Genomic DNA, 57671 nt, shown 5'->3' with positions numbered 1-57671 from the left:
TTGGCGACACAGCAGCTTCTCAGCAATGGGCGGAAAAAGGTTGCCGCCTTTGTTTACGGTAATGCTTTTGTAAGCACCTGGAAGGAGAGGGTGGACGGTTATCGATCCGTTATGCAGGCCAACGGTTACGGACCGGAGGACTGGCGGATTCTTGAGCTGGATCAACGCGGCGACGTTCAAGTGGAAATCTCCCGTTACTTAAGATGTCATCCGGAGACCGACGCGATTTTTTCAACCAATAATATGTTGACGCTGGAGGCGATTGAGGTGGTAAAAGAGCTTGGACTACGTATGCCCGAGGATATCGCGATCGTCAGCTATGATGAGATGATTTGGGCGAAGCATCTCGATCCGCCGCTAACTACGATCATGCAGCCGGGATATAAGATGGGTTATCTCGCAGCGCAAATGTTAATTAAAACGATTAAAGCCAAACGCAAGCCTCGAGTGGAGACGGTTGTGCTGGAGCCTGAACTCATCGTCAGGAAATCCTGCGGCGTTAAGTGAGCAATCGGATTTCCCCTTATTCTAATAAGGAGGTGAGTCTATCTGCTGTTCGTGACATACTAGCCTAGCTCGTATTATGAAAGCGTTTCAAAAAAAGTAAAAGGAGCGAATGATAATGTCAGCAGACGATAGGAAAGAGCTATTGGAGCTTTATAAGGATTTCCGGGTTACGGACGTCCGGGACGGAATGGACTGGATGGGAATGCATCATTACGGCACCGTCAGCAAGGACATTAAACCGCTGTGGCGGACCAAAATTGTCGGCATTGCACGGACCGCACGTTATTTACCTTTTGAAGGACCGGTTCCGAAGCTTACGCCGGAGGAATACACCGAGTGGTCCAGATGGTATTACAAGGAAGTCTGTTACGATCCATGGCATGCGGACATCGTGGACGGGGACATCATGGTGATGGATGTCAGCGGCTGCGACGTAGGCATCATGGGATCCAATAATACATTGACAGCCCTGCTTAACGGCTGCAGGGGATACATCACCAATGGCGGAGGCATCCGGGACACGGATGAAGTGGTTATGCAGAACATCCCGGTTTGGTCGAAATTCGTCTCACAAGGCATGGACCAAGGGCGCATCCGCTTTGATACGAAGGATATACCGGTTGCGATCGGCGGTGTTGCCGTCTATCCGGGCGACGTAATCGTTGCTGACGGCGACGGGGTAATCGTTGTCCCGAGAAAAATGGCGTATGACGTCGCCAAATATGCGAATCAGGAAATGAAAGGCGATAAAGTCGGCCGGAGAAAGCTTTATGAAAAGCTGGGATGGGCACCAGACGAAACGGTGCAGGTTTAAGCGGCAAGACGTCTGCAATTATTAATAGGAAAAGGAAGGGAGCTAATTCACGGGCAGAACGATTAGCTCCCTCATCTTCTCCGAAAGGAGATAAAGAGGATGAGTGACCGAACAATCGGTTTTTTGGGCTTGGGCGCCATGGGGCTACCGATGGCACGAAATCTCTTGGAAAAGGGGTTTGAGCTGCATATTGCAGCGCACCGCAACCGTGAGCCGGTAGAGGAATTGAAACAGGCCGGCGCCATTGAACACGAATCGCCTGCGGAGGTTGCGCAAAGCTGTGGAGTACTGATCAGTATTCTTCCCGCCGACAAAGAAATGGCGGAGGTCCTGCTGGATGAAAAGGTTTTGGACGGTCTAGGCCGTGAAAGCGTCCTGATTGAAATGACTTCCGGCTCCCCGGATATGATGAAAAGAATTGCGTCGGCTTACGAAGAACGGGGTATCCGTGTACTGGACGCGCCGGTCAGCGGAGGTACCGCAGGTGCTGAGAAAGGAACGCTCACCGTAATGGCTGGCGGTCAAGAGAAGGTGCTTGATACGGTTCGTCCGGTATTGGAAAGCATGGCGAAGAATATTTTCCTTGTCGGACCCGTCGGCTCAGGCAAAGCGATCAAAGCGATCAATCAAATGCTGGCGGCCATTCATATGGCTGCAGCGGGGGAAGCTCTGGCATTGGCGCGCAAGCTTGAAGTGCCCGTGGAAATACTGAAGGAAGTAATCGGAAAAAGCTCCGGCGCTTCATGGATGCTTATGAACAAGCTGGACGGTCTCGTTAAAGGAAATTTTACGCCTGGGTTCAAGCATCATTTGATGACAAAGGACGTGCAAATTGCGGTGGATGAGTCAGCGGAGCTTGAGCTCCCTTTGGCTGGACTCGCTTTAAAGCTCTACAGGGACACGGAATCGGAAGCCGGAGAACTAGATTTTTCCGCGGTAGCTGCAAAATTACTCACTTGAAGGGGGAAGTCCGGATGGGTTCTAATCTCGGTTTTCGTATCCTGCCCCTCGAACGCAGAGCGGAACAATCGCTGGTCGATAGGTTTGCCCGGATAGCATCGCCTTTGATAAGCGATAACATGAACCGTTTGCAGGGGTCCGCAGCAGGTTTGGTCCCGATTCATCGAAGCGGAAAGCTTACAGGTACTGCATTCACCGTCAAAACGCGCGCGGGCGATAATTTAATGGTTCATAAAGCGATTGATATTGCAGCACCCGGCGATGTCATTGTGGTCGATGCCGGTGGCGACACGACCCAGGCGATACTGGGTGAGATCATGCTCCGACTGGCCCGTAAAAAAGGAATCGCGGGGTATGTCGTAGACGGGGCGATCCGGGATTCACAGGCGTTTCGGGAAACAGATTATCCCTGCTTTGCAAGGGGCATCACGCATAGAGGGCCTTATAAGGATGGTCCCGGTGAGATTGGCGTGGCCGTCAATGTCGGCGGAATGATCGTACACCCAGGCGATATTATAGTGGGCGATGAAGACGGATTGGTCGCTATTCCACTTGACCATGCGAATGAAGTGATTGCTTTGGCCGAGGAGCAGCAGAGACGGGAGAAGGGCATCATGGATTCCATTGATGACGGCACCGTGGACAGAAGCTGGATTAACGCAGCACTACGGCAAAAAGGGTGTGTTCTACCATGAACGGGGCCTATCATTACAATAAACTGGAAAATTTCTGCGGCAGCTTGTTTACAAAAGCCGGCGTTCCTGAGCAAGAGGCGAAATTGGTGGCGGAATCGTTAGTGCAGGCTGATCTGCGTGGAGTGGATTCGCACGGCGTCATTCGTATGGACGTGTACCTAAAGCGGTTGGAGGCGGGCATGGTCACCGTCGGTGGCGGGATGAATGCTGTTTCTGACGGACCGGTGACTTTACTGGACGGCGCCAATCATTTCGGAGCGGTAATCGGAAGCCGTGCGCTTGAGATCGTCATGGAAGGAACGAAGCGGAACGGCGTATCCGTCGTTGGCGTCAAGGGCTCCAATCATTTCGGTACATGCTCCTACTATCTCTTGAAGGCAGTGCGTGAGGATATGATCCTGATCGTGCTTTCCAATGCTTCTCAGACCATGCCGCCTACCGGAGGCGTCAGGCCTTTTATCGGCACAAATCCCTTCTCCGTCGGGGTTCCGGCGGGGAAATATGAGCCGTTTATCCTGGATATGGCGACAAGCGTGGTCGCAAGGGGCAAAATAATCGCCGCAGCGCAGCGCGGTGAGACCATTCCCATCGGTTGGGCAATCGATAAGCATGGACATGCGACGACAGACGCTGATGCGGCCCTTGAAGGATCGGTTCTGCCGGTAGGAGGTGCCAAAGGATACGGTATTTCTTTATTTGTTGATATTATGAGCGGCGTCTTGACCGGTGCCGGCTTCGGGAAATATGTGAACAACATGTATGAGAATTGGGAGGAAGCGCAGAATGTCGGGCACTTCTTTATCGGGTTGGATATCGCAAGGTTCATGCCTGTCGATGCATTTAAGGAACGAATGGACAGATATTTTGACGAATTAAAGGCGGTGCCTAGGGCGCCGGGAGTGCTTGAAATTCTCATACCGGGCGAATTGGAGCACCGGTTGGCGCAGGAGCGCATGCTGCGGGGAATCGTTTTACCGGGCAAGGTGGAAGAAGAATTAACAAAATGGGCTCGGCGTTACGGTTTGGATTTATCGGAGGCGCTGATGAACCCGGCTTCAACAGCTTGAAGGGGGCTCTTGTATGCAAGTCAACCGTAGTTTCCGGTATGAACTGCCGACTACCATCGAATTCGGCAACGGTTCAATAAAGGATTTACCCGATCATGTGAAACGTTTGAATGGAACCAAGGTGCTGTTGGTCACGGACCCGGGACTGCAGAAGGCGGGCGTGGCGGATCGTTTGGCGGTTATTCTTCAAAACGGCGGCATTGCGTTCCATGTTTACAGCGATATACAACCCGAACCCGATATCGAGGGGGTCATGAGAGGGAGGGATGAGGCAACAAGCGAAGGCTGTGATTGTGTCGTAGGATTAGGGGGAGGAAGCGCGCTCGATACTGCAAAAGCTATCGGGTTAATGCTTGGCAACGAGGGTCATATCCGGGATTATGTGGGGATCGGAAAGGTGCCACATAAAGGGAGACCCGTCATTGCCGTACCCACTACGGCTGGTACGGGAAGTGAAATCACGGTTTGGTCGGTCCTCTCGGATAAGACGGCCAAAGTCAAGCTTAGTGTGGGAAGTCCATTTAATTTTCCCGATCTTGCAATTTGCGATCCGGAACTTACCCTCTCGCTCCCGCCGCATATTACCGCAGCAACTGGGATGGATGCGCTTACACACGCTCTGGAGTCCTATGTGAACAAAGCGACGCAGCCGATTTCCGAAGCGATGTCCATTCAATCAATGAGACTAATCATCCGCAGCTTACGGTTCGCCGTGGCGCAAGGCGACAATCTTGCAGCCCGGTACGATATGCTCCTGGCCAGTCTCATGGCGGCGATGGCATTCAATCCGACGCGGCTTGGTCTCTCCCATGCGCTGGCCATTCCGCTCGGGGCAAGATTTCATATCCCCCACGGTACGGTAAATGCGATTCTATTACCGGAAGTTATGGGGTATAACATACCCGGCAATGTTCCGAAGTTTGCGGAAATCGCCCAGCTTTTTGAGATGCCGATTGACGGGATGTCCCCTCGGGACGCGGCTGCACTGGCGGTGACCGCTGTGCGCCAGTTGAAGGAGGATGTAGGAATTCAACAGACATTATCGGACTTCGGTGTGAAGGAAGAACATCTCGACGCAGTGGCGGAGGAAGCAATGACGAGCGGAAACGTGCCGGTAAACCCGCGAAAGCCTACACTTGAGGATTTGAAGCAGCTTTGCCGTGACGCCATGTGACAAAGACGTTATGCAGTATAGAGGAGGCCCGCGCTTTGAAGACAAACGCGATGCGTAAGTGGATTGAGGTCAACGCCGGCAAGCGCTACGGCAATTTCATCGGGGGCGCTTGGCGGGATGCTTCGAATGGTCAATATTATGCCTTGTACGAATGCGCTTTACCGGACAACAAACTGGGCGAATTTCCGGATTCGGGTAAAGATGACACGGATGCCGCGGTACAGGCAGCGCATGAAGCGTTTAAGGGCTGGAGCCGAACGTCTGGCGCCGCCAGAGCTGAAATGCTTTTCAGGTTCGCGGATCTGCTGCTCGAAAACCGTGAACAGCTTGCTTATACGCTATCCGCAGAACAAGGCAAAGTGTTAAACGAATCGCTTGGAGAAGTGAAGCGGGCGGTCGACGAGGCGCGTTTTGCAGCCGGGGAAGCAGCAAGAATGAACGGCGAGACGTTACCCAGCGCGATGCCCGGGATTCGTTGCGAGACTCGCCGCTATCCGCTCGGCGTGATCGCTGCAATTGCACCGTGGAATTTTCCGGTGGTGACGCCGGTGCGGAAGATTGCGCCCGCGCTTGCTTACGGCTGTACCGTTGTGCTGAAGCCGGCATCGGCCACCCCCTGGTCTTCGGTTCGGATTATGGAGCTTCTGCAGCAAGCGGGGGTGCCAAACGGTGTGGTCAATCTGGTCATTGGCTCCGGCTCCGGCGTGGGCGACCCGCTGGTTGCTAATCCTTTAATATCGGGAATCAGCTTTACCGGATCGACTGGACTCGGCATCCGGATTAATGTCGCGGCTGCGGCTCGGCTGACCAGAACTCAACTGGAGCTTGGCGGCAAGAACGCGGCGTTAGTACTCGATTATGCCGATCTTGACAGCGCCGCATCGCAAATCGTAAGCGCAGCATTCACCTGTACCGGTCAACGATGCACCGCAATCAGCAGGGTAATCGTGCTGAAGGATCAAGCCAATGATTTAATTAGGCTCCTGATCGAGAAGATGCGCTCGATAAGGGTAGGTCCCGCTTGGGAGGAAGCCGCAAAGATGGGCCCGCTGATCAACAAAGGACAGTATGAAATAGTGAAATCATACATTGAAGCCGGCGTCAGGGAAGGAGCTGTGTTAGCTTTGGGCGGTGAGCGCATGCGGGCGGAAGAACCGGGTTATTATCTTGCGCCGACGCTGTTTACCGGAGTTACCCGAGAGATGCGTATTGCGAGGGAAGAGATCTTCGGTCCGGTGCTCACCGTTATGGAGGCAGGCAGCCCGGGGGAGGCTGCGGAGCTCGCGAACGCCACGGAGTATGGACTCGCCGCCTGCATATTTACGGACGGCTTACGTACGGCGGGCAGCATGACGGAAGCGCTTGATAGCGGTATGATCCACGTTAATCATGGCACTGCAAGCCAGCCGCATTTGCCTTTCGGAGGCGTCAAGAACTCCGGCTTCGGTCCGTTCTCTATCGGTCACAGCAATCAGGAATTTTTCACAGGGCTTAAAGTGGTTTATACGAAATCCGGAGGATGAGAGGAGGGATTACGGCATGAAAATCGCACTCGGAAGCGATCACTGCGGATATGAGATGAAGACAGGCTTAATGCCGGTGTTCGAGAAACTTGGATGTGAAGTTACCGATTATGGATGCGACTCGATCGAGCCGGTTGATTTTCCGGATATTGCAAGACGGGTATGCGATGCAGTCAGATCCGGGAAGCACGAGCGAGGAATCATGTTTTGCGGAACCGGTGTCGGTGCCGCAATTGCGGCCAACAAGATTCCGGGAATCCGGGCCGCCGTCTGTCACGATGTCTACTCCTCGCATCAAAGCGTCGAGCATGATGACGTCAATGTGATGTGCATCGGCGCCCAAATCGTAGGCCCTTGGCTGACCGAGGATTTGATCCGGGCTTTTCTCGTTTCGACATTCAGCACGGAGGAGCATTTTCGCAGACGGGTCGGCAAGCTGCTAGAGCTGGAGAAGCAATCTGCCCGTGAATTGATGGGAGGTTAAGCGCAAGACGAAATCCAAAAATAAGGGGTGCTTGGAAAGTGAAAAATATTCGCGGACTTTTGTTTGGGTTCATGGCTTTATTGATGATCATCACAACGGCCTGCAGTGGCAGCAACAATGCCCCTCCGGCAAATAACGCAAATGCTGCGGATACGTCCAATACGGTAAGCGAGCAACCTGCCAAAGAGGATGTTCCTGCACCGGCTGCAGAGGGGGATGCGGAAATTCGCTTTACATGGTGGGGAGATACTAAACGTCACGAAATCTATAACGCGATTGCAGATTTGTTCGAGAAGGAAAACCCGAATATCAAAATTGTCCGCGAATTCGGCAGTTGGAACGACTACTGGGACAAACTAGCTACGCAGACTGCGGGCGGAAATGCTCCAGACGTAGTGGGCATGCATGCAACCCAAGTCGCAAACTATGCACAGCGTGGAGCTCTGCTTGATTTGACGCAGTATGTCGAGTCCGGCGTCATCAATCTGGATGATTTCCCTGATGCGGTCAAAGAGGTCGGCAAGCTGAATGATCAAACCGTGATGGTCGCGCAAGGCGTAACAATGACGGGCATTTTTTACAACAAGGGTGTGCTTGAGAAGCTCGGTGTAGAACCGCCGGATTTCAATTGGACGTACGACGAATTCGCTGCGAAAGCCAAGGAAGTGAAGGATAAGTTTAACGCCAAGGATTCATGGGGCTCAAACGATCTGAGTTCGGATTTGACGAGCGTCATGGTATACGCAAGACAAAAGGGGAAAAACCTGTTCAATGACGATGGCTCCTTGGGCGTGACAAAAGAAGATATGGTCTGGTGGTTCTCGTTCTGGGATAAGCTTCGCAAGGACGGCATCACGCCGGATGCCGAAACACGCGCGCAATATGCCACCGTTCCGTTGGAACAAAGCTTGTTTGTTCTCGGTAAAGTGGGATTCACTGCCGTCCCCTACAACCAAATTCCTAATTATCAGAATTTTATTAAGGAAGGCGAGGTTCATGCGCTTCGAAGACCGACGGATCCGGAAGGTCAGAACGGCGAATTTATCGAAGGCGCTTACCTGAGTATTTCAAAATCCTCCAAGCATCCGGAAGCAGCGGCAAAATTCATTAATTTCTTCGTGAACAATGAAGAAGCGGTTAAAATCTTTAAAATCGAGCAAGGCGCACTTGGCTCCACGAAAGCCAATGAAATTGTGTTGCCCACATTGGACCCGGCGCAGCAGCGCGCGGTAACGGCGATACAGGATACCCTGGAGATTGCCGGCAAGCTTCCTCTGCCTCCTGCGGGTCAGGGTCAAGTCGCTCAAGCGTTGACTGACGTTGGAGAATCAATGGCTTTCGGTCAACTCACACCGGAACAAGCCGCTGAAGAGTTCGTTACGAACGCGGCAGCGATCTTGAACAAGAAATAAAAGTTAATTGCCTAGCAGGCAATTGTGAGGAAACCCTTGTGCGGTTTCCTCACAATTGCAAAAAGGAGTGAAGCTATGGACGCGCTGCGAGCGTTTGTGAGAAACAACTGGGTGGGCTACCTCTTTTTAAGTCCCTGGCTAATCGGTTTTATCTGCTTAAGCGCCTTTCCGATGGGCTTTTCCTTCTACTTGTCCTTCACCCAGTATGATATGATGAACGCGCCCAATTGGATCGGACTGAGTAATTATGCGGAAATGTTCACGGCAGACCGCAAGTTTATGGCCAGCATGAAGGTAACGGCTAACTATGTGTTGATCGGCGTGCCGCTGCAGCTTTCCTTCGCCCTGTTTATCGCCCTCATGTTAAAACGTGGTATTAGAGGATTGCAATTTTACCGGGCGATTTATTATGTGCCGTCATTATTTGGAGGAAGCGTCGCGATCGCATTACTCTGGCGTCAGCTGTTCGGGGGAGACGGACTGGTGAACAGCTTACTGCTCAAGGTAGGCATCGAGGGCATGAATTGGCTCGCGAATCCCGGAACCGCACTGTATACGCTGATCATCCTTGCCATATGGCAATTCGGAGCTTCGATGGTCATTTTCCTGGCCGGATTGAAACAAATTCCCAATGATCTATATGAGTCCTCCAAAATAGACGGTGCCGGCCGGTACAGGCAATTCTCGAGCATTACGCTCCCGTTGTTGACGCCGATCATCTTTTTCAATCTGGTTATGCAGGTGATTTCCGCCTTCCAGGCATTTACCTCCTCCTATATCGTCAGCGGTGGTTCAGGCGGTCCGCTTAATTCCACGTTGTTCTATACGCTGTATTTATATCAGCAGGGATTTACCAACTTTCTAATGGGTTACGCCTCCGCTATGGCTTGGGTGTTATTGTTAATTATTGCCTTCATCACAGCGTTAATTTTCCTTTCCTCGGGTAAATGGGTGTTCTATCAAGAATAGAGGTGATCACCGTGGTTATAAGAGGTCCTTCCAAATTGCTCTATCACATTCCGATCCTTGCCGGATGTTTGATTATGCTTTATCCATTAATCTGGATGTTTTTCAGCTCCTTCAAGGATAATACTGAAATCTTCACCAGTTCTTCGCTCTTTCCTTCCAAAATTACCTTTGATAATTATTTACAGGGTTGGAAGGGTGTATCCGGCGTCACGTTCGGGACTTTTTTTACGAATACCTTTTACGTGACTGGCATGTCGATTGTCGGTACACTGATTTCATGTTCAATGGCCGCATATGCGTTTTCGAGGTTGGACTTTGCTTTAAAAAAGGTGTTTTTTGCAATCATGCTGACAACTTTAATGTTACCTTTTCACGTTACGGTAATCCCGCAGTACATCATGTTCAACAAGCTGGGGTGGATTAATACGTATTTACCGCTCTATCTTCCCAAGTTCTTTGCGGTTGAAGGCTTCTTTATCTTTCTGATCGTACAGTTCATCCGTTCGCTGCCTCGTGAATTGGATCAAGCGGCTGCCATCGACGGCTGCGGACCGATCAGGATGTACTGGTATCTTATCCTTCCGCTCACGCTTCCCGCTTTGATAACGACGACCATTTTCACCTTTATCTGGACCTGGAACGATTTTTTCAGCCAGCTGCTGTATCTCAGCGACATCCGGCTCTTTACGGTGGCACTGGGGCTTCGCATGTTTACGGATTCAACGGGGGAAAGCTCTTGGGGCGCCCTGTTTGCGATGTCATTGCTTTCTTTGATTCCGGTATTTCTGATGTTTATCTTCTTCCAGCGTTATCTGATCGAAGGCATTGCGGCAGGCGGGGTAAAAGGATAGAAAAGGTGATGGCATTGAAAATAAGCGTACTCGACGGATATACATTAAATAGCGGCGATTTAAGCTGGTCGGCTCTTGAGGCATTAGGGGAATTAACAGTGTACGACCGTACCCCGAGAGAGCTTATAGAGGAACGTGCCTCAGCTTCGGAAATTGTACTGACCAATAAAACGCCTTTGGATGATGCAGCTTTGCGCAGACTGCCCAAACTACGCTATATCGGGGTCCTGGCCACAGGATTTGATGTGGTGGACGTAAAATCGGCTGCCGGGAGAGGCATCGTAGTTACGAACATTCCGGCGTACGGAACCGATTCGGTGGCCCAGTTTGTGTTTGCGCTTTTGATGGAGTTGTGTCATGCCGTGGGGCGGCATAATGACTCGGTTAAATGCGGGGCGTGGTCGGCGAATGAGGATTGGAGTTACCGCCTTACGCCGTTGGTGGAATTGTCCGGGAAGACCATGGGGATTGTGGGATTCGGACGAATCGGCATGCGGACGGCCGCCATTGCGCAAGCGTTCGGCATGGATGTGATAGCGAACGCAAGAAACATGACGGGTGAACCGAGTCTGCCGGGCGTGAGGTGGGCGGAGTTGAACGAGCTGCTGCAAAGCGCCGATGTGCTGAGCTTGCATTGTCCGGCAACGCCTGCCACGCTTGATTTCATCAACAGAGAGCGTCTTTCGCGGATGAAAACCTCCGCATTTCTGATCAACACTTCTAGAGGGAAATTGGTCAATGAGAGCGATTTGGCCGCGGCGCTGGACGCTGGTACCATTGCCGGAGCAGCGGTTGACGTTCTTTCAATCGAGCCGCCGGGCGCCGACCATCCTTTGCTTCAGGCGCGCAATTGCATCATTACACCTCATAACGCGTGGGGGACGAAGGAAGCACGCAGCAGACTGCTCGACACGGCTGTCGATAACGTACGAGCATTTCTGGAAGGGAAGTCGCAAAATATTGTGAAAGGTTAGGCGTAGGTTGAAAGGGACTGCCGATTGGCAGTCTTTTTTAATTGAGGCAAAGACAGTCTAGTTCCAATATGTGTTAAAATTAAGCGTGATTACCGTAACGAGGTGGAAGGCGAAATAAGAGGTTGGTGATGGCAGTGTTACTTCTGGATGGTGTATCAGGATTCTTTGGAGAAGGATCGCCAGAGGTCAATTCGTTGCATTTCAAAAAACTCTGTTACATGTTGGCAAACTATTCTAAAGGGAAGCTTTTGTCCTTTGAAGAACCACATGTATCACAAAATTTTTATAAAGCAGAGCTTGGTTTGGAGGACGGAAGCACTTTTATCTTGTTAAACTGTTCCTATCCCTTCGTAGCGTTTGCTTCAACAGTTCAATACTTCGATATTGAATATGTCGAAGACTCACTTTCTAGTGTTGTAGATGCTTTCAGCAATGGATTTAGGGTACTATCTGCTGATGCACTTAATCAACAATTAATACTCGATGAAAGAACTCATACCTTGCTAAATGAAAACAGCCTAAATAAAGAGGAATTAAACCAAATCTTTTATTGGAAGCCTAAAACAGTCGGAGATGTTATCTTTAATTTTTGGGACTAGGGGGAAATTAAAGCATTACGGGCAGGCTAATACAGTAATAATGGCAACCTTTGTACTTACTAATTCGTCTTTAACTGGTAAAGATAACGATAAGGTGAGTGGGTACAATTCAAAGAAGATGGTTCCTCATAGTGATAATAATTTTGGTGCTTGGAATGACGGGCTGTGGAAACGATGTTCTTAACGGAAAAGAGATCGTTAGCATTGAACTTGAATGTGCGGACTTATGCAAAACAATGAAGACACCACCATTTAGAGGGAATGCTTATATCTTTGACAATGTTGATGACCTACGGATATTCCAGCGAGCGATCAGTAAAGCGGTAAAAATGGAAGGTAAACTAGATTATGGTGTAATGTTCTTCATACACCTTGTGTACGAAGATGGAACCCAAAAGAAATTCGTGTTAAACGTTGCTGACGAAGATGGACGTACCGCCTTGCTCGTTGATACAGCCAATAGCGGGCAAGGCTACGAAATACCAAAAGATCAGACAACTGAGCTAAGAAAGATTATTTATAAAGACTAAATGAAGGCACGATTTTGTTCAACTCCTAACGGGCAGAGTACTTACGAAATGACCAGATATTAGATAATGCCATAAGGAGGTCCGCGATATGTATGTATGGATATCAGCCATAATATTCGTTGCTTTAATTGGAGTTGTCATTCTTTTTCAATTTGCACTAGCCGCAGGAGTGCCTTGGGGAAGTTATGCAATGGGCGGGAAATTTCCCGGCAAATTTCCACCAGCTATGCGTGTGGCTGCTTTATTTCAGGTCCTCATTCTGACCTTACTAGCGGCAATAGTGCTAATTAAAGCAGGATTCATATTTCCCAACTGGTATTCGTTTGCAAAACTGGCCATCTGGTTTGTTGTTCTTTTTTCGGGGATTTCAACTGTACTAAACTTAATCACACGGAGCAAATGGGAGAGAAGGATTTGGGCGCCTGTATGTTTGTTGATGCTTATTAGTAGCATAACTGTAGCTATCGGATAAGTGATGACACTCCTTTATCTAATAAGCTAGGGACGAGGACGCCATTAAACTGATTGGTGGCTTTATTCCGCTCCCTCGAAATGATTTGGTTTTCTCACTCAGACTTATGAATTCGCAGGATTTCACCTTTATCAACGGGTCCAAATGAGCTTACCATCGATAATCTATAAGTTAGATGCTGATTTAGGTAACAAGATTGATACAGTTCAAGTCTACTCGTCAGCGGCGGCCAATCGTTTGACGGAACGTGTCGGGTTCCGTATGATAAGAAGAAGGCGAGACATGTAAATCCCGTAGACATGCGGGATTTTTTTTGCAAAAAAATACAGGTGACAAAATGATATTCACTCGTTATAATAGTCAAATATCCATGTAAACAACTCGGTTTAGTTAGATAAAGATACATAATGGTTAAACGCTCTAGTATTCGGGTAATATATGAATTGGATATTTAGAGAGTTCGGTGGGGGGTTATCCAACTGATTGAGCTTAACAATGTCAGCAAATCATACCGTGTCGGGACCGCTTATGTCGAAGCGATACGGAACATCAACCTTACGGTTGATAGAGGAGAAATATTCGGTATCATCGGGCATTCAGGCGCCGGCAAGAGCACGCTGCTCCGTTGCGTTAATTTGCTTGAACGGCCTACCGACGGTACGGTTAAGGTAGGTGGCGTGGAGCTGACTGCATTATCCTCTGGCCAGCTGCAGGGACAGCGCCGGCGGATCGGGATGATTTTTCAGCACTTCAATCTGCTCTCCATGGCAACGGTGAAGGACAATGTCGCTTTTCCGCTTCGGCTGACCAAGCTGTCCAAAGACGAGATCAATAACCGCGTCAGCGAACTGCTCCAGCTAGTCGGCCTAACTGAGCATGCAAATAAATATCCGGCGCAGCTGTCGGGCGGACAGAAGCAGCGGGTCGGCATTGCCAGAGCGCTTGCCAACAATCCAGATGTCCTGCTCTGCGATGAAGCGACTTCGGCGCTAGATCCGCAGACGACGAATGCCATTCTGGCGCTGCTGCTGGACATTAACCGGAAGCTAGGGATCACGATTCTGCTCATTACCCATGAGATGCACGTCATCCGTTCCATCTGCGACCGGGTGGCGGTCATCGATCAGGGCGGAATCGTCGAGATGGGCAAGGTGCTGGATGTCTTCCTGAAGCCGCAGCATCGCGTGACCCAGGATTTCGTGGAGCAGGTCGCCGATTCCTTCGATGCCCGCGAGCTGATCGGTCAGCGCGAAGGAAGGCTGTACAGAGTCCATTATGTGGGCGACACGACCTACGAGCCCATTCTGTACAACGCAGTCAAGACAACGCGTGTGCAATTCGCCATTCTGCAGGGGACGGTTTCCCGCATGAAGCAAACGCCGTATGGCCAATTGATCGTTGAATTAATCGGTGACGGGCCGGAGATCGAGCGGGTCATTGGCGATCTGCGCAAGGAAGGCCTGGATGTGGAGGAATTGAGATGACCTTCGAAAATGTCCGTTGGAACGAAATTTGGGAAGCTACTAAGGATACGCTGGCAATGATGGCCTGGTCTCTGTTATTTACGGTCATTCTGGGTTTGATTCTGGGCGTCATCCTGTTTCTGACTTCACGCCGTCAGCTGCTTGAGCAGCCGGTTGTTTACATGATACTATCCTTTGTCGTGAATGTGCTGCGGTCTGTCCCGTTCGTCATTCTAATGATTACGATTATGCCGCTAACCAAAATCATCACGGGCACGACGCTTGGCGTGGAAGGATCGATTCCGCCGCTGGTCGTCGCCGCGACGCCGTTCTTCGCCCGGCTCGTCGAAACCTCCCTGCGCGAGGTGGACCGGGGCGTTATCGAAGCTGCCCAGGCGATGGGCGCGTCCAAATGGGACATTGTCAGACGAGTTCTCCTGCTGGAAGCGCGTCCCGGCCTATTGGCGGCCGTGACGATTACGGCAGTCACGCTCGTCTCCTATACGGCCATGTCCGGGGTCATCGGCGGCGGTGGACTCGGCGACCTGGCTCTCCGCTACGGTTATCAACGCTTCCAGACCGATGTCATGCTGGTGACGGTCGTGCTGCTTATCGTTTTGGTTCAACTCCTGCAATCGGCCGGCGATCTTCTTGTTCGCCGATACAGCCGGAAGTAAGGATGAAGGACATAGAGATTATATTACTTAATGGAGGGATTACATTGAAGAAAATAAGCTTGTTATTATTAACACTCATCCTGACGCTGGTCGTTTCAGCTTGCGGACAAGGCTCGGGGACGACCAATAATCCAAACAATTCGAACGCGGGCAGCGGCAATAACGCGCCGGCGAACGAAACGGCGGGCAACGGAGGACAGCAGGAAATCACGCTGAAGGTCGGCGCGACGCCGGTTCCCCACGCGGAAATTCTGAATTTCGTGAAGCCGATGCTGGCGGAACAGGGCATTACATTGGATGTTGTTGAATTCAACGATTACGTACAGCCGAACACGCAGCTTTACGAGAAGCAGCTGGACGCGAACTTCTTCCAGCACATTCCTTATATGGAGCAGTTCAATAAGGATAAGGGCTATGACCTGGTCAACGCAGCCGGCATCCACATCGAGCCTCTCGGAGCGTATTCCAAGAAAATCAATTCGATTGAGGAACTGAAGGAGGGCGCACGGGTCGCGATCCCGAATGATCCGTCCAATGGCGGACGCGCGCTCGCCCTGCTCGCAGCCAACAACCTGATCACACTGAAGGAAGGCGTTGGCGTCGAGGGCATTGTTGCGGACATTACGGAAAACCCGAAAAACCTGAAGATTACAGAAGTGGAGGCGGCGACGCTTCCGCGGGTACTGGATGAAGTGGACCTGGCTTTGATCAATACGAATTACGCGATTGAAGCCGGGCTTGTACCGACCGCAGACGCCCTGTTTATCGAAGGCAGCGACTCCCCTTATGTCAATATCTTGACCGCCCGTCCGGATAACGTGGATAGCGAAGGCATCCAAGCGCTTGCGAATGCGCTGCAGTCTCCGGAAGTCAAGCAGTTCATCGAAGACAACTATAAAGGCGCAATCGTTCCAGCTTTCTGATCAGCCGGCCGGAATCAAGCCTACCCAAGTGAAGCCGTTCGACGCATCTTGTCGGACGGCTTTTTTTTCATATTCCTATCTAGTCCTCTTCCGGCACAATCACTTGAATGTGACGTGGTATAATGCTGAGCTCGACGGGCAAAGGAGGACCTTCTTCGCCATCAACATTGGTGCCAACCGATTCTGTTGAGCTTACACTGACATTTTTGGCCGTAAAATAAATAACATCTTTATGATCCTGCAGATGTCCAGATAGTAACGATATCCCGACAGTAATGGTATTGATTACGCTGAGATCTTTTATAATAAAGCAGTGAATCAGACCATCGTCGACATCAGCATCAGGCGCGAGTTGTTGAAATCCGCCCACCGAGTTTGTTAATGCCGCCAGAAAGAGTGGAGATTCTCCTTCCCATACCTTATCATCATAGCGAATGATCAAGGGATGGGCAGACCTGCTTGTAAGTTCTTTAATGCCTTCTTTCAAATAGGCTAAAGCGCCAAGCTTGGATTTATCCTCTGATGTTACAGCAGATAGCGTTTCCGCTAATGAACCGACCGCAACAACGTTGGCGAACAGCTGGTTGTTCATTCGGCCGATATCAACTCTTTTTACTCTGGGAGAAGTTAGCGTCTGGATCGCCTTCTCGGGATCCAACGGAATTTGTAATGCCCGCGCAAAATCATTGACGGTCCCAAGAGGGACTATACCGAGTGTCGGACGGTGCGTCTGATCGATGAGTCCGTTGATTGTCTCATGAAGTGTGCCATCTCCGCCAATGGAAACAGCCAGGTCGTAACAATCCTTGCAAGCACTAATGCAAAAACGGGTTGCATCCAGTTCCTTTGCCGTCTCATTGACTGTAACTTCGTATCCCTTATTGCGCAGAATTGCTTCTATGTCTATGACATGCTTGACTGCTTCTTCTTTGCCGGAAGAAGGGTTGACGATAATCATGGCTTGCTTCATACACATATTCCTCTCTACATGGAATGATCAGGTCTGGAATCGCCGCGAGATGTCTCATCCGGCAATGGCTTGACCGTACTTACTATTACCCACAAAAATCGCTGACAGATAGAAAATAAGCTCATTTCTTAAAATTTTCCGTATTGTAAACAGGTAGTCAGAAGCTGCATGAAAGGTTGAAGGAATGGCAAATAACGAAGAGACTGATCTTCTTGTATATGAAAATATCCCAAAGTCCCGACGAGCTGCTCTCACGCTCCAAAAAAAGACTCCTTGGTAAAAGGTTAAGGGATACCGGCATCCGGCCAAAGAGCCGATCCCAAAACAAAAAACCAAGGAGAATTCTACTTGAATACTATGCAAAATAAAGCCAATAACTCAAACCACTTCCACAACTCATTGCCGGGGTAGGCATTACAAATTAGCACATAATCACCGGTATAAGATGCCTATTTCCGCTTACGGTAACACATTGCCAGCCGCGCGGTAGATCTCGTACCAGTCTTCGCGTGTCAGCTGAATGTCGGCCGCCCTGCAACAGTCCTTTAGACGCTCGATGTTCATGGTGCCCGTAACCGGCTGCATGCGGGCCGGATGGCGAAGGATCCAGGCCATTGCGATAGTCGTATTGCTAACGCCGTATTTAGCTGCTACCTCATCAATCTTAGCGTTTAACTCGGGGAACTTGTCGCTGCCGAGGAACACGCCCTCGAAGAAGCCGTACTGGAATGGAGACCAAGGCTGGATCGTAATGTCGTTCAGCCGGCAGAAGTCGAGAATGCTGCCGTCACGGTTCACGGCCGCCTCATTCTCCATGTTGACATTGAAGCCTTGGGTGATCATCGTGGCGTTCGTGATGCTGAGCTGAAGCTGATTCGCCACAATGGGCTGCTTGACGTATTTCTGCAGCAGCTGAATTTGCAACGGGTTCTGATTGGAGACGCCGAAATGGCGTACCTTGCCGGAGTTTTCCAGTTTATCGAACGCTTCCGCGACTTCCTCCGGTTCCACGAGCGTATCCGGACGATGCAGGAGCAGAATGTCCAGGTAGTCGGTTTTCAAACGCTTCAGAATACCGTCGACCGAAGACAGAATGTGCTCCTTGGAGAAGTCGAACATGCCATTGCGGATTCCGCATTTAGACTGCAGAATCATCTTCTCACGGATGTCGTCGTTCATATGTATGGCATCAGCGAAAATTTCCTCGCAAGCGCCGCTGCCATAGATATCGGCATGATCAAAGAAATTCGCGCCTTCCTCCAGCGAGGTCTGGACGAACCGCTCTGCTTCCGCCTTTTCCAGCGAGTTGATGCGCATGCAACCGACTGCTACAACCGGCACCTCCAAATTGCTGGTTCCAATCTTCAATGTTCTCATGTAAAATCAGGCCTCCTTGCTTGTGATGGTCATGCGTGGGACAGGGCTGACATCCCAATTGATTGAATCAAATAATCCGCTGAATTTCAAGGGGATAACCAGGGAAAACGAATGAAAACGCGACTAGACCCGGTGGGTGGGGCGGAGAGGAGCGTGGCCGCAGCCGCCCTGGCGGAACGAATTCATGTTTACAGGGTGCGTGACATGCCGTCGAGACGGGTCATACGGAGCGTGTAATGCTCCGTGTCCGCAATAGTACTAGATGCGGCAGCAAGCTTATCTGCATCGTCGTACGTCGATACGATACGCCCGTTGTACGCGTCAAGCGCACCCGAGGCCAGCTGCAGGGCCGATTCCGGCGCCCAGCTTGGCGGTACGTCGACATGTTCCTCGAATAGCTGCTCGATTTTGTCCAGGTATTTTTTTCCCGTCGGCGTTTCCCGCTGATATCGCGTCATATCGGTGTCGTTAAGGCCCGGATCAAGCGCAAAGGACCGAAGGCCGGTGCCTGCAAGCTCGGACGCAAGATTTTCCGTGAAGCGGGCGATGGCGGTCTTGGACGTACCGTAGGCGTTGCCATAATTGAACTCGCCGAGCGTGCCGCCGCCGACGAGGTTGATGATTCGGCCTTCGCCCCGCTTCAGCATATGCGGGATCGCCGCATGAACACAATTGAACGTACCCATCAGGTTGGTTGTCACGTCGCCGACCCAATCCGACGGTTCGACCTCCCAGGTCGGACCAATGGCGAAGAATACGCCGGCGTTGTTAATCCAGACGTCGATGCGTCCAAACTCCTCGACCACCCGAGCGGCGGTCCGCTTGGCGTCGTCAAGGTTTCTGACGTCGAGAGGAATCGCGATGCTCGATGGTGAGACGCCCTTAAGCTCCTGTTCCAACTCTCGGAGCTTACCTTCGTCGCGGCCGGTTCCGACCACCGTATAGCCCTCCCGGGCAAAAAGCAGTGCCATGTTTTTGCCAATACCCCGCGTTGCTCCGGTAATGACGGCAACCCGGCCGTTAAGTTCGTGCGGCATTGTTCAGTTCCCCTTTCCGAAAAATGGTATGCACTACTAGAATAACATAACGTGCAGCCGTAATCTGAGCAAGCGTTTACTGGAAATAGGTTGACAGAGCTGCCTGAGCGATTCCGGGAGCTTACAGAGACGCGTGATCCTATCAAGAAACTGAAATATGTAAATGCGGCACGGGATTCGTTATGGGAAACGTTCGGCAAAGGCAATAAACTAACAGGTTAGAAAAAAATCTTCAAAAACCAGGCACTTGAACAAATTTTGATCATATATAGGTGATATCCGTTCGAATTTGTTGAGGAGGATATCATGATGCTTAGGTTACCTATGGAACAATATTTCGGTCAGTTTGAACCGGTTTTTTTATTTTACGGGGCTATGCCTACAGGCGTTACTGTTTCGGAAACCGGGCGAATTTTCGTTTGTTTTCCGAAATGGGGAGACGACGTTAAATTTACGGTGGCTGAAATTGTCGGGGATACATTACAGCCTTATCCTAATCTTGAAACTAACTTGGTAAACCCATGGAATATCGCAATGTCTTTCATCAGTGTGCAAAGTGTCGTTGCTGATGGAAGGGGAACACTTTGGGTATTGGATACAGCAGCACCAAATTTTTCTGAACCTATAATAGGGGGAGCAAAATTAGTCGCTGTAGATTTAAAAACAAATACGATCAGCAAAGTATATACGTTTAGAGAAGATGTAGTGCTGCCAACAACTTACTTGAATGATGTCCGATTTGATTTTCGTGTCGGCAAAGCAGGCTATGCATATATCACGGATTCTTCTTCTAGTGGACCAGGAGCTATTATTGTCGTAGATTTAGAAAATGGAAATGCGTTTAGGCGGTTAAATGGAGCAAATTCAACCTCACCGGATCCCTATTTTTTACCGAAGGTAGAAGGTAGAATTTTGATGAATCGCAACAAGGACGGCTCAACTTCGCCCTTCAGGCTGGCCTCTGATGGTATAGCGATTTCCCCTGATGGAAAGACTTTGTTTTTTTGTCCACTAACCAGTCGTCAACTGTACTCGATCTCAACAGAAGCCCTAAGAGACAGAACGATACCGGATATGAATCTACGTTATTATGTGAAGTATTGGGGAGAAAAAGGCGCGTCTGATGGAATGATCACCGATGCACAAGGAAACGTTTATGCTGGAGATTATGAAAACAACAGTATCCGAAAGATATTGCCGAATGGCATAATGGAAACTATCGCACATGATCCGAGAATTTTATGGCCGGATACGTTTTCGATTGGTCCGGATCAATACTTATATGTCATTGTGAACCAATTACATCGGCAGGCGAGATTTCATTATGGAGTAGACCTGCGACAAAAACCTTATTGTTTGCTTCGTATGAAAATTGATGAATTACCTGCTCCTACATTCGAATAGAAAAACATTAATCATCTAATTTGTAGATCAGTGGTATTATTGCGATAGGCAGTTTATCAGAAGCGGGGAAGGGGAAGTTTGGGCTTTTAAAGAAAACAATCCCCTATCGTATACAGGCCTCGCATTCCTCGACAGCGTGAAGCTGCCATGCGAAGGATGCGGAGGCAGACGGTTCAAGGACATCAGGCTGGCAAGCGGCAGCAGCATAAGAAGGGCAGCATCTAGATGATGGACGAGCAGATGACCGGCCTGCATATGTCGTCAGATATCGGCCAACTGCCGGACATCATGAACCGCCCATAAATGCCGGCAATACACGTCACCGAGCATAACCTCGATGTGATCAGCCAAGCGGATTGGATCATCGATATGGGGCCGGACGGGGGCAGCAAGGGCGGCCAGGTGGTGTTCGAGGGCCTGCCTGCCATCCCAGGTGCCAAACAGACCATGGATCGTCTTGAGGAGCATCTGGCATAAAACCAGCGGCAATCCACAGTCCAGGAATGCCGCCGGTTTTAATTTAAGAACATACGTATACATAATGTTCAATAGTGGTGCTAGACTTAACATTCAACAGATCAGAAGTAGATCTAACGCAAAACAAAAGGTTGAATTTGAGGATCAGGAAAAGCGAGAAACGTTCGTGGTCAAGCATGAAAATACATTCGGAAGGTGAATGTTGTTCGTGTCTACTGTCAGGACGTGCTGCTGGATCGACTAAAGGCATAGAGGTGGGGCTGCGTGAAATATTTGACAAAAGATGGTACGATTTATGCTGCCAGCGGACAGGGCTTCATTTTGGCATGAGGGCGCATAAAGGAGCATATGTACGTGACGAAGCACTCTATTTGCGGCTCTATAGAAGAAAGGAAAGGGAATTTGTAAAAATGCAGCGCGAGGTTTACGATGTTGATCCTCGGTTTATGCTTGAACAGGACGGCGCGCATTATGTGCCTCTTGATAAATGGATATGTCATCCGAACAAATTTCCCATATACAGCAATTAATTGCGACTTATGATGTCCGGCCTCCTTTTGACGAGGTGAAGTGTAAGGAAGAGTTCAGCATCAATCACGGGCGTCGATGTAAGGAAGCGGCTCATCAACTGCCGGACGAGTTGTCTTCCCGCATTGCAGATATGCGGGTATTTTCACTAGGCTATTGTACAAAAGAAGTATTGCACGAGTTGAGACAACTGAGTATAGAAAATGAAAAGCTCATGATGCTGATCTTAGAAGAGTATAGGCAGGCTCAACAAGCGGAGAACATTCCAGAACATATTCGCAACCATTTCGGTTTTCACGATTGCAGAGTAATGGAACTGACTACCGGCAAGCAGATTATCATGCGAATGGACACAGAGGGCGGGTTCACTAATTTCAATAAGATCACATTTGATACAGTTGAAATTATCTGGCAAGATGAGCATATTGTGGGCAGTCACTGGATTTATGAAGAACTGTATTGTACGGATGAAGGCTATGAAGCCCATATCCTGTTTTCAGGTGCGGGAATGCCTGAACTTATTATTCGTTGCGCAGACATTATTATAGAACATGAATGAAGAAAACATGTATGAGCAGCTCAACAAAGGAATGAAATTGAGAGAATGGGTGACCGCTATAGATGTTCGATGCGCCCTCTTTTCCGGCTGGTATTTTGCAAGATACAATAAACCCTAGGATTACGTTTTAAGAACCCTGCGGATCGGCTGAGGCCAATCCTTGGTTCGTCGAAAGGAAGTGGATTGAGCGGCATCGGAGAGAATATACTGAAAACGGGAGAGAAATAATGACATTTTATATTGGTTCAATTGTTATTACTGTAATTATTGGATTACTTTTGAAATACAGCAGATTATCTCATCCCTTTTCACGGGCGGTATTAATGTTGATCATTCTTAACGTTGTAGTAAGCATCTGCTTATTGGAGAATGTATTCCAAAATCAAAATCCTGTTTTAAATGACGGAATTGGAATTAGAAATAGCTTAGCTTATTTAATCATTGGTGAAGATGGATGGACACATGAACTTTTTAAAGCAGCGTTTGATCAATCTATATTTATGACGTTAATTCTTTTAGGGGTATATTTAATTCTTCTAATAACCGAAGAGTGGCCAGGAAAGAAGAGAAATACTCGATGATTGGAGGCGAGATCCATGACATGAACAGATATTTAACGCATCTTGAAGGAAATGAAACTACATTCGCTCAATTCGGTGGGACGCCGTGTACACGGAAACGTTACCTGAAATCATTCCATATAGATAAACTCAATACATCTGAGGTGATAGTGTGCTAGATCCATTCACAAAAAAGAGAATAATAAAAATCATGGAAGATTACGTTGAAACGAGAATTCCGAAACACATAAGAGATAAGCTTAAATTGTCATACAGCATTAGAGGTAACAACGTGACATTAATAGAGGAGAGACCTGCTTTTAAAAGCGATCAGTGGGTTCAATTAAATATTGCCCAGTTCCGGTTAGACCAGAATAAGTGGAAAGTATATTGGCAAGATAGTAAGAATAAATGGCACTTTGTTGACGATATTGAGCCTGATGAAGATTTTGAAAAACAGTTATCGGTAGTAGACAAAGACGAAAGAGAAATGTTCTGGGGATAGGGACTAGAAAGAAGAACGTTGAAAGTGGTTCAAGAAAACAATGACTTCAGATAACACCGCGTTTGCGCTGCGGGACCTGACAAGGATGGAGTTATGGTTTTATGAACAATTCAAGAATCCAATTCAAGGTATTTGTAATTTTGATAATTTCCGGTTTTGTGAGTCTGATAGCTATTATTACATGTAGTTCTGGCTGTTCAGGTAACAACAACCACAAAGCGGAAATTATTTTTTATGGAGAAGGCGAAAATTGGATAGCTAAATATAAATCAGATTCATCTCAAGCAGTAAAGGAAAAGGTGACGTTACATTTTTTCTATAAAGGTAGCTTACCTGAATTAGCCACGTCAAAACAAATTGTATTTTCATACGGGACAACAAATGGAAGTATTACGGCGGATACATTAAATTTCGATAAAGTAGATAGAGCTTATTTTCAGGTTGAATTTGACCGCGATTTAATACAAGGTATTGTCGGAAACATCAATGAAAAAACTTTGGTTATTGTTAAATGGAATAATAAAAGCGAGTCATTAAATTTAACCCAAAATGAAAATTCTTTTTGGACATTAGTTACTTTATTGCAACTTCATTTTGACGAAAACAAAGTGGAGAGTCAAGACAAAAAAAATAAACCAGTATTGTATGGGTGGGGAATTGTAAGAGGACAAGAACATATATCGAAATAAAACCGCGCGTATCGCGGTTTTTTTGTTTTATCAATACAACTTCTTGTCTTTTCCAAAGACAAGAAGTTGTATTGTTTTCCGGAGAGGGACATGATCATGTTGTGTTTGCCACAAACAATAAACGATATAAATTGTCATCCCATTATTCAGTATACAGTATATCTTGATGTCCCGAAATTCGGCCTAATATATTGCAACCGGAAGGAAGCATTACATATTTGAGTGAGGTCGAACCTTTAAAGCCGCATTAATCGCGGCTTTTTTTTAATAGGATCACGTTCTTGACAAGAACGTGATCCCAATCCCAAGACTGGTAACTTGGAATAAGCGAAAGACAAAGTGGAACTATCATAATCCTGATTTGATGTGCTGGAACCCACAAGCTAAATAATGAAACGTCACAAGGGTGGAGGTGTGGTAAAATAAGGGTTAAGCTAACTGGCAGGATAGTTTGAAACACTCCGCCAATATCTCACTGATGAATTCATTATAATGAATTAGGAGAAACCTGATGAAAATACTTGTACTTGGGGGCAGCATTTTCTTTGGCAAAATGCTCGTTCAAAAGTTAATTACTAAAGGTATTCATGATGTTACAATAGCAACTGGCGGAAATAAATCGATTGAACGTGAAATAGCATCAAAAGCTAGACATCTGGTAATTGACAGAACAGAACCAGACCAAATGCATTAAGCATTTGGAACTGAAAGTTTTGATGTGATTTTTGATCAGATTTGTTTTAATCCCATAGATGCAAAAATGGCAGTTGATTTATTTTCAGGTCGTGTTAAACGCTACATCTTCATATCTTCTATGGCAGTATACGATGGTTCGTTAGAGGTTCTTACTGAGCAGAAATTTGATCCTTACCACTACCACATTGATTTATCGCAAGATCACTTTGATATAGCTCAATAACTATCGGGGGAGGACAAAAATGTCCTCCCCTTATTTGGATTAAAAAGGTATCATTGAACTAAAGCGCAGATGTTTTCAATGAAATATGCAGAGTATAATTGTTTCAAACATATACTTAAGGCTTATTGAGGAGGCTGGGTGCTTTGGGAATTAAAGCGGTGCTTTTTGATTTAGACGGTACGTTATTGGACCGTGATACCTCTCTTATGCTATTTGTTCGTGACCAGCACAACCGATATCCACAATTTCAAACTATTGAAAGGGATTTTTTTATGCAGCGTTTCATTCAACTTGATAATAATGGATATGTTTGGAAAGATAAAGTTTATCAGCAGCTCATAGCTGAGTTCTCTATTCAGGGAATAGAATGGAACGAACTTCTAAATGATTATTTGAGTGGTTTTCAAAGGCATTGTGTCGGCTTTCCCAATTTGCTGAATATGCTTACCCAGCTAAAAAACAACGGATTAAAGTTGGCACTCGTCTCTAACGGTTTTGGACAGTTCCAATATGATAATTTTAAAGCATTGGGTATTGCCCATTTATTCAATGAGGTTCTTATTTCGGAATGGGAGGGATTGCGAAAGCCTGACCCAGCCATTTTTATGAGAGTATTATCTAAACTCGGAGTCGAACCAAAGGAAGCTTTATTCGTAGGAGACCATCCTGAAAATGATATAAGAGCGAGTCAAGCAGTAGGTATGAAAGCCGCATTGAAACAAAACGATGCGGTTTCTTCTGGAGTTGACGCAGAAATAATTATTGATGATTTAGGGGAGTTAATCCAATACATACTGAACTAACGGAGACGTTAGTTGAACCAGCACAAGAACGCAGCACGGCGGCCTTTTCTCAGCTAACAGGCAGTAATGCTGAAATAAGGAAATTATTAGATAAATTTACCCTTTACTACAAAAATGATGACTGGAAGGAATGCTTATGAAAATACTTGTTCTCGGGGGTAGTAGTTTTTTTGGAAAAAAGTTAGTTCGAAAATTAATAAATCAACATGATACCGATGTGACGATTGCCACTAGGGGATTGACCAAGATCGATGAGGAGATCTCTTCTAAGACTAGGCAGTTAGTTATCGATAGAACTGACCTCAATTCGTTAGAAAGAACTTTGGGTAGTGATGATTTTGATGTTGTTTACGATCAAATTTGTTTTAACCCCGTGGAGGCCAAGATAGCAGTCGAGGTGTTTTCGGACCGTGTGAAACGTTTTGTATTAACATCCTCCATGGCAGTCTATGATGGAACTCCAGAACTTCTAAGAGAGACTGATTTTGATCCCATAGTATTTACCACAGATCTAACACTCGCTTCTTACAATTACAAAGAAGGAAAACGACAGGCTGAAGCTTACTTGTATCAGAATGCACCCTTTCAAGTAATATCTGTGCGTCCTCCAGCAGTTATCAGTAGTGATGATAAAAGATTTGCTTTTTATATAGCTAAAATACTAAAAGGAGAGCCCATTGGTACTTTAGGGTCTTCAACGATAAGCTTTATTTCTGCCAATGAAATTGCCGATTTCCTTCTTCACATTGGAACGAAAACAGACTACATAGGCCCAATCAATGCCAACAACTCGGGCTATTATAACACTGAGGAGTTAGCGCTGGAAATTGGAAGGGTGCTCAATATCTCACCGATATTCGATATTAAAGAGAAGTCCCCATATTGTGTTGAACAGACATTGAAAATCTCCAATGAGTTGGCCACCTCAACTGGCTTTACATTTAGATCAACGAAGGCAGTGATTCGCGAATTGGTGAATGAAGCGGTCAATGTAAAGTAAAGATTACGCTAACGAAGAACGATAGTGCAGTAACGGTTGCTGTGGCAACCGTTTTTGTTTTCTCAACTAACGGCAGGATAATGTTGGAAAACTGTCGAAAAAATAATGATCGAACTCATCACTAAGGGGGATTCAATTGTCATACAACGACAAATGCGTTTTTTGCAATCAAGAAATAGAGAAACGCCAAAAGCAAATCCTACGGAATAATCACTGCATATTCTTCCAAATGCCGCAAGAGGTTCTAATCGGTTCTGGAGTCATTGTCCCAATAAAGCATCGAGAAAATGTTTTTGAACTAACCGAAGAAGAATGGCTGAGTACATATTCATTGTTACAAGAAGTAAAGAGACATCTAGATGAGTTGCATTATCCTCAAGGTTACAATCTTGCGTGGAATACGAATAAGGCAGCAGGACAACATTTATTCCATTCACATTTGCATGTTATACCTCGTTTTGAAGATGAGCCTTTAACTGGCAAAGATCTGAGAAGTTTTATTGGATCGGAAGAAAACAAACGAAATGTATGAAGCTAACGGGACACCATAGTGAAATGACCAGGGAGTAGATCGCCGCGGCGCACTACTCCGTGGTCATCATTGAAGTCACGGGCAGATATCTTCAAGAGATTTCATTACTACGCAACTCCAAATTGGTAAGATAACAGGTAAAACAGAATGGGCGGTGCGCGGTTGAAGAAAATTATGGTTTATCACTACGATGCCTTCAGCAATATTCCGAATATGGGAAATCCAGCAGGAGTCGTCTTCGATGGCGAAACTCTCTCAGAGGATCAAATGCAGGAAGTGGCGGAGAAAGTCGGGTTTAATGAAACGGCGTTTCCTTTGAGATCCGATAAGGCAGATATCAAAATCCGCTTCTTTACGCCAGGGCATGAAATCAATCTTTGTGGCCACGCCACCATGGCCACTCTATACGCTTTAAAAACTAAGGGGTTACTTGGCGCTAAACCCGATCTGAAGATTGAAACAAAAGCAGGTGTTTTGCCGATTAAATTTACTTCACACGACGGACTCTTCATCACCATGACACAAGCTGTTCCCCAGTTTCATGAATTTAATGGTTCTATTAAAGAACTGTCTCACGCGATGGGCATCGAAGAAAGTGAAATTGAAACCCATTTGCCAACGTTGTACGGCAGCACGGGTACGTGGACACTGTTGGTTCCCATCAAGAGCCTGGCTGCATTCAAACGTATGCAACCCGATAATAAAGTTTTTCCAAATGTGCTGAAGGAAATGCCCAGATCATCTATCCACCCATTTTGTCTGGAAACTTATGATCCGAATGCGCATATGCACGCGCGTCATTTTTCTTCTCCGTTTTCTGGTACCATTGAGGATCCAGCCACTGGAACTGCATCGGGAGTAATGGGTGCTTATTACGCCAGATACATAGACAAACAGGCTCCTTCATTGAATCTCCTAATTGAACAAGGACATGAGATAGGTCGGGATGGCAGGATCAGAGTGTCGGTAACCGAAAACGGTAATGAGATAAAAGTTACTGGCAACGCTATTTATGTAAATGAATTCGAGGTATCCATATAATCAGTATACTTACGGGAACCCTTGGTTCAGCGATCCAGGAGCAGTTTACTATCGTCGTAACTAATTCCTTCTGTCATTAACGGCAAGCTTAACGCAATAATCGCTTGCCTAAGTATGAATATTCAGACTATAATGAAGTGAATATTTGGTATGCGCGACTGGCGTAAACGTGGAGTACCACGAGGGAGCACATATTTATACAGCCGTACGCCTGGGCAGAGGTAAGGGATTTCGATCCCCTACCTCTTTATGCTTTAGAAAGGGCTGATAAGAATGAATGCGGAAAAATTATTTCTTGATGGAAATCAAGTGGCTGACAGTATTAAGGGAAAGTTAATGGATCGAGTAACCAAGCTTTCTAGGAAGGGGATTGTGCCTTGCCTAGCAACTATATTAGTTGGTGAAAATCCTTCATCAAAGACATATGTACGTATGAAGGGAATAATTGTACATCCTGATACAAAAAAGGAACTCGAACTATTAACAAGAGCGCACGATTGAGCTTCGGGCAGTAATCTTAAACACCGTATAATGTGGATGATACTTGAGTTCAACGAAGGTTGGTGAATAAGATTATTGTTTTTGAAACGACAAGGTTATTTTTAAGACAGTACAAAGACGAGGATTTCTCTGCTCTGCATTCAATTTTTTCAGAAGAGGAAACCATGCGATACTATCCCGCACCATTCAGCATGTCAAAAACTTATGACTGGATTGAAAGAAATCAAAGCAGATACAAGAGTGACGGATTTGGATTATGGGCTGTTTGTTTGAAAGAAACAGGCCAATTAATTGGTGATTACGGTCTTGTTAAACAAACAATAGATGGACGCATTGAAGTTGAGGTTGGGTACCATACCAATAAACGTTTTTGGTCGAAGGGATTTGCTACGGAGGCAGCATTGGCTTGTAAAGCTAGTAAGTATTGTAGACCCTAGAAATACTTCTATTAGAGTCGCTGAAAAGATTGGATTCGGAAATAACAAAGAGTCATTTATCTTCATTAAGACTCATTTTATTTATTCAGGTGTCCCGAAGAAATTATGACCAAATGATTACCGCTGATTAAGCTAACGGGAGACGATAGCATTCCTGTAGGGCGTTAATTACGATCTTTGCAAAAAGAAGAGCGCCTCGTTATGCTAAAGGGCAGTTTACGTCAATGAACCATGAGAAACTTCTGAGGCGATATGACGTAATATTAGGAAAAATATAGCGAGGAATATAAAATGCAAACGCTGCTGCTAATAATATTTATTGTAGTTCTTCTGGTTGGCATCAATGCAGATAGTTCTAAGGATAGAGTTGATTTATTGACATATGTATAAAATACGGGTTTTGTGAATAAGTAATATAGAAACTAAATTAGCAGGATCAAATTTACCGTTTTCGTTTTCTTTCCCCTTGAACGATTCCAGCTATTTAAGCCGCGTCGATCGCCCCGCTGCCCAGTCTGGAATAAGCTCAGCATCGGCGAATTTGTTATTGTTATTAGAAATAAAAAGATCACCGTTTGCAAACAGTGATCTTACCGCTAGCCGATAGCGAACCTTCAGCGACAAGTAATTTAGCGGCCCTAACCAACATCACGGTCATTTCCGAACGCGTAATGGTGTTCTCCGCCCGGAATGTTCCATCCGGATATCCTTGTATAATTCTTGCAAGCGAAGCTTCCGCAATAAATGGTTTTACCCCACTCGGGAAGCTGATCCGCATCTTTAAACGACAGAACGAGCCCAACCTTTTGCTCCAATTGGATTGCTCTTACGAGCTCGCGGCAAGCTCTGCTCGAGAGGTTGATGAATTCGGGCTAATCGCAGCTGACCTAAGAATCTACCAATTGACGCTCTTTAACAAGAAAGTGGCTTCCCTTGCATCTATCGCTTCAAATGCGAAAGTCATAAGCGCTTTGCTGCCGCTCTCCCCCGGACCGTTTCTATATTCACATAAGTATGATAAGGAAGCACAGTATCGATTTCAGTTACTTTCTTTTCTATATAGACTGAATTTTTGAATTGCATGCTCATCACTGCAGCCATAGATACGAAAAATAGCAGATTGACCGTTATGTTAAGTATACTACGACTATTGTAGGGTCCCTTCAGAATTGTTTTATACCATCTCATGGACTAGAATACCTGTAATTTGGTAAGCCAAGGCCGCTAACAGTAGTACGGTCATCGTGACATCAATGACTAACTTGATAAACATATTTCGATTCAATCCACCACCCTCCCACTACCCTTTGCGTTTCTTGTCGATCCGCATATTATCCCGATACTTCAGCGGAAGACCGGCTAACTTTATTATGTATGAAATTTAGCCTAATTGTATCAGAGGACAGTATTCCCCCTTTCGAATTTAATAATATGACTCAACAACAAAGCCACCATACTATTAGTTAAGGTGGGTCTTCAGCCTCCATAGTTTGGTCATTTTTGGACTTTTGAATTTGATCAGTTTCTGAGTGATGTATGATTTCTGACCAATCACTTTCAAGTGGCAGCCTCAATACTTTTCTGAGGTCTAATACGCCATAAAATAAAGAAAGAGATACATGCAATTGCCATACATACCCAATAAACGTCACGTAACCCTGCAAACTGAGCAATAATACCGCCACCTAAGCTTCCTAATAACCTTCCAATAATGGACCCATTGTAATAAATCGTCGAGGACATCCCCGGTGAGTTTGGAAGCAACTCCGTGAAATAGCTTAATCCGTTACCCATAACTATTGCAACGACCACGGCCTGCAGAAGCTGTGCTGCGATAAGTTGCCAGGTATCTGTAGAAACACTGAGTATAATATTGTAGATAATCGCAATAAAGCAGGCGCTAATCATTAAGAAGTGATTGGATAACCTTCTCCCCATGGCGCCTAGCGCAAACATAATTGGAATCTCCAACCCAGCACAAATACTCACAACCAAACCTATATCTGTATGTGTACCATGAAGCTCTTTTACAATAAACAGTGGCGTGATGATCCCGTTTATGGCATTGACCGCAAACAGAAAGATGAAGGCTATCAACGGATACCAAATTTGTTTACGGCTTAGTGAAGATTTATCTGCGGTACCAGATCTTTTCTTTTGAACTGTTTTTCTACTAGGCAGATATAGGAGTACAAGAGATGAAATGGCCAGAAAAATGGCAGAGGTTCCCAAAAAGAGTCCTCTATAGCCAACAACTCCTAAAATAATGGTACCCACTAAAGGGCCGATCAGGAACCCGAGCGAAACAAGCGTGCGCAATGTAGACATCGCAAACGTCTTGTCATCGGAGTTGCTTTCATTAGCTGATTCCTGAGCATAGGCGTAAATTTGAGGCATGGCGGCAGCCCCCAAACCACTAAAAAAACTAACGATAACAAGCAAAGCGAAATAGTTATCAAATACGACATAGGAAGAATAAGCTAAAGCTGATGAAATCGTGGCTACAATAATAATTAGTTTACGGTCCCATTTACGATCCGAATGTTTACCAATATACGTGTTGGACATCACGCCACATAATGAACTTACGGCTGTGAACAAGCCAAAGGCACCTGCGCTCATTCCCAAATCCTCTATACAATAAAGAGCTAGATAAGGCAAAGTAATTGAAATTCCTATGCCGACCATTAACACACAGATGACAAATAGACGATATCCCTCAATAGCTAATATTTTTTTTAGACGTATGTACACTTTAGCCTCCTTCGTATCATATTGATGGCACTGTTCTCTTCCTTAGTATTAGGCCCCACTCTTCTGACGAACCGATAGCTGAAGTGAAGTAGTGTATCCTCATTATGCATGAGCCGATTGGCGGACCGTTATCTCGATTGTCTCAAATGATTGCCTAATTCTCTCTAATGGCTTACTCAATAGACAGTTCAAAAGTGATGTACAACAAAAAAGGCAGCTGGGTTGAGAACAGCTGCCTTTCCTTATTTCTTACATTTGGTTTTCAAACGAATGCTATTAATTCAAATTGGATACCCCAACCAGGTTTTGATCTGCATTTTCCGCTTTTTGCTCATAGGTTTCCTTGAGTCGCTTTATGTCCGTCTTAGGAGGAAAACCAAACATTCGAGAATATTCGCGACTAAACTGGGATGCACTTTCATAGCCAACCCGAAACGCAACTTCGGTAGCATCCGCCGACTCCCTTAATAATAGACTCCTGGCTTCTTGCAGCCGCAACTGTTTTTGAAATTGAAGTGGGCTCATAGCTGTGATTTCTTTAAAATGTCGATGGAACGAAGAGACGCTCATACTCGCAACATCAGCAAGTTCTTCAATTTTCAAAGGCTGATCATATTGTTGGATAATTTGATCGATTGCTTCCCTGATGCGATAGGTGTTGCTTCCTTCGATTGCAATTTGTGCCAGAGTCGAACCATATTGCCCTTGCATAAGTCTGTAAATGATCTCTTTCTTATGAATTGGAGCAAGATACGGAATATCTTGAGGAGAGTCGAGCAATTGAACCAAACGAAGGACAGCATCCAAAATCGTTGATTCGATTTGACCGACAACCATAGCACGTGAACCATTGTCCGTCGGACGGGGGTTTAATTGAGCCTCTTTCAATACCTCTAATATTTCATTCTGAGTTAATTCAAGTTTCAAGCTCAAATATGGAACATCAGGTGAAGCCTTAATAACTTGCCCGATGACTGGAAGGTTCATGGAGGTGATTAAGTAATTTGAGGGGCCATATTCTAGACGCTCATCAGCTAATAAGATTTCTTTCAACCCTTGGGCAACAAAACAAAAAGAGGGACTGAATACTCGATATGCTCTTTCATCCGACTTATCTGAACGAATTAAGAACAAGGATGGGATCTCTGTCTGCATTACTCCTGCTTGTTTACAATGACGGCTAATCAGACTTGTAAGCTTATCCTGACGTGATTTTGTTTCTTCGAACATAAGCCCTCCTTAATGTTTTATTTGTTTTATTATACGCCATTAGTATGCAAATAAGAAATGGTATTGAGAGGATTAGGCAATCATTTGAGACGAATTGAATATCCGTTTTTTGTCCACGCACGCATAATAGTATCACGAGCTAATTCGTAACGTTAAATCATCGGCGTTTTTGAGTATACTAATTTGCTTTTAAAGGAGGAAGAAATCAATTTTGAATAATTCCCATAAAAATGCAAAACTAAATAATCGAATTTGAGCTGTAAGATTACCAAGCTAAAATTCTACTGGAGGATTGAAAATGCAAAAAGTAAAGTTGAACAATGGCGTTGAAATGCCAATTATCGGTTTTGGTGTTTTTCAGATGGCTGATCCAAATGAATGTGAACAAAGCGTTTACGACGCCATTTCGGCAGGCTATAGGCTTATTGATACAGCAGCTTCCTATATGAATGAAGAAGCAGTCGGTAGAGCGATCAAGCGTAGTAGCGTGGCAAGAGAAGAATTATTTATTACCACAAAGCTTTGGGTTCAGGATACCGGTTATGAGCGCACCAAAAAAGCATTTGAAAAATCTTTGGAAAGATTGCAATTGGATTATTTGGATTTGTACTTAATTCATCAGCCATATGGCGATGTGTACGGATCCTGGCGCGCTATGGAAGAATTGTATCGTGAAGGAAAGATCCGTGCAATCGGCGTTAGTAACTTCCATGAGGATCGCCTGATCGATTTAATTGTTCATAATGAAATCGTTCCTGCTGTAAACCAGGTTGAAACGCACCCATTCAACCAGCAAATCGAAAATTCCAAATTCATGAAAGAGAACAATGTACAGATTGAATCCTGGGCACCTTTTGCTGAAGGGAAAAATAACTTGTTTCAGAATGAGCAATTAGTATCCATAGCTGAAAAATATAACAAATTAGTTGCTCAGGTGGTTCTGCGCTGGTTAACACAAAGAGAAATCATTGTGATTCCAAAATCGGTTCGTAAAGAAAGAATTATTGAAAACTTCAACATCTTTGATTTTCAATTAAGCCAACAGGACATGGAGTCAATTGCCGCATTAGATACAAAACAAAGCCTATTCTTTTCTCATCGCGATCCGGAAATGGTGAAATGGCTTGGTACTCGAAAACTCGAAATCTAATTGCTCCGAACTATCAATTATCAATAAAAGCAGTTCCCGGTGTGAGTTACGGCGTCGCTTGATAGCGATAAACTACATTTGACTCATTGGGGCGGATGCATTGATATCTGCCCTTTTTCTCTTAGCATGCGTTATACAAAAGAAATTTCTTGGGATCGCCACAAGCAAAAAGGAGTGAAGCAATATGGAACAAGTAATTATTGACCTTTCAAAGAGAAAATGGGAATGGATGATGGAGAAACAACTAGATCATTTAAGTAATCTTTTTCACGAAAAAGCCGTATTCGTCCACATGGGCGCTGCATTTTCTAAAAACGAGGAAATTGATGTAATTAAAACCGGTTCTATTATTTATAAGAATGTAGAAATTCAAGAAACATCTGTTCGGCTAATTGGCACAACTGCTATTCTTCTAAATAAGGTACGTCTGGTAGCTGTTGTTTGGGGAAATGAAGTGACGAATCCATTTGTGGTTACAGAAGTATATGTGCTTCAAAAGGAACAATGGAAACTAGCATCATTGTCTTTCACAAGGCTGTTAACACAATAAAGTAATATTGATTATACGAACTCTTTCATAGACAGACCCCTTTCATACCGGCAAAGCGCAGGAGAATAAAGCTACCCTGATCATTGTTGTGAATGCTTAAAAAGTTGAATCGTTACATTAACCAATTCGTCATTTCCTCTTACTTCTAATTCTCGCATTGTTATGATAACATTTTAATGCCGCAGTATTAGAAACCATCTTATAGGAGGAAGTTCGCTTTGGTGATTTTGCGTAATATCGTTGATCGGCCTATTTTCACAAGAGTTGTAATGTTTCTCATTATTGTTAACGCAATCCTTGTCGGGTTTGAGTCGTATCCTGCTGTATTTGAAGCTTACTTTTCATGGATACAAGGACTGGATCGTATTTTGTTATGGGCTTTTACAATTGAAATTCTGCTTCGCTTATTGTCTAGTCGTCCATTGTATTCCTTCTTCAAAAACGGCTGGAATATTTTTGATTTTATCATCATTGTCAGTGGTCATCTATTTGTAGGTACTGCCTTTATTACTGTACTTCGTATTTTAAGGGTTTTGCGGATACTTAGGACCATTTCTATTCTCCCATCGCTCAGACGGATTGTGACCGCCTTGCTGATGACTTTACCTTCACTAGGAAACATCGCCCTGCTCCTATCTATTCTATTTTATATCTTTGCCGTTACAGGAACTATGCTTTACGGAACGGTAATGCCGGAATATTTCGGATCACTTCATACTACCTTATTAACTCTCTTTCAGATTATTACACTTGAGGCATGGGCCAGTGGCGTGATGCGTCCTCTTCTCGAACTAGCACCTTGGTCATGGATCTATTTCGTTTTGTTTATCTTATTCGGTACGTTTATTGTGTTAAATTTGATTATAGGGGTCATCGTAACAAATCTCGATAAAGCGAACGGCAGCATCGATGAAGAACAAACACTTTCTGCCGACGAACAGCTTGCTTCATTACGTTCGGAGATCGCGGAGTTGAAGCAAATGATGAAACAAATGGCAGATCAAAAAAGTAATCACTAGCTAAAAAAGAAAAAGAACCTGTATCGTTAGAGCTGCCATACGCGGCCTTGTAACGACACAGGTTCTTTTTTTTTAATACTCTTTTTTACTGCGTGAACTTCCCATCTCTGTAATCCTGATAAGCCTGTCGGATTTGTTCCTCGGTGTTCATCACAAACGGTCCACGGGCAAATACAGGCTCTCGCAAAGGCTGGCCTGCATACAATAATACACGTAAAGGTGTAACAGCAGTCACAGCTATTTCGCTTAATTCACTGTCCTCCGCGGATCCAAGCCATAGCCCTTGCCGTTCACCAGCTTTAGTCTGTTCCTTGCCGAATAATCCTTCGCCTTCCAACACATAGAGAAAGCCATTATACGAGCCAGGCAGATCCTGCTTCACGGTTACGCCCGGCCCCACAGTCATCTCTACCATCGTGATGGGCACAACATTTTTAGTATCGGACTTTACGTCCCCAGAAGAACCGGAGAATATACGAATCGTCGCACCTTCCTCTTTACGAACAGGCATTTCGCTGCTGCGAAGATTTTGGTAGCGCGGTGAAGTCATTTTTTCACCACTAGGTAAATTGACCCATAATTGTAAGGAGTGAACCGTTTCACCTATTGCCGGATCTTCTTTGTGAATGACGCCGCGACCGGCAGTCATCCACTGCGCATCGCCAGGAAGCAGCTCATCCTTTCCACTGGTTGTATTGTCATAATGCTCCAGCTTTCCCTCCATCACATAAGTGACGGTTTCAATGCCGCGGTGCGGATGAACATCAAACGAACCCCTTTGAAACCAGTCCTCAGCGAGCATCAGGAATGGATCGTACTCTTCCCAGAATCCCGGCTCCAAGATGAGGCTGTTTTGATGTGTCGGACTAATGCGGTTCTTATGCGCTGTCCATGTACGTTTAATCGAACGTTGATAAACTTGGCTCATCGTAAAGGCCTCCTTAGTTCCATTAAGTAATGTTCTGTGTAAAATTATAGTCCATTTACTTACTAATTACAAGTTGCTATAAATATAATTGTGTGTAATTATCCCGTATAAATATAGGCATAACGAATTATCGTTCTATGCAAATTATGTCTAATTCACATTTTTTTCATAGTATGATTGAACTAAAAAGTAGAATTCGGTCAAATTATGTAGTATTATAAGACTATAAAGATTTCCTAAAGAATATTTTCCGTCAAATCGAAAAAGGCAGCCTTATTGAAAGATAAGTACGCAAAACTACAGACCTAAGGAATGGTATGATTCTATGGTGGCTGAGTTACCGAAAGTGTTGGATTCGATCAAATCCTTCATCTTTTGGTGTTGGATTTTTTTAATTTTAAAGGGGGCACTATGTAATGAAGGAAAGATATTACTCCACTGTCGAATATACCGATCGTTATGGCAAAGCCAATAAAGGATTTGAAATCTACTCTGAGCTCGGCAAAAAACCGACGATTGGCGATTATGTGGATGCATTTAAACAATCCGGATTTGATGTCGATATTACAGATTTTCTAAATATGACTTTTAAACCTAAAGACCCAGCTAATTCATCGTTTATTTCCCTTCGGGTATTAAGAACATTTAAAGACTATACATATTAATCTGTTAAGTAAGATTTAATACAAGCATAAAGTCCTATAGACTCTTCTCTATAGGGCTATTTTTCATTTACAGTCCTCAATCATTGCTGTTACAATATTGATATTGAGGTGAGACAAACATGAATGTGATTAAAGTGAAAGACCGACAAGATCTGGATAAGCGAATACCGGCTATGCCCTGGTTCGTGGAAAAATTTATTAACTATAAGATGCCTGACCTCTCCCCATCCTCACTGCTTGAATATATCAGAGATTATGAAACATTCTTTCAATGGTTGTTAGCTGAAGGCTTGACGCAATCCAAAACGATGAAAGAAATAGAGCTGGAAGAGCTGGAAAAGCTGCATATGGACAGCATTGATCATTATAAAATGTTTCTCTCAACCTTCAAAGATCATACGAACAGCAGAGTTACAATATCACGCAAGCTGTCCTCTCTGCGCTCGCTGTTTCATTATTTAAGCCAAATTGCCGAGGATGAAAACTATTATCCTCTTCTTAAGCGCAATGTTATGGCCAAGGTAACGATCAAACGTACGCATAAGCCTAAGGATACCGCCGCAAAACTGGAAGGAAAGCTGCTGCAGGAAGAAGAAATTTACGAGTTCATCGATTACATTAAGCGGCAATATCCTATTGATCTGGCTAATAACAAACAAGCCATCTATGCCTACGAGCTGAACAAAGTACGAGATGCCTGTATTATTATTCTTATCCTCAATTCGGGGCTGCGCGTTTCCGAGGTGGTTAACTTAAATATCGATGATATCGATGTAAAGAAGAAGCTTGCTTATGTGTACCGCAAAGGCGCGAATGACGACACCTTCAAAACACCCGTCTATTTCCGCCAGGAAGCCATTGACGATCTCACGGAGTATATGCGATTACGCGATTCGCAATACAAGGCTCCAAAACGGGAAAAAGCACTGTTCCTTGCGATCGCAAACGGGAAGCACGAGGGCTCCCGCATGACCAAACGCGCCATTCAAGAAATGGTAATCAAATATGCAAAGCGATTCGGCAAGCCTTATTTGTCCGTACATAAGCTGAGGCATTCATTTGCCACTGATTACTATTTACGCAACGATATATACAAAACCCAGGAGCAGCTCGGCCATGCATCGCCGGAAACAACACAAATTTACGCGCACTTAACCGACAAAACGATGGCCGAGGCCATCGACCGGCTCAAAGAAGAATAAGAAAATAACCTGAGGATCCTTCTCAGGCTTTTTCTTATTCTTCTAAATAAATATCATCCAAAAAGACCGCTCCTGTGGCTGTTTGATCAAATACCCATTCAATCTTATCAAGCCGGCTCGGGTCAAAACGTTTATCCAACGTTACGAACTCGCTTAACGGAATGAAGTAATCTTGAAAGACGGATTCGGTTGAAGTCTTGAGCCTACCGTTTTTTACATAAGGTGCCAATGGGCCTGCATTCAAGTAACGGCTCATAAAGACGGGGTGTATGGGCCGGATTTTATGCATTGGCAAGGCCACTGTAACCCCATCTGATGTCGTTAACTGAATGGAAAAGTCCAGCTGTTTTTCGAGCGCCACATCGGAATCATGGGCAAGCGAGAACACGATGCTTGAAGCATGACTTAAGCCGGAAGAGCTCCGGGATGGAAGGCTAATCGAATAACGGCCAGCGTTGTTATTCCAGGACAACAAGACCGCTCGATTCAACCGGTTGACATTATGGCGATTCCGCTTCTCCTGTTCCTCCCATGTTCTCAACTGCGTTCCTGCAATTCTTGCTCTTTTCATCGATGCCGTTATTTTCTCCTTATCCTCTTCAAAATCTGCCACTTTCACCATATCTGAAGACTTGAAACGGCTCAAATAACCGGTTTCGGGCAACCACTGCTTGGCGTTTTGCCAATCCTTGAACATTGGAATATACCGTTTATCTTCATGAAGTGTGGACTCCAGGAAAGCCGATATATAAGTTTGGGCGATGAACTGCTGTTCTCCCTCGGGCAGCATGTCCCGTGTGTTAAATAAAAAGCGGGCCGGCAATTTAATATCCATCTTTCCCCAAGTCGTATTAAATTGGCCATGATTGGCATGCTCAATATACAAGGAAGCCTTCATATATTGGGAAGCTCCGGAATCGCTGAATGAAACACGGTCATATTGACGATCACCGTCAAAGGTAGTGACATCGGAATCATAGGAACCGTGCAACACGAGATAATTAACATCATTAAGCTTCACGTATTTATCCTCAAGCTTCCGATCCGTTGGAGCAATGGCAATGATCGTATCAATCGGATAGTGAATGTTCGCCATCATTTCATCTTCCCCTGCCGCGCGATAAAAGGTATCGTAATCGGCTGCCAGTGCTGCAGCTTGTCCACCACGGGAATGTCCGATTAACGCGATTTTATCGAAATCAGCCTTTCCAAACAGCACATTGCCGGCAGTACGGCTAATTTGGTCAAGAGCTTGCAAATGCTGCAGCAAAATCCATGTGCGAAGAGGATAATCATCATTTGGTATCCCTGTCCAGGTGGAATAATTAATGAAATTCTCATCAATTGATACCGTCAAAAAACCGCGGCTCGCTAGAAGTTCTCCCAGATAACCGTAACCTTCATCAGAAAAATCCTCCATCGTATGGTTGCCATGCACAATCAGAACGACTGGGAACGGCCCTTCTCCTTGCGGGAGCCACACCCTGCCATTCAATGGAAAGGATTGGGGATCGAATCCCCAATACCTGGTTCTCCATTTATTCCAATTCGTAATGAAAGCAGACGCATCTACCGGGGCGGTAATGAGCTCCGCTTCTTCTGCGAATTCCTTTCTGCGAAGATCCTTTCCGCTGCCATACGTAAAATACCGTACCTCATAGGGTCCTGCTAAAGCGGGATTTTCAGCTTGAACCTGTTGTATGGCAGTCGGTTCGATCTGTTGAACAGGCTTAGAGGAAGAATCGTGCAGACCATAAGCGCCAGTTATGAAATAGACCATAACGCCCAGCAGCAAACCACTTATCGAGATTGTCATTCTGCGGCGCAATGTTTTAGGCTGCTTACTAAAAGCCAAATAACAGAATATGCCTGAAGCAATGCCAAAAAGCAGCATAAAGCCTGTTAATAGTGCAGCACCCTTTACGTTCATATTGGTATAAGTGAATGCTTTTGAGAATAAAAGAACTGCCCCGGTTACCAATCCTGTCAGCAACTTTGGCATTCGAAACGGCAGCCATATCAGTACAAGGCATACAACATTCGCAAAAAGAAATAACAATGCATTACCGGCAAAACAAATGAGCAGGATGAACAGAGCGTCAGCCGCTGGCCCAAAGCCTGTTGGCATATTCCATCCGGTCTCAAAAAATAACAACATGATGATGATATTGAATCCAATCATTCCCGATACATAAATAGCAGAGTCATAATCCGGCAGCTGCTGCAGCCTTTTTTTAAGTTGATTCATGTTCCATTCATACCCCGCGATTCTATTCCATTCCGTATTTGATGAATCGTAGATGATATATCGTTTAAGCCCTTTACTTTATTCGACATTTTATGTTTGTGTCCTGCATATTTAACTAAAATAACTGCCAAGAGAACACATGATAAAGAACCGGATGGACTCCATCTTTATGGAAGTCTATCCGGCCTTAATTACTGCTTACTATTTCAATTTTGCAGCGATCTCAACAAGTCGCTTCGCTTGATATTTAGCCGCTTCCAGTACGTCTTGTTCGATTTCACCGCTGTCATTTGCTGTAGCGCTTGTTCCGTATGGATTACCGCCGGCTTTGAACAACAAAGGATCCGTATAACCCGGTGTGACAACGATCGCCCCCCAATGATACATAGTCGTATACAGTGAAAGAATCGTCGATTCTTGCCCGCCATGCGGATTACCGGCCGATGTCATCGCGGATACGGCTTTATTCGCCAGCTTCCCCTGGCTCCACAAACCGCCAGTTGTATCAAGAAACTGTTTCATTTGCGCCGGCATATTGCCAAAACGGGTCGGTACGCTAAACAAAATCGCATCCGCCCATTCCAGATCGTCTAACGTTGCAACAGGAATATCCTTCGTCGATTCCAGATGTTCCTTCCACGCCGGATTCGAGTCAATCGCCGATTGAGGAGCAAGTTCAGCAGCCCGTACCAATCTCACCTCTGCCCCGGCTGCTGCGGCACCTTCCTCCGCGGCTCTCGATAATTTGTAATTCGTACCGGTTGAGCTATAATACATAATCGTTAAATTTACTGTACTCATGCCAAATTACCTCCTTCAATTTAGACCAGTATCCTGAAGACTGAACGATGCGTTCCTATATAGTTACCCATTACTCACTAATATAAAGCACCGCTGCGACTAATTACTCATCATTTGCTTTTGTCTATGACATTTCTCAAAATAATAGTTTACATAATATATTTTATGTTATTTCATAAGCTGCTCAACAAAAAAATGGCCGCCCCCCATTATGGTTCAGCCGTTATTGATTTTGCCGGGCTTCTTCTACGAACTTTTTAACGGATCGAACCTCTTGATCCGACACGTCTTTATGCCCATAGCGAGCCTGCTCGTAGAGAGAGAGAAACTCGCCTGAGGTTGATTGGTATTGCTTGTTACTCCGTTCAATCTCCCGCATCGTTTCTTTTGGCGTATGATACGTTTTCCGTTTATACCCGTTCTTTATCAACCTGGTTAACCACTGCCGGTACAGATAACGAACTTTTTCCTCGTTGGACAAGTTATCCGACCATTGCGATCTTGCTTTCATCCTTCTTTGGCCTAATTTATCCGCTAATCTTTCCTTCCAGCCTTTTAATTCAAATAACGTCTCGACCTCATCGACAAAACCTTCTTTGGACTGTTGCTCCGTTTCTTTATTAAATAGCCTTGTTATGACCCGATACAGCTTCATGAATAGAACGGGAGCCCTTTTTCCAATCTGATACAGCAAAACAAGAGCAAGCGCAGCTAGAAACAGATAAACGAGCACCATCCCGATTTTCTCCAACCAGATCATGAACTTCGACGGTTCAGCCGGTTCCATCTGCGGCAACTGGGGAGGCAGTTGCTCTTGAGCTGAAGGCTGTACAAGCTCTTCCGGCTCAGAACCGATCCCCTGCAGCCATGCTCGGATCCTATCCCGCAGCCATAACAAGCCCTGTTCGATTTTCTGAAATAACGTAATCACCAAAGCGATTGCAAGCAGCATAACAATCTGCAGCCTGTTATGCCACCACACCGAGGACGATACTGCTGGTGCTGCTACGTTGGAAAAGGTTTCCTGATATATATTATGCGTATTCAATACGTACAAGGTGACAGACAGTGCCGCAATTCCGAACCATGTAAGCAATGGCAGATAAGGCTCAAACCCGTCAACGAGCCGAAGTATGACCGATGTGGCAAAATAAACGACCAAGCCGATGATATAATTTTGCAGTCCGAATTGCTGCCGCCATACCGTTCCGTTCATCTTAACGCCGCGCTGCAGCGCGATCATGGACATGACTCCGAGCAGTATCCAGGACATTAGACTGTCAAACAACAGGTAGACATAACCAAATGCGAGCGGAGCAGCAAAAAGCAGTATTTTAATATAACGGTTTAACCCGAAGAAAACATTGCCCGCATAACCGATACCGTACAGTAAAGGCAGTGAACCAAGCCAAAGCCATTTGACAGGCTCTACTATCACATAAACGAGGATGACCAGAACGGCCGGCAGGAACATTAACAGCTCTACAGCCCCTTTTACGATCGAAGCGCCTGCTGAGGACAACGTTTTATTCATGTGCTGTATTCTCCTTTCCGTGAACGTTTCGCCTTATCTGCCACCGTTTGATCATGATGGAGATAAATAACATCCACGTTATGTCCATTCTGAGCAAGCAGGTCTAACTGGAACTGCATCTTTTCACTAACGAACGCTGTAATGATACAATAATCGAACCGTCTACCATATTCCATTGCTTCTTCCTCAAGTAACTCGTGAAACGCAACAGAAGGCTCGATCAAAAGCCTCGCCATTGTTTCCAACACATATGCTTGATGGTCTTCTCCGCTACGCGGTTCGATACGCACTTTTGCTTTTGCCTTATCCAGCATACAAGCGTTCGTTGCAAAGCCGGCCTCCATGCCTTGTGAGATCGCAGCCTGTGAGAGGGCCGCCGCATAAGCAATCCCTTTCTCCGCACGCTCCACTTCATTCACTGTGTTCCACATGCCTTCATGATCCTCAATATTCAGAAGAATCATCAGCCGCCGATCTGCTGTGAAATCACGTTGATTAACCTGAAGCTCGCCTGTCCTTGCCGTTGCTTTCCAGTTTACGCTTTTCAAGGAATCGCCATAACGATATTCCCTTACGCCAGCAACCATAAACGGATCCTCGACAATCCAGCGTTTTACCGTAATATCCCCCTGCCAGCTCTGGGAGGGCAGCTGAAGCTCTTCAAGCGACATAAGCTTTGGATATACTATAAGCTCCGCGTCCAATTCGAGCCGCTTTGAATTCCTGATCAGTCCGAATGCATCCCCACAAGTAAGCGAAACGGAATTTATCCGATAAATTCCCCGCTTGATACAAGTCACGCGATGCCTTCGAGTGATCTTCGTAAAGGGAAGCAGACTGAAAAAGCTTTTATGATTCTGTACAAACTCACCATTGCTGATATCCAAATTATGCTGCGCCTGAAACTGCATTCCGGCATGCAGCAGCGACTCTACTCGAAGCCAAGGCAGCGGCAGCAGCTTCTTATTGGAAATTTCCTCTACCATTTCGATCTCATCGTCTTGGGAACAGCGTTTCACGTTAAAGCTGCGAGTGTAACTCAGCTTTTTCTGTCCCCATCGTTGATAGATTTGACCTTGTACAATAATGACAAGCAGAACAATAAGAATGAACCAATGAATCGCCATTCCTTCTCCTCCTAACGGGCAATTAAGCTGTCCTCGGAAGGCACAGGAACTTCATTCAATATCGTATGAATAATTCGCTCGGCTGCCTGATGTCTTGCCCGGTGTGAGCTGCTCGGTATCATCCGGTGGCCCAACACTGGAAGAGCCATTGCCTTCACGTCATCAGGCGAAGCATAATCCCTGCCCCGAAGCACAGCATGAGCTTGAACAGCGCGCAGTAGTGCTTGGCTTCCGCGAGGACTAACTCCGATTGCTACTTCTTCATGGTTTCTTGTCCGTTCGACAAGCTGTAATACATACGTTAAAATGTCATCGCTTACAAACACATTCGTGTAGCTTGCTTGAGCATCGACGAGCTCGTGGATTCCAACCACGTTCATTAACTCATCTAACGGATTAACCGCCTTGAATCGCTTCAGAATATGTAGCCCCTCTTCCATTGAAGGGTATCCCATCTTAATTTTTAACAGAAAACGGTCTAATTGAGCTTCAGGCAGCGGAAAGGTCCCTTGTTGATCAATCGGATTTTGCGTTGCGATGACAAGAAATGGACGGGAAAGCTGTCTTGTTTCGCCATCCACGCTGACCTGACATTCCTCCATGCATTCGAGCAAGCTGGACTGTGTTCGGGGTGTGGCCCGATTGATCTCGTCAGCCAGCAGCACGTTAGTGAATAAAGGCCCCGCACGAAACTCAAAGTCAGAAGTCTTCTGATTGAAATATTGAATTCCGCTTAGATCCGACGGGAGCAAATCAGGTGTGAATTGAATACGCTTAAAATTACATTGAAGGGACTTTGCCAAGGCCTTGGCAAGCAGCGTTTTGCCTGTGCCTGGGACATCCTCCAGCAAAATATGTCCTGAGGTCATGAGCGCGATTAACATCATATCAATAACATTATCTTTACCGACAATGACTTTCCCTACATTATCTCGAATTCGATCCGCCATCATTCTGATTTCTTTCAATTCCAATACGAACACTCCTTTCCGCTTTTATTTAATGTCTTTAATAATTAATATCTTTAATATCAAATTAATTTACGGTATATTAGTTTACATAACATATATTATGGATTCTAAATAGTCACCTTATAAATCCATCCTGCTAATTAAAAGACTTGCAATGTTCACACCTCCAGTTGTACCAGCATTATTGGGATTGTTACCACTTCGACAGATTACATATTATTCCCTCTTTTTCCTTCTTTTCGATAAAAAAGCCTGTCTCCGCGTTCTTCTCTTCTTCCCGGAAGCTAATTTTGAAATCGATCCAGATATTAACATCTACACCGCTAGTTCGCAATAGATTATTTTCAAAAAAAGGCTATGTTAATTCTCAATGTTGATTTTCACCAAAAATATAACCGCCCTGTAAAGGGCGGTTTATTAAGCTATCGTTCTCCGATAGCGTTATGAATTTCCTGTGATACGGTTCACCATGCTGCCTATAACGGCAAGTTTTTAAGGCATAGCTCTCTTTCCAAAAACGTACCTTAGTTTATATGATCTCGTTTCACCATTCGAATATTCAAAGTTTTCTTCTACTAACCCCGTTTCAACAATGTGAGTTTCCTTGAAATGTTTTCTTAAATCGTCATCGCTAAAGAAGTGTGCACTCTTTCCTTTTTTATATTCAAAGGTGTTCTTCTCTAATTCCATTCCCTTACCGAAAGAAGCATCCTCGTCTGAAAAGCATGTAAAGTAAAAGACACCTGCCTGTTCTAATTGTTCAATACACCGTAGTATTAGTTTGGCTCTATCTAAATTGGTGAATAAGTGTAGTAGGTCATAGCAATACACAGCATCGTATTGCTTCTTAGTTACTGATGAATTAAATATTGAACCTTCAATGAAACAGCTTTTTTCATCCCATTGACGTGCAAGAGAAACTGCTTCAGTAGAAAGTTCGATCGCATCTACTTCAAAATGATTAGAGAGCAATTTAGTATTTCTTCCGTACCCTGCTCCTGGGACTAAAACTGATCTGATATCAAACTTTAAAAATAATTCCTTCGCATGAAACGCCGTCTTACTTGGTTCTTCCCCCAGATTAGTCCTTCACTCAGAAATCTTTTATCCCAATATTCTTTCACGAGTTTCCTCCTCTTCTTGCCGTTAATTATGGTATGGTTCAGCGCGAATTGTCTTTAAGCTATCCTGCCCTTTCGTTGAACAGCAGCCGCGGATCGGCTGCTGTTCATCATGTTGTGCTATCGTTCCCCGTTAGCTCAATAACAGTTCTCTGATATTTTTTGTCCATTCACCTTTTCCGTCAGCAAGTAAAGTGTTCCAACCTAAATTTCGGGCTTCAATCAGATTTTTTTCTTGATCATCAACTAACAATACATTATCTTTGTTTTTACATTTTGAATTAACTATTAAGTATATATCGACTTGGGGCTTACAAAATCCTACTTCGCTAGAAATAGTAATACTTGATATGTATTCCTCAATGGGGCTTATTATATGTTTCACCCATTCGATACGATGATTGCTTAATAAATGAATATTGGCATACTCACTCCATAATGGGACTTCTTCAAAGGCAGGTAAAGGCTCAATTACTGATAATAATTTAATTGCAGCATATCCTCCATCAACCATAGGGAACCTTTCGATCAGTCTAGCCCAAAAATCTTGTTCATTAATTTTCCCAGTCCATAACTCAATCCGGAGTTCTTTTTTAAACTTAACAAGGTCATCATACGCGACATTAAATTTTATAGATAAATCCTTCCAAAATATCGGTGAAAAGTTGGTTGCTATAACTCCAGCGATATCTAAAACTAAGTCGGTTTTCTTACTCATTGTTTATCTACCTCACACAAAGTATTGAAAATGACTGTTCAACTCTCCTTGCCATTTAGCTTAACGAGGCTGCCGAACATATTCGCGGCAGCCTCGTTGGTTTCCTTTATTTAACTAACGTTACCCGTTAGCGTAATGTACTTAAATGTCGATGTAAATTAGCTCTCCATTTTTCAATTTTATATTTAAGCCCGAAATATTCTCGCCAACCTGATAGCTCCATCCTTTTTCCATTGTAAATTGAAAAGAGTTTTCAATTATTAGCTCTTCATCCTTGTTAAACTTGTTGGATACAAATTGCCTCAAATCTTTATTTACCATGGATTTTGGGATATCGCTCTGAAAAACAGGTTCTATCCATTCTATTTCAAAATCCGTTGCAGACTGATTTTTTAGAATTATGGTATAACTGAACTTTTTCTCAGATTCCTTTCCTGAGAGTGGCTCAATTTTTTCGCTTACACTTAAGCTGTTTATACCTTTTATAATTTCTTTATCCGAGCAACCGATAGTCATTGCTATACAAGTCGCCATTATAATCACCAAGATGCCATAATCCTTTTTCATGGAGTCCCCCTATAAACCGAGCTGCGAATCAAGGGCATAACAGCATGAGATACCTTCCCATCCCTTGGGAAGTTGCGTTAAACTGCCCTTTAGCTTAACGAGGCTTCCGTACCTATTCGCGGTAGCCTCGTTAATTTCCTTTATTTAACTATCGTGTCCCGTTAGTTAAAAACAAAAGTCTATGGGGTAGCAATAAAGCCTGTTTTAATCCCCTTCTTAAATCCAGCGTTTTCATAGAATAACAGTGTTCCTTCTTCTTTTGAACCAGTAAGCAGCATTACCTTATAACAATTTTGCTCAAAAGCAATCTCTAATGCTTTGTTCAAGACCACTGACCCGTAACCTTTTCTTCGAAAATCGACATGGGTAACCACGTTTTCAATCAATCCATAAGGGCGGGCGTGTCTTGTCAAATTCGGAACAATGACCAAAACACAAGAAGCCACTAATTGGTTATCTTTATCCGCTACGATGTAGTGCATATTCGAATCATTGTAAATTTGTTGCCATAAAGAGCATAAATCCTCCACATTAAGCTCTGGATCGTCTTTGTGCAAATGCTTATATAGTTCTAATAACTTGGGTAATTCATTTTCGTGTATTGTTCTGATAATTACTTCTTTATCCATGGTAACACCCCTATATGCATTATTTTCAATAAAGAACTATTCATGGTTAGCGGTACTAGATTAAACTGCCCATTAGCGGAACGAAGTTGCCGTATTGTTTCGGGGCAGCCTCATCGTGTTCATTTATTGAGCGAGCTATCGTATCCCGTTAGTTCAATGATTCATCTGGGTCAGAACTCACGACAACTGTTCTACTCGGCAACCAAACTAGCATGTTTTCAATCATTTTTTTTGATTGTTCGGTCGCATCCCAACCACCACGTTCTTGCATAGTCTTAACGACAAATGACTGGAACACTTTTTGCAATCTCCAGTTTCTTATGTATTTTGATGAGGTAATAATTACCCCGAGGTTTTTTCTGTTTTTTAGCCTTCCGATTACCTGAATTTCTTCATATCCGTCACCCCATAACGGAGGAAAACAATAAACCTTGGTATTTGGTGTGAATTTTTTTGTACCTCTCCGAATTTCTCGTTTTTCTCCGCAGTATCTTTTTTCAACAATGTTGCCAACAAGACACCAAATATATGGTGGCAGCTGTTCCATTCGCTCACTACTTTTTTTCATTAAAATCTGAACAATTTTAGAATCCTCACTTGACTGAGATAAGGCATATGTAATTGGTGTATTACCATTTTTGTCAGCTATATCACACGTTGCTCCGCTAGTAATTAACAATTCAACTAATTCAGTATCATTATTCTGACAAGCATAGTGAATTGCGCAACGACCATAGAAATCGCATCTATTAATATCGCTTCCAAAGGTCATTAGTATTTGTGCAAACTGCTTGTTACCCATAACTACTGCTGAAATTAATGGAGTTTTGCCACTTTCGTCTATGGCCGTAAGATCACCTCTCGTCGATAATAAAAGAAGCTTGAATGTTATAATATCATTATTTTTAATAGCTTCAAAAAGAGGGTCCATGCGCTTCACTCCTTATATTACCGATAAAATAATGGTCACCTTGTAGAGGTTGGTCGATTTTTGTTACTTACTTTATTCAAGACCATTCCACGTTATCCTGCCCGTTAGTTCAACAGTAAGCCATCCGTCGAAGTCGCGCGTTCGTATCCTTCACAGTAAACAGGCATGAAGACACCAACATGTTTTTCTTATTCGTCGTTGTGTTCTCATACTCCTTGCTGTCGATATAGCGGAACCATGCGCTCGCTAATGTTCCGTCTGCCCTTTTCCGAGTCCAGGAAGTAGGTTTTGTCCATTTCGACTATTCCTTGGAATGATTCGGTCGGAACCTGTTTAAGCGCAGCCAGAATCTTATGGCGCCAGTAAAACAGGGTCACAAACGAAACCTCTTCATACATCAGTTCGGCGCATTCACGCAGCGAAAATCCTTCAATCATCAGTTCGATAAAGCTAACCCACAGGTGAGGTCGCCGCGTCCGCTGAAGAGGAGTATTCGTAAGATCATTGAACGTGTGAAGGCAAGACTTGCAACGGTAACGCTGGCGTTTTACCGCTCCCGCGCGTGTAGAAATGGTGTACTTCCCGAAACGCACGACGGCACGGCTATGGCAATGCGGCCAAACCAGTCCGTCTTTATGCTTTTGCTCTTGAATTTCATCAATCACTCGGGTAGGGGCTGCTGCAACTTTGGTTTCTGACTGCAAGAAGCGGATAAGCTGCTGCTTATCCCGATTGTCTAAACCCTTAGCAAGTTCAATCAGTTCTTTCAAATCCAAAGGGCATCAGCTCCAACAAATGATTACCTTTATTATAGAACTAATGTTCGTATTTTTCAAAAATCAACATTAGCCAAAAAAAAGAAGCTACTCTCTTGTAGCTTCCCAATCGGCCAATGTAATCCCTTCTTCTACCGCAAACTCAAAATCCTCAATATCATAGACCTGCACAGGTACTTCAGCTTCTATGATGCGATCTTGAAGCTCGATTTGATCCGACAACAGCGGAATTTGCAATTTGCTCGCTGTCACGATCAATTCGGTCTCTATCGGATCGAAAAATTCCCCATAGTGAGCATTATCGACCGCATGTACAATTGTAAACGATATATGTTCCCCGAGCAGTAACGGCGGGCTTTCACGCCAAGGCATTTGCAGTGCGCGCTCGATCTTCTTGCGGTTGAGCGGTTCCTCAAAAAATTCGATCAACTCGGCTATTTTTGTTTTCACATGCGCATCGTCACCGGGATCGTCCATCACCGGCTCGACGCCTTCTTTCATATCGTATAACTCTGTAATTGTCGAATATGGTATGACATATTCGACAGGACGGCTTGGCACCATCAAATGTCCGTAGGTAGCCACCATCACCGCTTCTATGACAAAGCGCCGGCGCATTCCATCTTCCCCCTCATCGGTAACAGTTCCAGCTTATTATACCTTATTACGACAAAGAACGATACCAAGCCATACCCAGCGCCTGCACTAATCATGAAGTAAAATTGCTTGAGGCCGCAGGTCAAGGTACAATATGTTTATTGAGCAGGCCGCTGCATAGAGGAGGAGCAAGAAATGCGTCAACAGTCTAAAGAGGAAATCATCATTATCGGAGCAGGCCCATGCGGTTTGTCGTCAGCACTTGAGCTTCAGTCGATCGGCGTCAATCCGCTGATGATTGAAAAACGGAATGTCGTTCATTCGATCTCGCAATATCCTGTTTATATGCAATTTTTCAGCACGCCCGAGCTGCTTGAAATCGGCGGCGTTCCCTTTACGACCGCTCATGATAAACCGTCCAGGCTTGAAGCGTTAAATTACTACCGCAGCATCGCGCTGCGCAGAGAGGTACGTATCAATCCCTATGAAACAGTTATCGACATCATAAAATCTGATAACGGATTCCAGCTTGTTAGTGAAGATCGATTCGGGGAACAGCTTCAATATTCGGCAAACTATGTCGTCATCGCAACAGGGTATTTCGATCATCCCAATCTATTAGGCATTCCCGGAGAAGACAGCGACAAAGTAAGCCACTTCTTCCGTGAAGCGCACCCTTACACGGGCATGGAAGTAGTGATCATCGGCGGCAGCAACTCTGCAATCGATGCAGCCCTTGAATTAGAACGGGTCGGTGCAAAAGTGACGATCGTCTATCGCGGAGCTGAGTATTCCCCCAGCATTAAGCCATGGGTACGACCGATCATTGAAAGCCTGGTAGCAAAAGGCAGAATTGCGATACGCTTTCAGTCTCGCGTCATTCGCATTGATCCTCGTACCGTTACGGTCGAACACAACTCCGGGACAGAGATGATCTCCAACGATTTTGTGCTGGCGCTAACCGGATTTCATCCGGATCGCGAATTTTTAACGCGGATCGGCGTAACGATTGAACCTGAGGGCTATCCGTACTTCAACGAAGAAACAATGGAAACGAATGTCCCGGGCATCTACCTATCCGGCGTTGTCGCATCCAAGCGAGAAGCCAACGAGATCTTTATCGAAACCGGCCGTTTCCACGGCCGTAAAATTGCCCAGCATTTGCAATCGAAAATTCATTAAGCTTATAAAGTATCCATATACGAACAGAACCTCCAATCCCGCTTAGGACTTGGAGGTTCTTTACGTCGATTTTGGATCGAACTCGCTACCGTCCCCAAGGCCGGTTTTGAGTGGAATACGCCAAAGCTTAATTCGCCTTAGCTGCCTGTTCGATCAATTGAATGACAGCGTTTAACGCATCCCTTTGCTCGTAATCTGTCATCTTGCGTACATAAGTCAAGCGATGCTCATATAGCTGCGCAGCTTGGTTCAGCAAGGTTTCTTCAGTAAGGTTCTCTTCATAAAGAACTTCGCAAAAGCCCAAAGCTTCAAATGAACGGGCGTTTAGTATTTGGTCGCCTCTGCTCTGTTCTTTTGTGAGAGGAATCAGCAGCATTGGTTTGCGCAGATATAAAAACTCAAAGATGGAGTTCGATCCTGCCCGCGAGATGATAACGTCAGACATTTCCAGTATGTCTGGCAACTGCTCGTTGATGAACTCGTATTGTCTGTAGTTATCATTTTGGATCGAGGAATCCAGTTGGCCTTTCCCGCAAAGATGCACCACTTGAAATGTTTCTGTGAGCTTATCTAAAGCTCTACGCACCGTTTCATTGATCCTTCGCGATCCAAGGCTGCCGCCCATGATCAGCAGCACCGGTTTGTTCTCCGTGAATCGGCAGAAGGCTCTGCCCTTATCCGCATTGCCATGCTTTAATTCCTCTCTAATAACGGCACCTACATACTCCGTCTTACCCGTCTGCAAATGCTTTGCGGTTTCCGGAAAGGTTGTGCAAATTTTGGCGGCAAAAGGAATCGAGATCCGATTGGCTAAGCCTGGCGTAATATCGGATTCGTGAATGATGACAGGCACCTTATTCAGCCAAGCCCCTAGCACAACAGGCACGGAAACAAACCCGCCTTTGGAAAACAGAACGTTAGGCTTCAGAACTTTGATATGACGATAGGCTTGAAAAACCCCTTTGACAACTTTAAAGGGATCCTTCACATTTTGCCAATCGAAATACCTTCGCAGCTTTCCAGTCGAAATTCCGAAATAATTCACATTAGAGAGTGAAGATACTAATTGCTTTTCAATGCCATTTTCCGAACCAATATAGTCTACAGACCAACCCGCTTCCACAAAATGAGGAATTAATGCCAGATTGACAGTGACATGGCCGGCTGAACCTCCACCGGTAAACATTATTTTGTTCATTAAGCTCCACCTATCGACCCTTTTCAATGTTGTTACGATCATTCTTTATTATACTGAATAATATCTAATAAAGTACACGGCCTAACCCATTTTTACTTTACCAGCTGATTTCCACACCAATGAATGGCTCAATACATCCGTGAATACGGGCTAGAGAGTATATTCCCGCTTCATCTGTTCATATATTTGGAATCATGCATGGATTGAGCGGACGGGAACACTCATTCCTATATAAGGAGGGTCGGTAACAATGAACACCAAGGACACAGTAAACAGAGAAATCCATCGTCTTACGGAGCAGCTTTTGAACCGGCAATCAAAAGACGGAGCATGGCGCTTCTGCTTTGAAAATACGCTATCGACAGATGCCTACATGATTATCATCCTAAGAACCTTGCAGTTCAATGACGAAGCATTGATCCGACAGTTGCATGATCGGATCCTAGCCAAACAGCATTCTAATGGAGCATGGAAATTGTATGATGATGATGAGGGAAACCTATCGGTCACAGTAGAAGCCTATTATGCGCTGCTGTTTTCTGGATATAGCGAAGTGACGGAATCACCGATGAGGAAAGCAAAACATTTCATCCGTTCAAAAGGAGGACTTCAAAACATTCAAGGTGTATTAACAAAAGTTATACTGGCTGCTACAGGCCAATATCGCTGGCCGGCTTCTTTAATGATTCCACTTGAATTTTTACTGCTGCCTTCTTCCAGCGCGATCAATTTTTTTGATTTTTCCGGATTTGCCAGAGTACATTTTGCCCCCGTGCTGCTTTTGGCAGACCAAAGATTCTCCATCACAACGGACGTTACCCCTGACTTGTCCGATCTGATGGTTAACCGCGCAAATGCCGATCCTGATTTCTCTATCCGGGCATACCGCGGCTTCGGTGCTTTACTGGGCGAAATCAAAACAGGGATACAACATCTCGTTGGTCTCCCAAGGCAGCTCCATGAGCTTGCCGTGAAAAAGGCGGAGCAATACATGCTTAATAGGATCGAGTCCGATGGCACGCTCTACAGCTACGCAACCTGCACGTTCTTAATGATCTTCGCTCTGCTCGCTCTTGGTTACGATAAACGGCATCCGATTATTACCCGGGCAGTTCGTGGTTTATCTTCCATGTTATGCAGCGGAAATGGGCATCTGTTTCTACAAAACTCTCCATCTACCATTTGGGATACCGCTTTGTTGTCACACGCGCTCCAGGAGGCTGGAGTTAACCCAGAATATCCCGCTATCCAAAAATCCACAGCCTTTTTACTCGCTAACCAGCAACTAAAATTGGGAGATTGGTGTGTCCATAACCCCAATCCCGTACCTGGAGGCTGGGGGTTTTCACAATCGAATACCATGAATCCGGATGTAGACGATACGACGGCAGCACTAAGAGCCATCAAGCGGCGAATCGCCCTTGAACCAGCCTACAGGAATGCTTGGAACCGCGGATTAAATTGGATTCTATCGATGCAAAATAACGATGGCGGATGGCCGGCGTTTGAGCGGAATACGGACAAGGAACTGCTCACCTGGCTTCCGATCGACGGAGCCAAGGCAGCCGCCACGGATCCATCTACGGCAGATTTGACCGGGCGAACATTAGAGTATCTTGGAAATGAGGCAGGACTTGGCATAAAGCATACTTTTATCCGACGCGGGGTGGATTGGCTGACCCGTTATCAGGAGGAGGACGGCTCCTGGTACGGTCGTTGGGGGATTTGCTATATTTACGGCACATGGGCAGCACTAACCGGATTGCAAGCTGTAGGCGTGGACGGCCAGCACACTGCTATCCAAAAAGGCGCACACTGGCTCTTAAGCATTCAGAACCCGGATGGCGGCTGGGGTGAATCATGCCGAAGCGATCAGCTAATGCGATACGTTCCGCTTGGCGCGAGCACCCCCTCCCAAACCGCATGGGCTCTGGATGCATTAATTGCCGTTCATCACAAGCCGACTCCAGAACTGGATAAAGGCGTTCAAAGGTTAATTACACAGCTTTACGAAGACGATTGGACGACGATTTATCCTACCGGAGCGGGTCTGCCGGGTCATTTTTACTCCCATTATCACAGTTATCGTTATATCTGGCCGCTCCTTACACTAAGCCATTACAATAAGAAATATGGTAAGTATTCCTAGCGGCCATACCCTGACGATGTCATTGAAGTGGTTCGCCGCTTTCCGCAAAATGCCCTGAACGCTCAACTTTGGTCTTCAGATATTTTTCATTAAACTCTGAAATGTCCCCCCATAGTGGAATACGAGCCTCCACATTCATGCCTGAGGACTTGAGCGCTTCCAGCTTCTTGGGGTTGTTTGTGATTAACGTAACCGGCTTTTTCCGCAAATGCTGCAAAATTCCGATCGCGTCGGCGTAATTCCGGGAATCGTCCACGAAACCGAGCTCCAAATTTGCTTCAACCGTATCGAGCCCTTGCTCCTGCAAAATATAAGCCATCGCTTTGCTGAACAGCCCAATCCCTCTTCCTTCATGATTCGCAAGGTAGAATAAAGCTCCAGCCCCATGCGCGGCAATCATCTTCATCGACTGCTCCAGCTGATAGCCGCAATCACAGCGCTTGCTGCCGAAGATATCGCCTGTATGGCAGATACTATGCATACGTATAAGCGCATGCTCAGCGTCCTCAAAATCACCGTAAACCAATACGCTGGATTGCTGCTTTTCCGCCAGATTAAAAGACGACAGCTGCTTGATTAATGTTTCTGTCGTCGCCGTTTTGCAAGCCTTGATCCCTTCCTGGCTAGTAATCGGGAGCCAGCAGTACCACTTGAACATGACCGTTTCCCCATCCAGATTAACCGGAAGATTGATAGGGCCGACCAATACATTGGTGGATTCGGCTAAAACAATCGTTTGTATTTTCTTATCTAGTACGGACACTACTTGCTGATCGATCATCGGGTCTCTTTCCTTCCTGTCCTCTAATCTTCTCTTCTCATGCTCAGCCGGCTCATTCATTATTTGCCTGGCTTCAGCGGCAAATGTTATGGATGCTTTTATTTTCACCTAATTAGTCCATCTTATCATGAAATCACTAGCAGGTATAATCGCGCATCCGCTATTGCTTTCTTACAACAAAAAGAACGGCTCCGATCTACGATCAGCAGCCGTTTCTTCTCCTTCGATGCCTATTCCCCATCGCCTTGCACCGCGCCATTGTCGGAAATTAACGTTTCAATCCGCTGCAGCCGAATATACTCGTTCTGGGTTAAGCCGGCGCGGAAATAAGCAAACATATAAGCCGCTTCCAGAAACGTTAATGCAGGATAGACGACGATACTCTGATTCGTAAAGGGGTTATCCAGCAGTACCTGCCATTCCCCTGTGCGCTGCTCGGAAGTTATGGTATTTAACACCTTATTCTTGTATTTTACGATGCGGTCAAACTCCTGCCAGATCTCTTCCCAGGAGGGACTTATTCGCTTGGGCTCAGGTATGGCGATTCGTCCATGCTTCACCAGCAGCTTGGCTTCGGCTTGCTGATGGTCTTCATAACTTCTGAGAAAGGCGCGAAAATCATCCAAATATCTTCGCACAGCGGTAAAGCCTTCCTCCTTCAGCTCCCCGCCAAAAGTGATCAGGTCGGCTTCCGAACGGATATCACAAAACTGGGCGAACCGTTTTTTTATTTGCGTATTGTTCATCCATTCACACTCCGATTGCTTGAATTCATCGTTCTCAGACTGCCATCCTTCTCCAGGATTAGTCTGCGCAATGGATCGTTATTCAATTTCACATTGAATAGTTTCAGACGGTTTTCAGAGGTTTCCACCAGCTCCCAATCCTCCGGATATTCGAATCCGTGCTCTAATAACACATGCTCCTTCGAAGGCTCCGCCGTTTCTGTATCTTCCCACCAGATCACGCCGTAATACATCAGATCATACTTGTTGCGAAGCTTAGCAGCGGCTAACTCCCCCGTCTGCCGGTGGCGGCATACGATTGGCATCTCTTCAGAATCCTCCTTTTGATGACAATCCGGATCGCTATAATGAAACAAGACGCAGACTCGGAAGAGCACGCGCCTTGTTTGCAATTAGAAATTTGCAATTAGAATGTTCGTCATTATAGATATGGGTTTTCGTGCTTGGCTTTCAACCGCAACCATCGGCGCTCGACCTCATCCTCGAATGATTGCAGCGCTTCTGCATATTCAGGACGGGTCATATGCTTCGTTTTCCCCATATTCTTCAGCCAATCCGCCATCGGGATTCGCTTTCCCTTCTCTTCCGGATTGTATGTGATGGTTGTGACGCCCTGTTCTACCTCATACATCGGAAAGAAGCAAGTATTGACCGCTTCATCGAT

General features: G+C 45.3%; 59 protein-coding genes, 3 pseudogenes and 2 riboswitches (2 of these 64 running past the window's edge). Of the genes and pseudogenes, 38 read left to right on the top strand and 24 right to left on the bottom strand.

All coding sequences use genetic code 11. The features are described from left to right. The 18 genes from IEW11_RS02505 to IEW11_RS02420 all read left to right on the top strand — a co-directional run. A protein-coding gene (locus tag IEW11_RS02505) for a LacI family DNA-binding transcriptional regulator (protein WP_188528679.1) crosses the window boundary here: on the top strand, positions 1–507 show its 3' portion. Its footprint begins 501 nt before the window's first position; 507 of the gene's 1008 nt are visible here — the last part of the coding sequence; the start codon falls outside the window, past its left edge; the stop codon is at positions 505–507. A gap of 115 nt (positions 508–622) precedes the next feature. Beyond that, positions 623–1321, top strand: a complete 699-nt coding sequence (locus IEW11_RS02500) for an RraA family protein (RefSeq protein WP_188528677.1) — start codon at positions 623–625, stop codon at positions 1319–1321. Between the two features lie 99 nt (positions 1322–1420). Further along, positions 1421–2281, top strand: coding sequence for an NAD(P)-dependent oxidoreductase (locus tag IEW11_RS02495; protein ID WP_188528675.1), 861 nt, complete (start codon positions 1421–1423; stop codon positions 2279–2281). 14 nt (positions 2282–2295) lie between these two features. Beyond that, positions 2296–2976, top strand: a complete 681-nt coding sequence (locus IEW11_RS02490; protein WP_188528673.1) for an RraA family protein — start codon at positions 2296–2298, stop codon at positions 2974–2976. Continuing rightward, positions 2973–4043: an Ldh family oxidoreductase gene (locus IEW11_RS02485; RefSeq protein ID WP_188528671.1), complete on the top strand. Its 1071-nt coding sequence runs from the start codon at positions 2973–2975 to the stop codon at positions 4041–4043. Before IEW11_RS02490 ends, IEW11_RS02485 begins: the two co-directional genes overlap by 4 nt. A gap of 13 nt (positions 4044–4056) precedes the next feature. Then, on the top strand, positions 4057–5217 hold the full coding sequence (locus tag IEW11_RS02480; RefSeq protein WP_188528669.1) for an iron-containing alcohol dehydrogenase: 1161 nt from the start codon (positions 4057–4059) through the stop codon (positions 5215–5217). Between the two features lie 35 nt (positions 5218–5252). Then, positions 5253–6740: an aldehyde dehydrogenase family protein gene (locus IEW11_RS02475; protein ID WP_229724917.1), complete on the top strand. Its 1488-nt coding sequence runs from the start codon at positions 5253–5255 to the stop codon at positions 6738–6740. 16 nt (positions 6741–6756) lie between these two features. Next, entirely contained in the window at positions 6757–7224 is a 468-nt protein-coding gene (locus IEW11_RS02470) for an RpiB/LacA/LacB family sugar-phosphate isomerase (protein WP_188528667.1), read from the top strand. A 38-nt stretch (positions 7225–7262) separates the two neighbouring features. Next, the gene (locus IEW11_RS02465; RefSeq protein ID WP_188528665.1) at positions 7263–8636 is read left to right on the top strand and encodes an ABC transporter substrate-binding protein; all 1374 of its coding nucleotides are present in this window, start codon (positions 7263–7265) and stop codon (positions 8634–8636) included. A gap of 75 nt (positions 8637–8711) precedes the next feature. After that, positions 8712–9605, top strand: coding sequence for a carbohydrate ABC transporter permease (locus tag IEW11_RS02460; protein WP_188528663.1), 894 nt, complete (start codon positions 8712–8714; stop codon positions 9603–9605). Next, entirely contained in the window at positions 9584–10456 is an 873-nt protein-coding gene (locus IEW11_RS02455) for a carbohydrate ABC transporter permease (RefSeq protein WP_188528661.1), read from the top strand. The genes IEW11_RS02460 and IEW11_RS02455 overlap by 22 nt, the downstream gene beginning before the upstream one ends. Before the next feature lie 14 nt (positions 10457–10470). Next, entirely contained in the window at positions 10471–11430 is a 960-nt protein-coding gene (locus tag IEW11_RS02450; protein WP_188528794.1) for a D-2-hydroxyacid dehydrogenase, read from the top strand. Between the two features lie 128 nt (positions 11431–11558). Next, on the top strand, positions 11559–12029 hold the full coding sequence (locus tag IEW11_RS02445) for a hypothetical protein (protein ID WP_188528659.1): 471 nt from the start codon (positions 11559–11561) through the stop codon (positions 12027–12029). Between the two features lie 131 nt (positions 12030–12160). Beyond that, positions 12161–12559 carry a YhfM domain-containing protein gene (locus tag IEW11_RS02440; RefSeq protein WP_188528657.1) on the top strand — a complete coding sequence of 133 codons (399 nt, stop codon included), beginning with the start codon at positions 12161–12163 and terminating at the stop codon, positions 12557–12559. An 88-nt stretch (positions 12560–12647) separates the two neighbouring features. Continuing rightward, positions 12648–13031, top strand: a complete 384-nt coding sequence (locus IEW11_RS02435) for a hypothetical protein (RefSeq protein WP_188528655.1) — start codon at positions 12648–12650, stop codon at positions 13029–13031. A gap of 479 nt (positions 13032–13510) precedes the next feature. After that, the gene (locus IEW11_RS02430) at positions 13511–14515 is read left to right on the top strand and encodes a methionine ABC transporter ATP-binding protein (RefSeq protein ID WP_188528790.1); all 1005 of its coding nucleotides are present in this window, start codon (positions 13511–13513) and stop codon (positions 14513–14515) included. Beyond that, positions 14506–15171, top strand: coding sequence for a methionine ABC transporter permease (locus IEW11_RS02425; protein ID WP_188528792.1), 666 nt, complete (start codon positions 14506–14508; stop codon positions 15169–15171). The genes IEW11_RS02430 and IEW11_RS02425 overlap by 10 nt, the downstream gene beginning before the upstream one ends. Positions 15172–15215: 44 nt before the next feature. Further along, positions 15216–16094 carry a MetQ/NlpA family ABC transporter substrate-binding protein gene (locus IEW11_RS02420; protein WP_188528653.1) on the top strand — a complete coding sequence of 293 codons (879 nt, stop codon included), beginning with the start codon at positions 15216–15218 and terminating at the stop codon, positions 16092–16094. Positions 16095–16173: 79 nt separating this feature from the next. On the opposite strand, the gene IEW11_RS02415 is transcribed toward IEW11_RS02420, so the two are convergent. From IEW11_RS02415 to IEW11_RS02405, 3 genes are all read right to left on the bottom strand, one after another. Beyond that, on the bottom strand, positions 16174–17064 hold the full coding sequence (locus IEW11_RS02415) for a diacylglycerol/lipid kinase family protein (RefSeq protein WP_188528651.1): 891 nt from the start codon (positions 17062–17064) through the stop codon (positions 16174–16176). A gap of 459 nt (positions 17065–17523) precedes the next feature. Then, the gene (locus IEW11_RS02410) at positions 17524–18441 is read right to left on the bottom strand and encodes an aldo/keto reductase (RefSeq protein WP_188528649.1); all 918 of its coding nucleotides are present in this window, start codon (positions 18439–18441) and stop codon (positions 17524–17526) included. Between the two features lie 188 nt (positions 18442–18629). Next, positions 18630–19478: an SDR family NAD(P)-dependent oxidoreductase gene (locus IEW11_RS02405; protein ID WP_188528647.1), complete on the bottom strand. Its 849-nt coding sequence runs from the start codon at positions 19476–19478 to the stop codon at positions 18630–18632. A 306-nt stretch (positions 19479–19784) separates the two neighbouring features. On the opposite strand from IEW11_RS02405, the gene IEW11_RS02400 reads away from it, so the two are divergent. The 13 genes and pseudogenes from IEW11_RS02400 to IEW11_RS02340 all read left to right on the top strand — a co-directional run bounded on the left by IEW11_RS02400 (position 19785) and on the right by IEW11_RS02340 (position 29542). Beyond that, positions 19785–20882, top strand: coding sequence for an L-dopachrome tautomerase-related protein (locus IEW11_RS02400; protein ID WP_188528645.1), 1098 nt, complete (start codon positions 19785–19787; stop codon positions 20880–20882). Between the two features lie 109 nt (positions 20883–20991). Next, a pseudogene (locus tag IEW11_RS02395) lies at positions 20992–21359 on the top strand (hypothetical protein); the annotation flags it as partial. A 487-nt stretch (positions 21360–21846) separates the two neighbouring features. Then, the gene (locus IEW11_RS02390) at positions 21847–22446 is read left to right on the top strand and encodes a DUF4085 family protein (protein WP_229724915.1); all 600 of its coding nucleotides are present in this window, start codon (positions 21847–21849) and stop codon (positions 22444–22446) included. Positions 22447–22673: 227 nt separating this feature from the next. After that, a complete protein-coding gene (locus tag IEW11_RS02385; RefSeq protein WP_188528643.1) occupies positions 22674–23027 on the top strand; it encodes a hypothetical protein in 354 nt (117 codons plus the stop codon). A gap of 151 nt (positions 23028–23178) precedes the next feature. Continuing rightward, positions 23179–23511, top strand: coding sequence for a DUF3024 domain-containing protein (locus IEW11_RS02380; protein WP_444543999.1), 333 nt, complete (start codon positions 23179–23181; stop codon positions 23509–23511). 101 nt (positions 23512–23612) lie between these two features. Continuing rightward, on the top strand, positions 23613–24200 hold the full coding sequence (locus tag IEW11_RS02375) for a hypothetical protein (protein WP_188528641.1): 588 nt from the start codon (positions 23613–23615) through the stop codon (positions 24198–24200). Positions 24201–24711: 511 nt separating this feature from the next. Further along, positions 24712–24894, top strand: coding sequence for a Rossmann-fold NAD(P)-binding domain-containing protein (locus tag IEW11_RS02370; RefSeq protein ID WP_188528639.1), 183 nt, complete (start codon positions 24712–24714; stop codon positions 24892–24894). A gap of 368 nt (positions 24895–25262) precedes the next feature. Next, positions 25263–25922 carry an HAD family hydrolase gene (locus IEW11_RS02365; RefSeq protein WP_188528637.1) on the top strand — a complete coding sequence of 220 codons (660 nt, stop codon included), beginning with the start codon at positions 25263–25265 and terminating at the stop codon, positions 25920–25922. 136 nt (positions 25923–26058) lie between these two features. Next, entirely contained in the window at positions 26059–26922 is an 864-nt protein-coding gene (locus tag IEW11_RS02360; protein WP_188528635.1) for an NAD-dependent epimerase/dehydratase family protein, read from the top strand. Between the two features lie 136 nt (positions 26923–27058). Continuing rightward, positions 27059–27454 carry an HIT family protein gene (locus IEW11_RS02355; RefSeq protein ID WP_188528633.1) on the top strand — a complete coding sequence of 132 codons (396 nt, stop codon included), beginning with the start codon at positions 27059–27061 and terminating at the stop codon, positions 27452–27454. 162 nt (positions 27455–27616) lie between these two features. Continuing rightward, entirely contained in the window at positions 27617–28495 is an 879-nt protein-coding gene (locus IEW11_RS02350; protein ID WP_188528631.1) for a PhzF family phenazine biosynthesis protein, read from the top strand. A 144-nt stretch (positions 28496–28639) separates the two neighbouring features. Then, positions 28640–28719: riboswitch (ZMP/ZTP riboswitch) on the top strand. Positions 28720–28768: 49 nt separating this feature from the next. Further along, positions 28769–28996 (top strand): tetrahydrofolate dehydrogenase/cyclohydrolase catalytic domain-containing protein, encoded by a 228-nt coding sequence (locus IEW11_RS02345; protein WP_188528629.1) that lies wholly within the window; start codon positions 28769–28771, stop codon positions 28994–28996. A gap of 71 nt (positions 28997–29067) precedes the next feature. Next, positions 29068–29542, top strand: a pseudogene (locus tag IEW11_RS02340) (GNAT family N-acetyltransferase). Between the two features lie 459 nt (positions 29543–30001). Here the strand turns inward: IEW11_RS02340 and IEW11_RS02335 are convergent. The 3 genes from IEW11_RS02335 to IEW11_RS02325 all read right to left on the bottom strand — a co-directional run bounded on the left by IEW11_RS02335 (position 30002) and on the right by IEW11_RS02325 (position 33417). After that, a complete protein-coding gene (locus IEW11_RS02335) occupies positions 30002–30211 on the bottom strand; it encodes an S-layer homology domain-containing protein (protein WP_373289291.1) in 210 nt (69 codons plus the stop codon). Positions 30212–30990: 779 nt separating this feature from the next. Beyond that, a complete protein-coding gene (locus IEW11_RS02330; RefSeq protein ID WP_188528625.1) occupies positions 30991–32187 on the bottom strand; it encodes a sugar efflux transporter in 1197 nt (398 codons plus the stop codon). A gap of 276 nt (positions 32188–32463) precedes the next feature. Then, complete coding sequence (locus IEW11_RS02325) at positions 32464–33417, bottom strand: AraC family transcriptional regulator (protein ID WP_188528623.1); 954 nt, start codon at positions 33415–33417, stop codon at positions 32464–32466. Positions 33418–33715: 298 nt separating this feature from the next. Between IEW11_RS02325 and IEW11_RS02320 the strand changes: the two genes are divergently transcribed. From IEW11_RS02320 to IEW11_RS02310, 3 genes are all read left to right on the top strand, one after another. Beyond that, the gene (locus IEW11_RS02320; protein WP_188528621.1) at positions 33716–34567 is read left to right on the top strand and encodes an aldo/keto reductase; all 852 of its coding nucleotides are present in this window, start codon (positions 33716–33718) and stop codon (positions 34565–34567) included. A 184-nt stretch (positions 34568–34751) separates the two neighbouring features. Beyond that, positions 34752–35117, top strand: coding sequence for a nuclear transport factor 2 family protein (locus tag IEW11_RS02315; protein WP_188528619.1), 366 nt, complete (start codon positions 34752–34754; stop codon positions 35115–35117). Between the two features lie 221 nt (positions 35118–35338). Continuing rightward, positions 35339–36136, top strand: coding sequence for an ion transporter (locus IEW11_RS02310; protein WP_188528788.1), 798 nt, complete (start codon positions 35339–35341; stop codon positions 36134–36136). An 85-nt stretch (positions 36137–36221) separates the two neighbouring features. On the opposite strand, the gene IEW11_RS02305 is transcribed toward IEW11_RS02310, so the two are convergent. Beyond that, entirely contained in the window at positions 36222–37064 is an 843-nt protein-coding gene (locus IEW11_RS02305; protein WP_188528617.1) for a pirin family protein, read from the bottom strand. Between the two features lie 256 nt (positions 37065–37320). Continuing rightward, a riboswitch (cyclic di-GMP riboswitch) is annotated at positions 37321–37409 on the top strand. 71 nt (positions 37410–37480) lie between these two features. Here IEW11_RS02305 and IEW11_RS02300 point away from each other — a divergent pair. Then, on the top strand, positions 37481–37729 hold the full coding sequence (locus tag IEW11_RS02300; protein WP_188528615.1) for a hypothetical protein: 249 nt from the start codon (positions 37481–37483) through the stop codon (positions 37727–37729). A 119-nt stretch (positions 37730–37848) separates the two neighbouring features. Beyond that, positions 37849–38931 (top strand): tyrosine recombinase XerS, encoded by a 1083-nt coding sequence (gene xerS, locus IEW11_RS02295; RefSeq protein WP_188528613.1) that lies wholly within the window; start codon positions 37849–37851, stop codon positions 38929–38931. A gap of 34 nt (positions 38932–38965) precedes the next feature. Here the strand turns inward: xerS and IEW11_RS02290 are convergent, their stop codons facing one another. The 12 genes and pseudogenes from IEW11_RS02290 to IEW11_RS02235 form a co-directional block, all read right to left on the bottom strand. After that, positions 38966–41179: an alpha/beta hydrolase family protein gene (locus tag IEW11_RS02290; RefSeq protein ID WP_188528611.1), complete on the bottom strand. Its 2214-nt coding sequence runs from the start codon at positions 41177–41179 to the stop codon at positions 38966–38968. 201 nt (positions 41180–41380) lie between these two features. Continuing rightward, the gene (gene wrbA / locus IEW11_RS02285) at positions 41381–41980 is read right to left on the bottom strand and encodes an NAD(P)H:quinone oxidoreductase (protein WP_188528608.1); all 600 of its coding nucleotides are present in this window, start codon (positions 41978–41980) and stop codon (positions 41381–41383) included. Positions 41981–42203: 223 nt separating this feature from the next. Continuing rightward, entirely contained in the window at positions 42204–43514 is a 1311-nt protein-coding gene (locus tag IEW11_RS02280) for a DUF4129 domain-containing protein (protein ID WP_188528607.1), read from the bottom strand. After that, a complete protein-coding gene (locus IEW11_RS02275) occupies positions 43511–44641 on the bottom strand; it encodes a DUF58 domain-containing protein (RefSeq protein ID WP_188528605.1) in 1131 nt (376 codons plus the stop codon). Before IEW11_RS02275 ends, IEW11_RS02280 begins: the two co-directional genes overlap by 4 nt. An 11-nt stretch (positions 44642–44652) precedes the next feature. After that, the gene (locus tag IEW11_RS02270) at positions 44653–45615 is read right to left on the bottom strand and encodes an AAA family ATPase (RefSeq protein ID WP_229724912.1); all 963 of its coding nucleotides are present in this window, start codon (positions 45613–45615) and stop codon (positions 44653–44655) included. 489 nt (positions 45616–46104) lie between these two features. Further along, positions 46105–46584 (bottom strand): class I SAM-dependent methyltransferase, encoded by a 480-nt coding sequence (locus IEW11_RS02265; RefSeq protein WP_229724911.1) that lies wholly within the window; start codon positions 46582–46584, stop codon positions 46105–46107. Between the two features lie 282 nt (positions 46585–46866). Further along, positions 46867–47451, bottom strand: coding sequence for an HAD family hydrolase (locus IEW11_RS02260; protein WP_188528603.1), 585 nt, complete (start codon positions 47449–47451; stop codon positions 46867–46869). A gap of 141 nt (positions 47452–47592) precedes the next feature. Further along, complete coding sequence (locus IEW11_RS02255; protein WP_188528601.1) at positions 47593–48018, bottom strand: hypothetical protein; 426 nt, start codon at positions 48016–48018, stop codon at positions 47593–47595. A gap of 179 nt (positions 48019–48197) precedes the next feature. After that, entirely contained in the window at positions 48198–48647 is a 450-nt protein-coding gene (locus IEW11_RS02250) for a GNAT family N-acetyltransferase (protein WP_188528599.1), read from the bottom strand. Between the two features lie 148 nt (positions 48648–48795). Then, the gene (locus IEW11_RS02245) at positions 48796–49578 is read right to left on the bottom strand and encodes an ankyrin repeat domain-containing protein (protein ID WP_188528597.1); all 783 of its coding nucleotides are present in this window, start codon (positions 49576–49578) and stop codon (positions 48796–48798) included. A gap of 239 nt (positions 49579–49817) precedes the next feature. Beyond that, positions 49818–50354 (bottom strand): annotated as a pseudogene (locus IEW11_RS02240) (transposase); the annotation flags it as partial. An 87-nt stretch (positions 50355–50441) separates the two neighbouring features. Continuing rightward, positions 50442–50972 carry an ADP-heptose synthase gene (locus IEW11_RS02235; protein WP_188528595.1) on the bottom strand — a complete coding sequence of 177 codons (531 nt, stop codon included), beginning with the start codon at positions 50970–50972 and terminating at the stop codon, positions 50442–50444. Positions 50973–51146: 174 nt separating this feature from the next. On the opposite strand from IEW11_RS02235, the gene IEW11_RS02230 reads away from it, so the two are divergent. Further along, positions 51147–52133 carry a YpdA family putative bacillithiol disulfide reductase gene (locus IEW11_RS02230; protein WP_188528593.1) on the top strand — a complete coding sequence of 329 codons (987 nt, stop codon included), beginning with the start codon at positions 51147–51149 and terminating at the stop codon, positions 52131–52133. 127 nt (positions 52134–52260) lie between these two features. Here the strand turns inward: IEW11_RS02230 and murG are convergent, their stop codons facing one another. Continuing rightward, on the bottom strand, positions 52261–53331 hold the full coding sequence (gene murG, locus IEW11_RS02225; RefSeq protein ID WP_188528591.1) for an undecaprenyldiphospho-muramoylpentapeptide beta-N-acetylglucosaminyltransferase: 1071 nt from the start codon (positions 53329–53331) through the stop codon (positions 52261–52263). 250 nt (positions 53332–53581) lie between these two features. Here murG and shc point away from each other — a divergent pair, with 250 nt between their 5' ends. Next, positions 53582–55480 (top strand): squalene--hopene cyclase, encoded by a 1899-nt coding sequence (gene shc, locus IEW11_RS02220; protein WP_188528589.1) that lies wholly within the window; start codon positions 53582–53584, stop codon positions 55478–55480. Between the two features lie 19 nt (positions 55481–55499). Here shc and IEW11_RS02215 read toward each other — a convergent pair whose 3' ends face one another. The 4 genes from IEW11_RS02215 to IEW11_RS02200 form a co-directional block, all read right to left on the bottom strand. Beyond that, complete coding sequence (locus IEW11_RS02215; RefSeq protein ID WP_188528784.1) at positions 55500–56261, bottom strand: GTP cyclohydrolase II; 762 nt, start codon at positions 56259–56261, stop codon at positions 55500–55502. Positions 56262–56491: 230 nt separating this feature from the next. Then, a complete protein-coding gene (locus IEW11_RS02210; protein WP_188528587.1) occupies positions 56492–57007 on the bottom strand; it encodes a hypothetical protein in 516 nt (171 codons plus the stop codon). Next, entirely contained in the window at positions 57004–57312 is a 309-nt protein-coding gene (locus tag IEW11_RS02205) for a hypothetical protein (protein WP_188528585.1), read from the bottom strand. The genes IEW11_RS02210 and IEW11_RS02205 overlap by 4 nt, the downstream gene beginning before the upstream one ends. Positions 57313–57428: 116 nt before the next feature. Next, positions 57429–57671 carry the final stretch of a thiamine pyrophosphate-dependent enzyme gene (locus tag IEW11_RS02200; protein ID WP_188528583.1) on the bottom strand. Its footprint extends 2064 nt past the window's final position, so 243 of the gene's 2307 nt are visible here — the last part of the coding sequence; the start codon falls outside the window, past its right edge; the stop codon is at positions 57429–57431.

The sequence above is a fragment of the Paenibacillus abyssi genome (assembly GCF_014640295.1).
In the GTDB taxonomy this organism is placed as follows: domain Bacteria; phylum Bacillota; class Bacilli; order Paenibacillales; family Paenibacillaceae; genus Paenibacillus_D; species Paenibacillus_D abyssi.
The sequence above is the reverse complement of the archived record's forward strand: the minus strand, read 5'-3'. Positions and strand labels throughout refer to the sequence as shown.

Excerpts from the sequence above, each read along its gene's own strand:
- IEW11_RS02500 (WP_188528677.1), top strand. The coding sequence starts at position 623 with ATGTCAGCAGACGATAGGAAAGAGCTATTGGAGCTTTATAAGGATTTC.
- IEW11_RS02495 (WP_188528675.1), top strand. The coding sequence starts at position 1,421 with ATGAGTGACCGAACAATCGGTTTTTTGGGCTTGGGCGCCATGGGGCTA.
- IEW11_RS02490 (WP_188528673.1), top strand. The coding sequence starts at position 2,296 with ATGGGTTCTAATCTCGGTTTTCGTATCCTGCCCCTCGAACGCAGAGCG.
- IEW11_RS02485 (WP_188528671.1), top strand. The coding sequence starts at position 2,973 with ATGAACGGGGCCTATCATTACAATAAACTGGAAAATTTCTGCGGCAGC.
- IEW11_RS02480 (WP_188528669.1), top strand. The coding sequence starts at position 4,057 with ATGCAAGTCAACCGTAGTTTCCGGTATGAACTGCCGACTACCATCGAA.
- IEW11_RS02470 (WP_188528667.1), top strand. The coding sequence starts at position 6,757 with ATGAAAATCGCACTCGGAAGCGATCACTGCGGATATGAGATGAAGACA.
- IEW11_RS02460 (WP_188528663.1), top strand. The coding sequence starts at position 8,712 with ATGGACGCGCTGCGAGCGTTTGTGAGAAACAACTGGGTGGGCTACCTC.
- IEW11_RS02455 (WP_188528661.1), top strand. The coding sequence starts at position 9,584 with ATGGGTGTTCTATCAAGAATAGAGGTGATCACCGTGGTTATAAGAGGT.
- IEW11_RS02445 (WP_188528659.1), top strand. The coding sequence starts at position 11,559 with ATGGCAGTGTTACTTCTGGATGGTGTATCAGGATTCTTTGGAGAAGGA.
- IEW11_RS02435 (WP_188528655.1), top strand. The coding sequence starts at position 12,648 with ATGTATGTATGGATATCAGCCATAATATTCGTTGCTTTAATTGGAGTT.
- IEW11_RS02415 (WP_188528651.1), bottom strand. The coding sequence starts at position 17,064 with ATGAAGCAAGCCATGATTATCGTCAACCCTTCTTCCGGCAAAGAAGAA.
- IEW11_RS02410 (WP_188528649.1), bottom strand. The coding sequence starts at position 18,441 with ATGAGAACATTGAAGATTGGAACCAGCAATTTGGAGGTGCCGGTTGTA.
- IEW11_RS02405 (WP_188528647.1), bottom strand. The coding sequence starts at position 19,478 with ATGCCGCACGAACTTAACGGCCGGGTTGCCGTCATTACCGGAGCAACG.
- IEW11_RS02400 (WP_188528645.1), top strand. The coding sequence starts at position 19,785 with ATGATGCTTAGGTTACCTATGGAACAATATTTCGGTCAGTTTGAACCG.
- IEW11_RS02390 (WP_229724915.1), top strand. The coding sequence starts at position 21,847 with ATGGATATGTCATCCGAACAAATTTCCCATATACAGCAATTAATTGCG.
- IEW11_RS02385 (WP_188528643.1), top strand. The coding sequence starts at position 22,674 with ATGACATTTTATATTGGTTCAATTGTTATTACTGTAATTATTGGATTA.
- IEW11_RS02375 (WP_188528641.1), top strand. The coding sequence starts at position 23,613 with ATGAACAATTCAAGAATCCAATTCAAGGTATTTGTAATTTTGATAATT.
- IEW11_RS02370 (WP_188528639.1), top strand. The coding sequence starts at position 24,712 with ATGAAAATACTTGTACTTGGGGGCAGCATTTTCTTTGGCAAAATGCTC.
- IEW11_RS02360 (WP_188528635.1), top strand. The coding sequence starts at position 26,059 with ATGAAAATACTTGTTCTCGGGGGTAGTAGTTTTTTTGGAAAAAAGTTA.
- IEW11_RS02345 (WP_188528629.1), top strand. The coding sequence starts at position 28,769 with ATGAATGCGGAAAAATTATTTCTTGATGGAAATCAAGTGGCTGACAGT.
- IEW11_RS02335 (WP_373289291.1), bottom strand. The coding sequence starts at position 30,211 with ATGCGGATCAGCTTCCCGAGTGGGGTAAAACCATTTATTGCGGAAGCT.
- IEW11_RS02325 (WP_188528623.1), bottom strand. The coding sequence starts at position 33,417 with ATGTTCGAAGAAACAAAATCACGTCAGGATAAGCTTACAAGTCTGATT.
- IEW11_RS02320 (WP_188528621.1), top strand. The coding sequence starts at position 33,716 with ATGCAAAAAGTAAAGTTGAACAATGGCGTTGAAATGCCAATTATCGGT.
- IEW11_RS02315 (WP_188528619.1), top strand. The coding sequence starts at position 34,752 with ATGGAACAAGTAATTATTGACCTTTCAAAGAGAAAATGGGAATGGATG.
- IEW11_RS02305 (WP_188528617.1), bottom strand. The coding sequence starts at position 37,064 with ATGAGCCAAGTTTATCAACGTTCGATTAAACGTACATGGACAGCGCAT.
- IEW11_RS02300 (WP_188528615.1), top strand. The coding sequence starts at position 37,481 with ATGAAGGAAAGATATTACTCCACTGTCGAATATACCGATCGTTATGGC.
- xerS (WP_188528613.1), top strand. The coding sequence starts at position 37,849 with ATGAATGTGATTAAAGTGAAAGACCGACAAGATCTGGATAAGCGAATA.
- IEW11_RS02290 (WP_188528611.1), bottom strand. The coding sequence starts at position 41,179 with ATGAATCAACTTAAAAAAAGGCTGCAGCAGCTGCCGGATTATGACTCT.
- wrbA (WP_188528608.1), bottom strand. The coding sequence starts at position 41,980 with ATGAGTACAGTAAATTTAACGATTATGTATTATAGCTCAACCGGTACG.
- IEW11_RS02280 (WP_188528607.1), bottom strand. The coding sequence starts at position 43,514 with ATGAATAAAACGTTGTCCTCAGCAGGCGCTTCGATCGTAAAAGGGGCT.
- IEW11_RS02275 (WP_188528605.1), bottom strand. The coding sequence starts at position 44,641 with ATGGCGATTCATTGGTTCATTCTTATTGTTCTGCTTGTCATTATTGTA.
- IEW11_RS02260 (WP_188528603.1), bottom strand. The coding sequence starts at position 47,451 with ATGAGTAAGAAAACCGACTTAGTTTTAGATATCGCTGGAGTTATAGCA.
- IEW11_RS02255 (WP_188528601.1), bottom strand. The coding sequence starts at position 48,018 with ATGAAAAAGGATTATGGCATCTTGGTGATTATAATGGCGACTTGTATA.
- IEW11_RS02250 (WP_188528599.1), bottom strand. The coding sequence starts at position 48,647 with ATGGATAAAGAAGTAATTATCAGAACAATACACGAAAATGAATTACCC.
- IEW11_RS02245 (WP_188528597.1), bottom strand. The coding sequence starts at position 49,578 with ATGGACCCTCTTTTTGAAGCTATTAAAAATAATGATATTATAACATTC.
- IEW11_RS02235 (WP_188528595.1), bottom strand. The coding sequence starts at position 50,972 with ATGCGCCGGCGCTTTGTCATAGAAGCGGTGATGGTGGCTACCTACGGA.
- IEW11_RS02230 (WP_188528593.1), top strand. The coding sequence starts at position 51,147 with ATGCGTCAACAGTCTAAAGAGGAAATCATCATTATCGGAGCAGGCCCA.
- murG (WP_188528591.1), bottom strand. The coding sequence starts at position 53,331 with ATGAACAAAATAATGTTTACCGGTGGAGGTTCAGCCGGCCATGTCACT.
- shc (WP_188528589.1), top strand. The coding sequence starts at position 53,582 with ATGAACACCAAGGACACAGTAAACAGAGAAATCCATCGTCTTACGGAG.
- IEW11_RS02215 (WP_188528784.1), bottom strand. The coding sequence starts at position 56,261 with ATGATCGATCAGCAAGTAGTGTCCGTACTAGATAAGAAAATACAAACG.
- IEW11_RS02210 (WP_188528587.1), bottom strand. The coding sequence starts at position 57,007 with ATGAACAATACGCAAATAAAAAAACGGTTCGCCCAGTTTTGTGATATC.
- IEW11_RS02205 (WP_188528585.1), bottom strand. The coding sequence starts at position 57,312 with ATGCCAATCGTATGCCGCCACCGGCAGACGGGGGAGTTAGCCGCTGCT.